The organism is Amycolatopsis sp. NPDC003676 (assembly GCF_053587275.1).
In genome coordinates, this window is the sequence record NZ_JBSFNS010000012.1 from 112125 (window position 1) to 158552 (window position 46428).

The 46428-nt window shown below is 67.9% G+C and carries 49 protein-coding genes and 2 tRNA genes (1 of these 51 cut by a window edge); 25 read left to right on the forward strand and 26 right to left on the reverse strand.

Going from position 1 to position 46428, the window contains the following annotated elements; translation table 11 throughout:
- The 3 genes from ACWDNU_RS10665 to ACWDNU_RS10675 form a co-directional block, all read right to left on the reverse strand.
- Positions 1-2419, reverse strand: partial view of a S8 family peptidase gene (locus tag ACWDNU_RS10665; protein WP_449668607.1) — the 5' portion only. 1295 nt of this gene lie to the left of the window's left edge; 2419 of the gene's 3714 nt are visible here — the first part of the coding sequence; it begins with the start codon at positions 2417-2419; the stop codon falls past the left edge of the window.
- 86 nt (positions 2420-2505) lie between these two features.
- On the reverse strand, positions 2506-3159 hold the full coding sequence (locus tag ACWDNU_RS10670; protein WP_449668608.1) for an alpha/beta fold hydrolase: 654 nt from the start codon (positions 3157-3159) through the stop codon (positions 2506-2508).
- Between the two features lie 13 nt (positions 3160-3172).
- The gene (locus ACWDNU_RS10675) at positions 3173-3832 is read right to left on the reverse strand and encodes an HNH endonuclease family protein (protein WP_370932499.1); all 660 of its coding nucleotides are present in this window, start codon (positions 3830-3832) and stop codon (positions 3173-3175) included.
- Positions 3833-4073: 241 nt separating this feature from the next.
- Here ACWDNU_RS10675 and ACWDNU_RS10680 point away from each other — a divergent pair, with 241 nt between their 5' ends.
- The 5 genes from ACWDNU_RS10680 (at position 4074) to ACWDNU_RS10700 (ending at position 7845) form a co-directional block, all read left to right on the forward strand.
- Entirely contained in the window at positions 4074-5111 is a 1038-nt protein-coding gene (locus ACWDNU_RS10680) for a tetratricopeptide repeat protein (RefSeq protein ID WP_370932500.1), read from the forward strand.
- Positions 5112-5186: 75 nt separating this feature from the next.
- A complete protein-coding gene (locus ACWDNU_RS10685) occupies positions 5187-6077 on the forward strand; it encodes a hypothetical protein (protein ID WP_370932501.1) in 891 nt (296 codons plus the stop codon).
- 9 nt (positions 6078-6086) lie between these two features.
- A complete protein-coding gene (locus ACWDNU_RS10690) occupies positions 6087-6452 on the forward strand; it encodes a VOC family protein (protein WP_370932502.1) in 366 nt (121 codons plus the stop codon).
- 18 nt (positions 6453-6470) lie between these two features.
- A complete protein-coding gene (locus tag ACWDNU_RS10695) occupies positions 6471-7007 on the forward strand; it encodes a helix-turn-helix domain-containing protein (protein WP_449668609.1) in 537 nt (178 codons plus the stop codon).
- 58 nt (positions 7008-7065) lie between these two features.
- Complete coding sequence (locus tag ACWDNU_RS10700) at positions 7066-7845, forward strand: class II aldolase/adducin family protein (RefSeq protein ID WP_449668610.1); 780 nt, start codon at positions 7066-7068, stop codon at positions 7843-7845.
- 7 nt (positions 7846-7852) lie between these two features.
- Here the strand turns inward: ACWDNU_RS10700 and ppk2 are convergent, their stop codons facing one another.
- On the reverse strand, positions 7853-8743 hold the full coding sequence (ppk2, locus tag ACWDNU_RS10705) for a polyphosphate kinase 2 (RefSeq protein WP_449668611.1): 891 nt from the start codon (positions 8741-8743) through the stop codon (positions 7853-7855).
- 266 nt (positions 8744-9009) lie between these two features.
- Here ppk2 and ACWDNU_RS10710 point away from each other — a divergent pair, with 266 nt between their 5' ends.
- From ACWDNU_RS10710 to ACWDNU_RS10720, 3 genes are read left to right on the forward strand one after another with little or no spacing between them, the layout of a single operon-like run.
- A complete protein-coding gene (locus ACWDNU_RS10710; RefSeq protein WP_449668612.1) occupies positions 9010-9249 on the forward strand; it encodes a hypothetical protein in 240 nt (79 codons plus the stop codon).
- Complete coding sequence (locus ACWDNU_RS10715) at positions 9246-9800, forward strand: RNA polymerase sigma factor (RefSeq protein ID WP_370932507.1); 555 nt, start codon at positions 9246-9248, stop codon at positions 9798-9800. The genes ACWDNU_RS10710 and ACWDNU_RS10715 overlap by 4 nt, the downstream gene beginning before the upstream one ends.
- Before the next feature lies 1 nt (position 9801).
- Entirely contained in the window at positions 9802-11220 is a 1419-nt protein-coding gene (locus ACWDNU_RS10720; RefSeq protein WP_449668613.1) for an EAL domain-containing protein, read from the forward strand.
- A gap of 3 nt (positions 11221-11223) precedes the next feature.
- Here ACWDNU_RS10720 and ACWDNU_RS10725 read toward each other — a convergent pair whose 3' ends face one another.
- Complete coding sequence (locus ACWDNU_RS10725; RefSeq protein WP_449668614.1) at positions 11224-11835, reverse strand: hypothetical protein; 612 nt, start codon at positions 11833-11835, stop codon at positions 11224-11226.
- Positions 11836-11915: 80 nt separating this feature from the next.
- Between ACWDNU_RS10725 and ACWDNU_RS10730 the strand changes: the two genes are divergently transcribed.
- Both ACWDNU_RS10730 and ACWDNU_RS10735 read left to right on the forward strand, forming a co-directional pair.
- Positions 11916-12605, forward strand: coding sequence for a hypothetical protein (locus tag ACWDNU_RS10730; protein ID WP_449668615.1), 690 nt, complete (start codon positions 11916-11918; stop codon positions 12603-12605).
- Positions 12606-12613: 8 nt separating this feature from the next.
- Positions 12614-13336 carry a hypothetical protein gene (locus ACWDNU_RS10735; protein WP_449668616.1) on the forward strand — a complete coding sequence of 241 codons (723 nt, stop codon included), beginning with the start codon at positions 12614-12616 and terminating at the stop codon, positions 13334-13336.
- Positions 13337-13397: 61 nt separating this feature from the next.
- Here ACWDNU_RS10735 and ACWDNU_RS10740 read toward each other — a convergent pair.
- The 7 genes from ACWDNU_RS10740 to ACWDNU_RS10770 form a co-directional block, all read right to left on the reverse strand.
- Positions 13398-13471 (reverse strand) — tRNA-Arg (locus ACWDNU_RS10740).
- A 42-nt stretch (positions 13472-13513) separates the two neighbouring features.
- Positions 13514-13603, reverse strand: a tRNA-Ser gene (locus ACWDNU_RS10745).
- A 66-nt stretch (positions 13604-13669) separates the two neighbouring features.
- Positions 13670-15379: a phosphatidylglycerol lysyltransferase domain-containing protein gene (locus tag ACWDNU_RS10750; protein ID WP_449668644.1), complete on the reverse strand. Its 1710-nt coding sequence runs from the start codon at positions 15377-15379 to the stop codon at positions 13670-13672.
- Between the two features lie 46 nt (positions 15380-15425).
- Positions 15426-17405, reverse strand: coding sequence for an acetoacetate--CoA ligase (locus tag ACWDNU_RS10755; RefSeq protein WP_449668617.1), 1980 nt, complete (start codon positions 17403-17405; stop codon positions 15426-15428).
- On the reverse strand, positions 17402-18010 hold the full coding sequence (locus ACWDNU_RS10760) for a TetR/AcrR family transcriptional regulator (protein ID WP_370932517.1): 609 nt from the start codon (positions 18008-18010) through the stop codon (positions 17402-17404). Before ACWDNU_RS10760 ends, ACWDNU_RS10755 begins: the two co-directional genes overlap by 4 nt.
- A gap of 11 nt (positions 18011-18021) precedes the next feature.
- Entirely contained in the window at positions 18022-18912 is an 891-nt protein-coding gene (locus ACWDNU_RS10765) for a quinone oxidoreductase family protein (protein WP_449668618.1), read from the reverse strand.
- 85 nt (positions 18913-18997) lie between these two features.
- Positions 18998-19630, reverse strand: coding sequence for a dienelactone hydrolase family protein (locus ACWDNU_RS10770; protein WP_449668619.1), 633 nt, complete (start codon positions 19628-19630; stop codon positions 18998-19000).
- A 104-nt stretch (positions 19631-19734) separates the two neighbouring features.
- Here ACWDNU_RS10770 and hisC point away from each other — a divergent pair, with 104 nt between their 5' ends.
- Positions 19735-20793 (forward strand): histidinol-phosphate transaminase, encoded by a 1059-nt coding sequence (gene hisC, locus ACWDNU_RS10775; RefSeq protein ID WP_344287699.1) that lies wholly within the window; start codon positions 19735-19737, stop codon positions 20791-20793.
- On the opposite strand, the gene ACWDNU_RS10780 is transcribed toward hisC, so the two are convergent.
- A complete protein-coding gene (locus ACWDNU_RS10780) occupies positions 20786-21547 on the reverse strand; it encodes a sulfite exporter TauE/SafE family protein (protein ID WP_344287697.1) in 762 nt (253 codons plus the stop codon). The genes hisC and ACWDNU_RS10780 overlap by 8 nt on opposite strands.
- Positions 21548-22023: 476 nt before the next feature.
- The gene (locus ACWDNU_RS10785) at positions 22024-22368 is read right to left on the reverse strand and encodes a VOC family protein (protein WP_449668620.1); all 345 of its coding nucleotides are present in this window, start codon (positions 22366-22368) and stop codon (positions 22024-22026) included.
- Between the two features lie 77 nt (positions 22369-22445).
- On the opposite strand from ACWDNU_RS10785, the gene ACWDNU_RS10790 reads away from it, so the two are divergent.
- Positions 22446-23144: a FadR/GntR family transcriptional regulator gene (locus ACWDNU_RS10790; protein ID WP_449668645.1), complete on the forward strand. Its 699-nt coding sequence runs from the start codon at positions 22446-22448 to the stop codon at positions 23142-23144.
- 1 nt (position 23145) lies between these two features.
- Here the strand turns inward: ACWDNU_RS10790 and ACWDNU_RS10795 are convergent, their stop codons facing one another.
- Positions 23146-23550 (reverse strand): VOC family protein, encoded by a 405-nt coding sequence (locus ACWDNU_RS10795; RefSeq protein ID WP_449668621.1) that lies wholly within the window; start codon positions 23548-23550, stop codon positions 23146-23148.
- 82 nt (positions 23551-23632) lie between these two features.
- On the opposite strand from ACWDNU_RS10795, the gene ACWDNU_RS10800 reads away from it, so the two are divergent.
- Positions 23633-24445 (forward strand): class I SAM-dependent methyltransferase, encoded by an 813-nt coding sequence (locus ACWDNU_RS10800; protein WP_449668622.1) that lies wholly within the window; start codon positions 23633-23635, stop codon positions 24443-24445.
- Between the two features lie 4 nt (positions 24446-24449).
- Here the strand turns inward: ACWDNU_RS10800 and ACWDNU_RS10805 are convergent, their stop codons facing one another.
- Both ACWDNU_RS10805 and ACWDNU_RS10810 read right to left on the reverse strand, forming a co-directional pair.
- The gene (locus tag ACWDNU_RS10805) at positions 24450-24887 is read right to left on the reverse strand and encodes an AAA family ATPase (RefSeq protein WP_449668623.1); all 438 of its coding nucleotides are present in this window, start codon (positions 24885-24887) and stop codon (positions 24450-24452) included.
- A 5-nt stretch (positions 24888-24892) separates the two neighbouring features.
- Entirely contained in the window at positions 24893-25381 is a 489-nt protein-coding gene (locus ACWDNU_RS10810; RefSeq protein WP_449668624.1) for an FBP domain-containing protein, read from the reverse strand.
- Positions 25382-25470: 89 nt separating this feature from the next.
- Between ACWDNU_RS10810 and ACWDNU_RS10815 the strand changes: the two genes are divergently transcribed.
- On the forward strand, positions 25471-26943 hold the full coding sequence (locus tag ACWDNU_RS10815; protein ID WP_370940603.1) for an adenylate/guanylate cyclase domain-containing protein: 1473 nt from the start codon (positions 25471-25473) through the stop codon (positions 26941-26943).
- A 6-nt stretch (positions 26944-26949) separates the two neighbouring features.
- On the opposite strand, the gene ACWDNU_RS10820 is transcribed toward ACWDNU_RS10815, so the two are convergent.
- Positions 26950-27408, reverse strand: coding sequence for a MarR family winged helix-turn-helix transcriptional regulator (locus ACWDNU_RS10820; RefSeq protein ID WP_449668625.1), 459 nt, complete (start codon positions 27406-27408; stop codon positions 26950-26952).
- 74 nt (positions 27409-27482) lie between these two features.
- Here ACWDNU_RS10820 and ACWDNU_RS10825 point away from each other — a divergent pair, with 74 nt between their 5' ends.
- On the forward strand, positions 27483-28673 hold the full coding sequence (locus tag ACWDNU_RS10825; protein ID WP_449668626.1) for an FAD-dependent monooxygenase: 1191 nt from the start codon (positions 27483-27485) through the stop codon (positions 28671-28673).
- Between the two features lies 1 nt (position 28674).
- Here the strand turns inward: ACWDNU_RS10825 and ACWDNU_RS10830 are convergent, their stop codons facing one another.
- Positions 28675-29673, reverse strand: a complete 999-nt coding sequence (locus tag ACWDNU_RS10830; protein ID WP_449668627.1) for a beta-ketoacyl-ACP synthase III — start codon at positions 29671-29673, stop codon at positions 28675-28677.
- Positions 29674-29877: 204 nt separating this feature from the next.
- Between ACWDNU_RS10830 and ACWDNU_RS10835 the strand changes: the two genes are divergently transcribed.
- The 3 genes from ACWDNU_RS10835 to ACWDNU_RS10845 all read left to right on the forward strand — a co-directional run bounded on the left by ACWDNU_RS10835 (position 29878) and on the right by ACWDNU_RS10845 (position 31744).
- A complete protein-coding gene (locus ACWDNU_RS10835) occupies positions 29878-30348 on the forward strand; it encodes an Lrp/AsnC family transcriptional regulator (RefSeq protein WP_344287678.1) in 471 nt (156 codons plus the stop codon).
- Positions 30349-30513: 165 nt separating this feature from the next.
- Positions 30514-30921, forward strand: coding sequence for an SsgA family sporulation/cell division regulator (locus ACWDNU_RS10840; RefSeq protein WP_354750869.1), 408 nt, complete (start codon positions 30514-30516; stop codon positions 30919-30921).
- Positions 30922-31129: 208 nt separating this feature from the next.
- On the forward strand, positions 31130-31744 hold the full coding sequence (locus ACWDNU_RS10845; protein ID WP_449668628.1) for a DUF4232 domain-containing protein: 615 nt from the start codon (positions 31130-31132) through the stop codon (positions 31742-31744).
- Between the two features lie 50 nt (positions 31745-31794).
- Here the strand turns inward: ACWDNU_RS10845 and ACWDNU_RS10850 are convergent, their stop codons facing one another.
- Entirely contained in the window at positions 31795-32892 is a 1098-nt protein-coding gene (locus ACWDNU_RS10850) for a S1 family peptidase (protein WP_449668629.1), read from the reverse strand.
- Between the two features lie 358 nt (positions 32893-33250).
- Between ACWDNU_RS10850 and ACWDNU_RS10855 the strand changes: the two genes are divergently transcribed.
- The 3 genes from ACWDNU_RS10855 to ACWDNU_RS10865 all read left to right on the forward strand — a co-directional run bounded on the left by ACWDNU_RS10855 (position 33251) and on the right by ACWDNU_RS10865 (position 37182).
- The gene (locus ACWDNU_RS10855; protein ID WP_449668630.1) at positions 33251-36052 is read left to right on the forward strand and encodes an ATP-binding protein; all 2802 of its coding nucleotides are present in this window, start codon (positions 33251-33253) and stop codon (positions 36050-36052) included.
- Between the two features lie 91 nt (positions 36053-36143).
- Entirely contained in the window at positions 36144-36818 is a 675-nt protein-coding gene (locus ACWDNU_RS10860) for a hypothetical protein (RefSeq protein WP_449668631.1), read from the forward strand.
- 43 nt (positions 36819-36861) lie between these two features.
- On the forward strand, positions 36862-37182 hold the full coding sequence (locus ACWDNU_RS10865) for an antibiotic biosynthesis monooxygenase family protein (RefSeq protein ID WP_370932533.1): 321 nt from the start codon (positions 36862-36864) through the stop codon (positions 37180-37182).
- Between the two features lie 42 nt (positions 37183-37224).
- Here ACWDNU_RS10865 and ACWDNU_RS10870 read toward each other — a convergent pair whose 3' ends face one another.
- From ACWDNU_RS10870 to ACWDNU_RS10885, 4 genes are all read right to left on the reverse strand, one after another.
- Positions 37225-37938, reverse strand: a complete 714-nt coding sequence (locus tag ACWDNU_RS10870) for a G1 family glutamic endopeptidase (protein ID WP_449668632.1) — start codon at positions 37936-37938, stop codon at positions 37225-37227.
- Between the two features lie 199 nt (positions 37939-38137).
- Positions 38138-39193: an ABC transporter substrate-binding protein gene (locus ACWDNU_RS10875; protein WP_449668633.1), complete on the reverse strand. Its 1056-nt coding sequence runs from the start codon at positions 39191-39193 to the stop codon at positions 38138-38140.
- Positions 39193-40071 carry an ABC transporter permease gene (locus tag ACWDNU_RS10880; protein ID WP_449668634.1) on the reverse strand — a complete coding sequence of 293 codons (879 nt, stop codon included), beginning with the start codon at positions 40069-40071 and terminating at the stop codon, positions 39193-39195. Before ACWDNU_RS10880 ends, ACWDNU_RS10875 begins: the two co-directional genes overlap by 1 nt.
- Positions 40061-40864 carry an ABC transporter ATP-binding protein gene (locus ACWDNU_RS10885; RefSeq protein ID WP_449668635.1) on the reverse strand — a complete coding sequence of 268 codons (804 nt, stop codon included), beginning with the start codon at positions 40862-40864 and terminating at the stop codon, positions 40061-40063. The genes ACWDNU_RS10880 and ACWDNU_RS10885 overlap by 11 nt, the downstream gene beginning before the upstream one ends.
- A gap of 184 nt (positions 40865-41048) precedes the next feature.
- Between ACWDNU_RS10885 and ACWDNU_RS10890 the strand changes: the two genes are divergently transcribed.
- Positions 41049-42641, forward strand: coding sequence for a sensor histidine kinase (locus tag ACWDNU_RS10890; RefSeq protein WP_449668646.1), 1593 nt, complete (start codon positions 41049-41051; stop codon positions 42639-42641).
- Positions 42638-43294: a response regulator gene (locus tag ACWDNU_RS10895; RefSeq protein ID WP_344287659.1), complete on the forward strand. Its 657-nt coding sequence runs from the start codon at positions 42638-42640 to the stop codon at positions 43292-43294. The genes ACWDNU_RS10890 and ACWDNU_RS10895 overlap by 4 nt, the downstream gene beginning before the upstream one ends.
- Positions 43295-43349: 55 nt before the next feature.
- On the opposite strand, the gene ACWDNU_RS10900 is transcribed toward ACWDNU_RS10895, so the two are convergent.
- Positions 43350-44006, reverse strand: a complete 657-nt coding sequence (locus tag ACWDNU_RS10900) for a hypothetical protein (protein WP_370932537.1) — start codon at positions 44004-44006, stop codon at positions 43350-43352.
- 121 nt (positions 44007-44127) lie between these two features.
- Positions 44128-44964, reverse strand: coding sequence for an SDR family NAD(P)-dependent oxidoreductase (locus tag ACWDNU_RS10905; RefSeq protein WP_449668636.1), 837 nt, complete (start codon positions 44962-44964; stop codon positions 44128-44130).
- 66 nt (positions 44965-45030) lie between these two features.
- On the opposite strand from ACWDNU_RS10905, the gene ACWDNU_RS10910 reads away from it, so the two are divergent.
- Both ACWDNU_RS10910 and ACWDNU_RS10915 read left to right on the forward strand, forming a co-directional pair.
- Positions 45031-45783 carry a trypsin-like serine peptidase gene (locus tag ACWDNU_RS10910; protein ID WP_370932539.1) on the forward strand — a complete coding sequence of 251 codons (753 nt, stop codon included), beginning with the start codon at positions 45031-45033 and terminating at the stop codon, positions 45781-45783.
- A gap of 13 nt (positions 45784-45796) precedes the next feature.
- Positions 45797-46018 (forward strand): RNA-binding S4 domain-containing protein, encoded by a 222-nt coding sequence (locus ACWDNU_RS10915; protein ID WP_449668637.1) that lies wholly within the window; start codon positions 45797-45799, stop codon positions 46016-46018.
- Positions 46019-46428 lie beyond the last annotated feature (410 nt).

The window sequence follows — 46428 nt, forward strand, 5'->3', positions numbered from 1 at the left end:
ACGCGATTTTCCCGCGCGCCTTGGCGTATTGCTCCGGTTTGTCGGCAGCGACCGGAACGACGTCCAGCCACTTGAACCCGGAAATCGCCGGGGACGACGCGTAGTAGAACAGTTCGGTTTTGACGCCGAGCCACGGCAACGTGGTCGCGGTCAGCATCGGTGCGGTGAGCTGCCACCGGGTGCCGAATTCGAACGTCCCGTTCTTGACCTTCTCCGTCGGCGTCACGTAGATGTGCCGGACGCCGGGGAATTCCATGACATAGTTCGAGATCTTGCGCGAGCCGAATTCGCGGTGCGCGTAGCTGCTGATGATGTTTTCCAGCGTCGACGGCCGCGGCGTCTTGATCTCGACCGGCACCGCGCTCCGTGCGTCCATCACCAGGTTCAGGTCCCCGGTCAGGGAGAACTCGGGCTTGAGCACGATCGCGATTTCCTCGTCCGGAGCCAGTCCGGTGTGGAACATCGCGCGGGCGTAGTAGGTGCCCTCCGGGAGTTCGGTGACGAACGGATGGCCGCTGAAGACGTCGCCGACGATGTCGTAGCGCATGTCGTCGCCGAAGATCTGGATGTCCATCGGATGCGCCTGACCGTCGCGGCCGATGCCGGTGACGGTCACCTTGTGCTTCGGCGGTTCCTTCACCAGACCGACCGTCGTGTGCACCGAACCGACGAGAACGCTGCCGGTGTAGTTGCCCGCCACCAGGGCGGCCGAGTCGACGCTGATCGCGACTGTCGCGGTTCCGTTGGCCGGAACCTCCACAGTGGACTTGTCGAGCTTCACCGCGGCACCCGGCGTGGCACCGTCGCCACGACGCAAGTCGAGCTTCGGGCTGATGGTGACCGGTGCGGAAGTCGTGTTGGTGTAAGTGATTTCCTTGCGCACCGGTCCGCTGTCGTTGGTGACCGGGCCGAGGTTCAGCGTGCCGGTCGCGAAGACTCCGGGATGCACTGCCGCAGCTGCGACGTCTACCCGGCCGCCACCCTGCTGAAAGGCATTAAGCCCCGCAGAAGGTTTCGACGTACTGGCCAAGCCATCCTTGAGCTGCTGCGCGGTCCATTGTGGATACCGCTGCGCCAGGATCGCTGCCGCACCAGCAACATGCGGCGTCGCCATCGACGTGCCAGACGCTGCGGTGTAGTACTGGTCCACCACCTCGCCGAGCGAAGTACCAGCCGCGCGCGCCGCGACGATTCCCACGCCAGGCGCGGTGATGTCCGGCTTCACGGCCTGGTCACCCTGCCGCGGACCCATGCTGGAGAACGGAGCCAGTTCGTCCTTGCGGTCCACCGCACCGACGGTCAGCGCGGCGTCCGCGGTGCCCGGCGTGCCGATGGTCGACGCGCCGTTCTGGCCGTCGTTGCCCGCGGCGACCACGAACAGCGCGCCGGTGCGGGCGGTGAGTTCGTTGAGGCCGACGCTGAGATCGTCCGTGCCGTCGGTCGCGCCGCCGCCGAGGCTCATGTTGATCACCTTGGCGCCGGAGTTCGCGGCCCACTCCATCCCTTGCAGGACTTCGGAAGACGAGGCCGTGCCGTCGTCGCCGAGCACCTTGCCGACGTACAGCTTCGCGCCCGGAGCCGCGCCCTTGCGCGTGCCGCCCGCGGCCGCGCCGCTGCCCGCGATGGTCGCCGCGACGTGCGTGCCGTGGCCGAACCGGTCGACGACGTCCGGGCTGGTCGAGAAGTTCTCCGCCTTCGCGACCTTGCCCGCGAGATCCGGGTGGTTGGGGTCGTAGCCGGTGTCGAGCACGGCCACCGCGACGCCGGAGCCGTCGAACCCGGCCGCCCACGCCTCCGGCGCCCCGATCTGCGGGACACTGCGATCGAGCGACGCGTGCACCTTGCGGTCCAGCGTAATCCGTTCCACCGCACCGGAAGCGGCGCGCGGACCGGTGAAGGACTGCCAAAACTCGCCGGCGCGCTTCTTGTCTTCCCGCAGCGCGCGGCCGTTCACGCTGGGCAGTTCGGCACCCTGCGTGGTGGCGGCGAACGTCGGCGCGGCAGCGATCGAGACGCCCTTGGCGTAGTGCGCGATCATGGGCACCGTCGGGCTCGACTCGTCGGCGTAGCCCTGCGCGATCAGGTCGGTGACGTTGAACAGGGCTTTGTCGAGGCGCTTGGCCGCCACGAGCGACACCGCGTCGGCCGGGATGACCTGCAGCTTTCCGTCCACTTCGGACTGCGTGAAGCGGATGTTCTCCCGCCCCTTGCCCGGCCGGACGGTCGCGATCTGCCGTCCGCCTTGGACGCCTTCGACTTGCACGACGTCACCGGTGAGCAAGGTGACCGTGTGCCGCTCACCGGGACCAGGCGCCGGTGAACCGCTCGCAGGCTCGGCCGCCGCGGGCACCGCCTGGCCGAGTGTCGCGACCAGTGCGCCCGTGCAGCCGAGAGTGATGGCTCGTGATCTCCACGTCATCGCACAAGATTCGGGGCGATCCGGGGTTCACGTCACTACCTCTCGGTGTCGCGGTTGTGACATGTCGCAACTGGGACAACGCCTGGTTAGCCAGCCACTGTCGCGTAATAGGCCATTAGGCGGTCCGCCAGTTCGTCCGGACGGCTCAGCAGCGCGAGATGGGATCCGGCCATCTCGTCCGCTTCGATCCCCAGCCGCTCGCGCGCGACGCGGCGCAGCAGATCGGCGGAGAAGAACCGGTCGTCGCGGAAGAGCAGGACTTTCGTTGGCACGTCCGGCATCCGCTCGCCCGGCCACGCCGCGCTGTACTCGGCGCTGTTCTGATCCCGGCCGCGCCGCTCGTTCTCCGCCGCCAGGTCGGCCGGGAGGTCCGCCATGAACTGCTCGGTGACGCTCAGCCCCTCGGCCGACTCGAAACCGACGTTGCCCCACCACTCCCCGGGAGCCTCGCCCGGCGCGGGCACCATCCCGGCGACGAACACGAGAAGCCGCGCGCCGACCCGTTCCGCCACGAGCGGCGCGGTGAACCCGCCGTAGGAATGACCGACCACGACGACTTCCCGCGCATCGCCGATCGCCGCCACCACGGTGTCGGTGAAGTCAGCGAACGTGGCCTGCGGATTCTCGATCGGCAGGTCCGGGGCCACGACGTCGTGCCCGGACGCCTTGAGCCGCTCGGCGACCAGGTGCCAGTCCCAGCCGCTGCCGCCGCCCCCGTGGATCAGTGCGAAAGTCGCCATGCCGCCCAGCTTGTCACGCAGGGCAGCGCTTGAGCATGTCCTGCAGCGCGTTCTTCTCCATGTCGGTGATCGTCAGCCCGTAGAAGTGCTTCACGGTGACCCAGTCGGTCGCGTAGGTGCACCAGAACGACACCAGCGGCGGCTTCCACTCGTCCGGAGCCTTGTCGCTCTTCTGCCGGTTCACGCTCGCCGTCACCGCGAACAGCTGCGGGCGCGTGAGGTCGTTCGCGAACTGCTCGCGCTTCTCCTGCGTCCAGTCGCGCGCGCCGCTCACCCATGCCTGGCCGAGCGGGACCATGTGGTCGATGTCGAGCTGAGTCGCCTTGGTCCAGGTCTGGCCGTCGTACACGCTGAGCCACGTGCCCGCCGTCGGCTTGCAGTCGCTGCCCGCCTTGACGTCCTTGCCCGCGCGCTTGAGGACGACCTCGCGGGTGTCGCAGCTGTCGCCCTGGCTGTCCCAGTGCTTGAACTTGTCCCGCGAATAGCCGGTCATGTTGCCGCGGGCGCTGATTTTCAGTTCGGACAGCTGCTTCGTCGCGTCCGCCGCCGACGCCGGTGCGGCCTCGGACTTCGTGTCGCCGACTTCGCGCTGGCCGTACCAAAACCCGACGACAGCGATGAGCAGCACGACCGCGAGCAGCACGGTGCGCTTGGTGGGGAAAGGCCGGGCCATGGTGCGCGGGATCCTCTCGGGCGGGGAGTTCGGGGAGCCGGAGTATGCCTGTCGCCGGGCCGGTAATCGCGCAGACACTCTCGGCAGCGCCCGGGGCGTGGCAAGGACCACGTCGGACCAGTTGTTGGCCGCCAACGAAAAAGCCCAGATCAGCGGGGGTGGATAACGCTCCCGAAGGTGTCACGTCCGCGACGGGCGAAACGACTGTAGTGACAGGGGGCCGGAAGGGAGCGGGTCCGAGATGCCCGGGCGGCTGCGGAAGTGGAACACACGCGTCGACGACTACCTGCGCCGGAAGGCAGCGGAGGGCGGCAACGTCGTCGCGATGACGCGCGTCGCCGCTGACCTGCGCGAACGTGGCGATTCAGCGGAGGCCGAGGAGTGGTACCGCCGGGCCGCCTCCGGCGGTGACCGGATCGCCATGACCGCGCTGGCGCACCTGCTGGCCGAACGCGGCGCTGAGGACGAAGCCGCCCGCTGGTACCACGAAGCCGCGCAAGCCGGTGAGCCGCACGGAATGCTCGGATACGCACGGACCTGCGAAAACCAGGGTCACCTCAACGACGCCGAGCGCTGGTACGCCGCCGCGTTCCAAGCCGGTGCGACGGAAGCGGCCGGGCTGCTCGGCCACCTGCTTGTCGAAGACGGCCGGTACTCCGACGCCGAAGGCTGGTGCCGCAGCGCCGCGGAAGACGGCGACTCGACGGCGATGCTCGACCTCGGCCTGGTCCTGCGAGAACTCGGCGCGCCCGACGAGATGGCGCACTGGTGGCGGGCCGCGGCGGACGCGGGCGAACTCTCCGCGACCTGCCTGCTGGGCCGGGAAGCCGAACGGGCCAACCGGGAAGGCGACGCCGAGCGGTGGTTCCGTCGCGGCGCGAAGGGCGGCCACGTCGAGGCGAAGGTGCGGCTGGGGTTGCTGCTGCATCGCCGGGGCGACCTCGAAGAGGCGGAGAACTGGTACCTCGAAGCCGCCGAGGCGGGCGACGCGGCGGCGATGACCAACCTCGGCGTCCTCGCCCGCAACCGCCGCGACGACGGCGAGGCCGCGGCCTGGTACCGCAAGGCCGCCGAGCACGGCAGCATCCCCGCGCTCACCAACCTGGGACATCTCGCCGAATCCCGCAGCGACCTGGCACAGGCCGAACGCTGCTTCCGGGTCGCCGCGGAGACCGGCGACGTGCAGGGAATGCTGAGCCTGACCCGGATGCTGCGCGCCCGCGGCGCGACCGCCGAAGCCGACCACTGGCAGGCCCTCGCCGCTGACCGTCCACAGTAGACACAAGTTTCTCGGGGTCGATCTCCGGGATCTTCCCGGATGTTCCCCGGCACCGGCGCGGCTAGCGTCGATCGAGTGTTCAGACGCGTGCTTCTCGCCATCCTCGCCGGTATCGCGGTGTTCCTGGTGCCGTGGACCGTCTACCTCGGACTGACCCTGCCCGAGCACTTCGACACGAGCCAGTGGCGAGTCGCCTGGGTCGGCTTCGACATCGTGCTGCTGCTGTGTTTCGCCGCGTCCGTACTGCTCGGGATGCGCCGCAGCCGCGCCGCGGTGCCGATGCTGGCCGCGACCGCCGCGCTGCTGTGCTGCGACGCCTGGTTCGACGTCGTCCTCGACTGGGGCGGCTCCGACCAATGGGCCAGCCTCGGCACCGCGCTGCTCGCGGAACTGCCGATCGCGGTGTTCCTGATGCTGCGGGCACGCGCTCTGCTCGCCGGCAACGCACGACCGCGGCCGCTGACCATGAACGACATCACGGTGCGCACGAACCCGAACTACCAGCGGTTGCTTCGCCTGATGCCCGCCACTTCGGCCGAACTGCGCGCGGAGCTCCCCTCGATCGACGTCCCGGCCGCGCTGCTCACCCTGACCCACGCCGGGTACACGCGACGTGCCCGCGACGGTCGCTGGCAGTCCGTCCCGCAGAGCACGAACGAGGCGAAGCTGGAGGACTATCCCGAGGAGGACCGGCCGAAGCTGGCCGCCTACCTGGACGCGAAGTACGACCACGAAGTGCGCTTGATGGCCTGGGCCGTCGAACACCGCGACACCTTCGACGACTGGACCGCCGGGAGCCGCGCCGGGATGCGGATGAGCTACAAGGACTTGAAGGACTTCGAGGCGGAGTACCTGGAACTGGTGCACCGCTACGCCGCCCGCAAGCCCGGGCCGTCCGACGAAGCGCGTGATCTGGCCGTGCGGTTCTACGCTTTCCCGGAACCGAAACCCGCTGAGCTGGCGTAGTTTCGAGGCATGATCCATCACGTGCAGGTCGCCTGCCCAGCGGGCGCGGAGGACGACGAACGCGCGTTCTATACCGGCGTACTCGGCTGGCCGGAGCTGCCGAAGCCGCCACTACTGGCCGCACGCGGCGGTTGCTGGTTCCAGGTTCCGGGCGTCGGCGGCCCGGACGGCGAACTGCACGTGGGCGTCGAGGCGGATTTCCGTCCGGCGCTCAAGGCGCACCCGGCTTTCGTGGTCGACGTGGACGCCACAGCTGCCGCGATCGAAGCCTCCGGACGGCCTGTGACCTGGGCCGATCCGGCGGAAATCCCCGGCAGGCGGCGGTTCCACACCTTCGACCCGGTCGGCAACCGGCTGGAGTTCCTCGCCGGCTGAGCCGCTTACAGTGTGGGGATGAGCCAGGAGGCGGAAGAAGCCGAACAGCGGATCACGCGACGCCTTCGTGAGCTTCGCCTGGAGCGCGGGCTCACGCTGGAGAAGGTCGCCGCCGCCGCGGACATCACCCCTGGCTACCTGTCTCGCGTCGAGAGCGGACAGCGTGTGCCCAGCCTCGGCACGCTCGTGGTGCTCGCGCGGGTGCTGGACGTCAGCGTCGCCGATCTGGCCGCTTCCGAGGAGCGCCGGTCGCCGATCGTCCGACGCGCGGACGCCGTCACGTACGGCACCAGCGGCGCGTCCTTGACCCACCTGTCCCCGCCGTCGTCCGGCGTTGAGGCAACCCTGGTGACCCTGCGCGGCAAATCCGTCCCTCCGCGCCCGACCCAGCACCGCGGCGAGGAGTGGCTGCACGTGGTCAGCGGCCAGCTCGAACTGACCCTGTCCGGCGAAACCCACCTGCTCGCGGCCGGTGATTCGGCCCAGTTCCCCGGCACCACTGAGCACACCCTGCGGGGCGCACCCGACGCGGAAGTGCTCGTCGTCATCGCTTGACACTCATTGTGTCTCAGGGGCACTCTGATTGCCAGACAGGCAACAGTGGGAGATGCTGATGACCGACGCCCCGGTAGCCGAACTCGACCTCGACACCCTGCCCGAACAGCTGGATTCCGTCGCCGCCGAACGAGCGCAGCGCAAACGCCAGCTCGCCGTCGCCTTCCGCCTGTTCGCCCGGTACGGGTTCGACGAGGGCATCGCCGGGCACCTCACCGCGCGCGATCCCGAGTTCCCGAACCGGTTCTGGGTCAACCCGTACGCGGTGCACTTCTCCCGGATCAAGGTCAGCGACCTGCTTCTCCTTGACGAGAAGGGAAAAGTGGTCGAAGGAACGCGGCGCACGAACAAGGCCGCGTTCGCGATCCACTCGACCATCCACGAAGCCCGCGAGGACGTCGTCGCCGTCGCGCATGCCCACACGATCCACGGCCGCGCCTGGTCGGCGTTGAATCGTTTGCTGGACCCGATTGTCCAGGAATCCTGCGCCTTCTACGAAAATCACGTGCTTTTCGACGAGTACAAAGGCCTGGTCCTGGAGCGCGACGAAGGCGTCCGCATCGCCGCGCGGCTCGGGTCGAAACGCGCCGCGATCCTTCGCCACCACGGATTGCTGACCGTCGGACGCAGCGTCGGCGAGGCGGCGTGGTGGTTCATCACGATGGAACGCGCCTGCCAGATGCAACTCCTCGCCGAAGCCGCGGGCACGCCGCGCGTCATGACCGCCGAGGAAGCCACGCTCGCCGCCCGCCAGTTCGGCAGCGCGAACATGGCGCGCAACAACTTCCGCTTGCTGGAGGACCTGATCGTCGAACAGGAACCGGACGTGCTGGACTGATCCGGGTTCAGTCGCCGACCGCGTCCCGCCCGCGCTTCACAATCAGCGGATCCGGCGCCCCGACCACGTTCGCGTCCTTGCCCTCATACTCGAACCGCGACAGGAAATAGCGCATCGCGTTGATCCGCGCGCGTTTCTTGTCGTTGCTCTTGATCGTGATCCACGGCGCGAGATCGTTGTCCGTGCGGAGGAACATCGCTTCCTTGGCCGCGGTGTAGTCGTCCCACTTGTCGAGCGACTGCAGGTCCATCGGAGACAGTTTCCACTGCCGCACCGGATCGACCTGGCGGATGATGAACCGCGTGCGCTGTTCGGCCTGGGTCACGGAAAACCAGAACTTCGTGACCGTGATCCCGCTCTCCACCAGCATTTCCTCGAACAGCGGCACCTGGTGCATGAACTGCTCGTACTGCTCCGGCGAGCAAAACCCCATCACCTGCTCGACCCCGGCCCGGTTGTACCAGGAGCGGTCGAACAACACCATCTCCCCCGCGGTCGGCAAATGCTGGACGTAGCGCTGGAAATACCACTGATGCGCTTCCCGGTCACTGGGTTTGGCGAGTGCGACCGTCCGAGCGTGGCGCGGGTTGAGGTGCTCCATGAACCGCTTGATGGTGCCGCCCTTGCCCGCCGCGTCGCGCCCCTCGAAGAGAATGACGTGCTTGCTGCCGGTCTCGCTGATCGAGTTCTGCAGCTTGAGCAGTTCGACCTGCAGCAGATATTTCGTCTCGTCGTACTCCTCGCGCGGCATGCGCTCGGCGTACGGATAGTTCTCCCGCCAGGTGTCGACCGCCTTGCCGAACGCGTCGATCAACACGGGATCGTCATCGTGATCCTCGCCGACCGAATGCCCGTCGATCTCGAGCCGATCGATGTACTCCCGCACGTCCCGCAACATGCGGCCGACCTTAAGCAGGACAGGTGAACGGGAGGTGTCCCGGCTCCGGCCGGACCCGGTGACGACCAGTGGGAGGAAGGGAAATCTTGGCGGAATGCCAAGAGTGTGACCGTTAACTGTCAGCATGCCCGTCCGCAACTGGCAACGGAAGACACACCACACATCCGAGTGATGTTTCCCTTCGCTTAAGCAAGTTCCGGCGTCTACCCAGCGATGGGTTTGGCCACCGGGCCTGACCCCGGTTCCCCGTGGAAGGAGCCCACCCGGTGTTCTACCTGGTGGTCGCAGCCGCTGCCTCGGCAGCGACGGCTGCCGCACGCCCGATGTGGTGCCTGTTCCGGTTGTCGGCTTGCGTGCTGGTCCGCCTGGTCGAACAGAAACGGGCGGTGCGCCTCGCCGAAGCCGTGCTGGAAAGCGGTCGCGACGACGGCGACTGGCAGGTGCGCGCGGGCGGGCTGGACGTCTCGATCCGCCGCCGCGACCGGGGCGAGGTCGGCGGAGAGTGACCGAGCACGCTCCGCCGGGCGCGATTCAAGATCCTCGCGACGTCGCGGCGTTCACGGAGCTCGTGCGCGAACACCACTCGTCCCTGCTGGGGCTGGCGCGCACGATCTATCCCACCGGCGACTACGAACTCGCGGTCAGCGACGGACTTCTGCGCCTGTGCCGGCACTGGAACTCCATTACCGGTGATCGGGTCGCGTGGACGAAGACCGTCGTCCGGAGGCTGGCCATCGACCTGCGCCGGCGCAGCCGCGAGGAAGCCGCGGAACTTCACGAGCACGATCCGCCGATGTGGGCGGCCGAGACGCCGATCGACGGGCGGCTCGAACTGAACGCAGTACTGGAACTGCTGCCGACCCTGCCCCCGCGAGAACAGGCCGCGCTGCTGTGGAGCGCGTTCGGCTACCAGAACTCGGAAATCGCTGATCGGATGACCATCTCCGAAGCTTCCGTCCGGTCTTATCTCGCTCATGCCCGCAAGCGCATCCGCGAAGGGTGCCGCCGCCCTCCGCGAGCACGCTCGAGCCGCGTCGCCACCGAGAAGGAGGTCTAAAGTGGACAGTCGATCTTCTTCCGGTCCGCTCAGCGAAATCAAGCCCGGGGACCTTGGGCTTGCCGCGCTCGCCAGCGCGCTCTCCGCTCCGGTCAGCGAAGCCGAGCTTGCTTTTGTCCAGGCGGTAAACGACGAACTCGCCGCGGAGGCGCACTGGGGCCTGATGCTAGTGGTTCGCCTGCCACACCACAGCGAACCGGAGAACGGACTTACCCCGGAGATGACAGTCGAGTTGCATGAAGCCTTCTCCCGGCGAATAACGGGCGTGCTCTACGAATACCCGGAGACAAGCGTGCGCTCAGATGGCGCTGATCTGCTCGTGTATGTTCCCGACGCCGGCGCGGAACTGGACCTGACCAACGCCGCGGAGCAACTTTCCCCTGCCTTGAACGCACCCATGTCGCTCGACGACCGGACTGCCATTTTCAAGCCACCGCTCGGGATTGCCGTCGCACGTCCTGGATCAGACCTCGACGAACGGGCCGCCACAGCCAGAACGGGTCTCCCGGACAAGGTGAAGATCCATTGGTCGAACGCTCGCGGCACAAAGAATGTGATCCGGCCAGCAACACTTCTCGGCCAGGCCAGGGAAGCCATCGCATCCGGCCGGCACACAGTCCGCTACCAATTCATCGAGGACATCGATTTCTCCGGTGCCATCGGTGTACGCGCGGTCGCGTGCTGGCTCGGCACTGCCGATACCCCGCATCCCCTGAGCGAACTGAGTTCGCTCAGCGACTCGACCCAGCTGGCACCGGCCTTGTTCGGGCTCGTCCTTTCCGAGATCTGCGAGACTCTCCGGACCTGGCGCGCCCAGCGGCGTGCCGCGGACCCGCTCATGTTGCTCGAACTGCCGGTCAGCGTCGTGGCCGACCAGACCTTCGCCGACTCGCTGGCCGAGCATCTGCACCAGGTGCGGGTGCCCGCGCGAATGCTGCACCTCGGCATCCCATGTGACGTGCTCGCTTCTCCGCAGATCGACGAACAGCTGTTCCGACTGGCGGACACCGGGGTCAACCTGGCCTTGACCAACTACGGCACTCCCTCCACACCGCTCTGTCCTCCCGACCGCCACCCGTGGTCGCTCGCGGTCATCCCGCGCTCGGCCGTCCCGACCTCAGTGTTCGGACGGACCTTGGACGAAGCGGATCGCCGTACCTTCAGCTGGCTGGAAAAAGCGGCGGAACACCTCGACACCCGGCTTCTCGTGGAGGGCGTCGAGCTTGCCCACGCACGGAGATTGCTGCCCCGCGGTTGTTTGTACATGCCCTCCCGCGATCTGAAAGTCGCCCAGGAGCAACTCGCGGGCACCGCGTGGAAAGGGCCGGGGCACGCTGAACTGGTCCGGAAGCAGGCGTTGGCGGACCAGCGCGCCGCATCGGATTCGGACCCCACTACGGTGCCCCGCCCTCGCGGCTGAGCCTTAGCCCAGAAACTTCAGCAAGTCCTGGTGCGCTGTCTCGGGCTGTGGCAATTGCCAGACCCGCAGGCGGTGCAACTGCAGGACCGTGAGCGGCTTGGTGACGTCCACTCCGTACTCTTCGCCGCTGATTCTGTTGAACCGCAGTCCTTCTGGAGAAAACCCGGTCCCGAGCACGACGATCTGCGTATCAGCCACCCGATCGCTCGCCGCAAGCCACGCCCCGGCGAAGTGCAGAACAGCCGCCTCGACCGCAGTGCCCCGCACCGTCCAGCGCACTCGCGGCCAATCCGCTCTGCGCTCGGCCTCTTCGGTGAGGTGCCGCCACACCGCCGCACCGACGCGACTGCGGTCCGGCATCGTGCCTACCGGCTCGACGATGTTCATCAACTGCCCGAGCGGACCGTCGAGAGCGTCCAGGTGCGGCGTCGTTCCGACGAGCGCCGCCCGGTCGCCCTCGTCCGTCCGGTGCCCCAGCCAGTAGACCCCGCCGGCCGGGGTGTCGTCGACCGTCGCGATCCATCGGCGGTGCTGCTGCGGCCACTCGATATCGAAGACCTCGCCGCTCGCCGGGCCTGCTGCTTGTGCGGATCCGTCGAGCCGTTCTGCTTGCATAGCTGAAGTTTATTCGCCTCGGCGATATAGTCGCGCGGAGTCAGGTCACGGGTGCCTGGTTCGCCGTGCGGAGGGCTGGGATGACCGACAACGAACCGCCGACGAATCCCTTCCCCACAATCCCGCCTGCGAAGCCTCGGCGAACCGGCTGGATCATCGGCGGGGTCGCCGCGCTGGTGGTAGTGCTGGGAATCGGGATCGCCGTCGGCGTCGTGGCCGGACAGCCCTCGGAGCGCCCGCCGGAACCGGCCGCCGCGCCCGGCTATTCGATGGACCGCGTCGGCAATGCCTGCGATCTCGTCGATCCCGCTCCGCTGCAAAAGTGGTCGCCCACTCTCACCGGCCCACCCAAGCACGAAGAAGCCCGGCCCAGCAGGACCAGCGCCGGAAGCCTGAGCTGCCAGATGCGGTACTCCAGCGACAACGTCCTGGACACCGCCGAGGTCATCCTCGACGTCAACTTCACCAACGGAACCGCGCCGTCCTTCTACGACAACTGGAAACGCGGCAACGCCGGCAAGACCGGCGAAGGCAAGGCGTCCGGCCCGATCACCGGAATCGGGAGCGAAGGCTTCTGGCACTCCGAGGTCTACGGCGAGCTGGTCGCGAACACGCGCTACGTCCTTTGTGTACTGGACGGCAACGTCTCGGTCCGGGTCCGGCTCAACTTCAGCCGCAGCCGCGACGTCGCCCAGGTGCACCGCACCGAGGTCCAGCCGATCGCCGAAGCACAGGCCCGCAAGGCGTTGAGCGGACTGAAAGGGAACTAGGGTTTTCCATGCAGCAACCCGGATACGGCTACCCGCAGCCGCCGAAACCCGGCCCCAAAACGGGATTGATCGTCGCCAGCGCGATCGGGCTGGTCGTGGTACTCGGCGCCGGAATCGCGATCGGCCTCTCCCTCAGCAGCGGCTCCTCCCCCTCCAAAGCCGAACCGGCCCCGGCGACCCCGACCCCGTCCGCCACGCCGTCGCCCACCGCGCCGCCGGGCAAGTACTCGATGAGCGCGATCTCCAATGCCTGCGACCTGCTGGACCCGAAACCGCTGGCGAAATGGTCCTCCACCCCGATCCCGCCGACCCACCGGGAAAACCAGCCAAGCAGCGGCTACGGCGGCGCCCTGACGTGCACTCTCCGCTACACCAGCACCTCCGCGACCGACGGCGTCGCCACCAACGAGGCCGGAATCGGCGTCCAAGTGGAGTTCACGTCCGCGGGCGAGCCCCCGGCCTACGACAAGTGGAACACCGGCCCGTCGAAGGGCTGGACCGCCGGGACGACTCCCGGACTCGGCACGCGCAACTACTGGCGCGCGGGCGCTGTCACGGAGCCAGGTCCGGGCGCGAGTTACATCGTCGGGGTGCAGGACAGCAATGTCTCGGTGGAGGTTCAGGTCGCCGTCCACCGCGCCCCGGGCGAGGCCCCGCTGAAGATGGACGATCTGTCGGCGATCGCGCAATCCCAGACTCGCGCGGTGCTGGATCGGCTGAAGAAGGCGTAAATGCACAACGGTCCGGGAGCTAAAAGCTCCCGGACCGTTGTTTACTGTCTCGACCAGACAGTGCGCCCGAAGGGATTCGAACCCCTGACCTTCTGATCCGTAGTCAGATGCTCTATCCAGCTGAGCTACGGGCGCGTGTTCAGTTGTTAATCTAGCACCTGCCGAAACAGGCACCAGCGGAGGCTCCGGGATTTGAACCCGGGAGGGGGGGTTACCCCCAACCGCATTAGCAGTGCGGCGCCATAGACCAGACTAGGCGAAGCCTCCTGGGTCCCAACGACCACTGCTCAGATAGGTTACACACCCCTCCACCACCCCCGGAAGGCACCCCCCTCAACGGTGCAGCACCCTCCGTAACCAGGGCGAACGGCCGCCAAGCCCCTCGGCCTCGAAGGTCGCGATGCCGACGCGCGGCAGGGATCCGACGCCCGGGTACACGAGGTAGCGCGGGACCCACCGGGGCTGGAACTTGGCGTTGAACCGGTAGAGGCTCTCGATCTGGATCCAGCGCGAGAAGAAGTGCAGGACCTTCGCCGAGAGCCGCGCGACCGGGCCCGCGCCGATGCGCTGGCCCTGTTCCATCAGGGCGCGGAAGGCGGCGAAGTTCAGCGACACCTGGTCGATGCCGTGCTCGCGGGAGTGCAGCAGCAGCTCCGAGATCATCAGCTCGTTCACGCCGTTGTCGACGGTGCGGTCCCGGCGCATCACGTCCAGCGACAAGCCCCGCTCGCCCCACGGCACGAACTGCAGCACGCCTCGCACACGCCCGCCCTGTTCCGCGGTGACGATCACTGAACCCGGGTCGCCCATGCGGCCCAGCGCCATCGAGAATCCGCGTTCGGTCTCGGTGCCGCGCCAGGTGGCGGCCAGGTGCACCAGCTCGGACAGTTCGCCGGGGCGCAAGTCCTCCGCCCGGCGCACCAAGACCTTGTAACCGGCCCGCTTCGTCCGCGACGCCGCCTGCCGCACGCCGCGCATCACGCGACCTTCCAGCGTGAACGTCTTCGTGTCGACGACGGCCTCGTCGCCGATTTCCAGTACCTCCAGGCCAAACCGGGCCCACACCGTCGCGCCCAGCTCGGACGCGCCCATCGCGGCGGGCACCCAGGCGTTGCGCTGGCAGATGTCCAGGTACTCCTCGATCGCGCCGGGCCAGGCCTCGTGGTCGCCGAGCGGGTCGGCCGACGTCAGCGCGACCCCGGCGATCACGCGGAACGTGACGGCCGCCTTGCCGGTCTTGGAGAAGACCGCGAACTTGTCGCGGCGCAGCGCGAAGTAGCCCAGCGAGTCCCGTTCCCCGTGCTGCTTCAGCAACTCGTGCAGCCGCGCCAGTTCGTCGTCGGACAGTTCCGGCGCGGGTTCGGCCGAGCGCAGCAGGAAGTACGCCGACACCAGCACGCCGGTGATGCTGAAGATCAGCCCGATCGACGCGGACAGGTCCTCGAACCACATCTCGTGGAACACCGCGGGCCCGCTGACGCCGGTGAGCGCGAGCGCGGACTGGGAAAGCCGGTCGGCGAAGCTCAGCGGATCGAGCATCCGGGCCGGAGCGACCGACAGCAGCGCGAAGTTGAGCACGAACCCGGCCAGGACCAGTTGCAGCAGCACCCGCAAAGCGCGCCACCGGCCGACGGTCGGGTCTGGCCGGGCGATGAAGTACCGCCGCGTGCTGAGAAGTCCGGCGAGCAGCACCATGGACACCACGCCGGCGCCGAACACATGCCGAAGCCCGAGGTGTGACAACGCCAACAGCGCCGCGAAACCGACCGCCAGTTGCCAGGCGCGGCGTTTGCGGCGGCGGAGCCCGGCGGCGAGCATGATCAGCAGCACACCGGTGACCAGCGCCACAGCAGCCGCGGCAGTGGTCGCTTCGCTCGGCAGCTCCAGCCATTTGGCCACGTGGCCGCGCACGTCGCGGCCCACCGGAACGACCGTGGACACGATCGCCAGCAGGCCGGCGAGCCTGGTTATCCATGTGATCGCGACGACCGACGTGACGCCGGCCGCCTGCCAAGTGTGCTGCGCGCGTGTCCCCGTCACCACGCGTGCAACACGCACGGCCCTGCCATGCTTCCCCCCGTTGGCGCGTTCAGTGCGCGGCGAGCTCCACGAAGGGGGCCAGCGCGGCCGGGTTGGCCAGCGCGTCCCTGCTCACCGCCCTCTCCGGCGCGACTCCGGAGAGGATCCGCTTCACTGGTACTTCGCACTTCTTACCGTTCAACGTACGGGGAATCTCGGAAACGACCATGAACCGATCGGGTACGTGTCGGGGCGACAGTGCGTTGCGAAGCTCTTTCCGCAGGTCAGGCTCCACTTCTTCGAGTGTGGCACCGGCGGTGAGTACTAAGAAACACAGCAGTTGCCCGTCGTCGTTGCCCGCCGCCGACGTGTCGATGACCAGCGAGTCGGCGACCTTGGCGAACCCTTCCGCGACCCGGTAGAACTCGGCGGTGCCCATCCGGACGCCGCCGCGGTTGAGCGTCGAATCGCTGCGGCCGTAGACCACCGCCGAACCGCGGCGGGTGATCCTGACCCAGTCGCCATGCCTCCAGATACCCGGATAAGTCTCGAAGTACGCCTCGCGCAGCCGGGAACCGTCCGGGTCGTTCCAGAAGGAGACCGGCATCGAGGGCATCGGCTCGGTGATCACCAGCTCGCCGACCTCCTCGACCACCGGCTCGCCGTCGTCGTCGAACGCCGCCGCGGCCACGCCCAGCGCGCGACAGGACAGTTCGCCGAGCCACACCGGCATGTCCGGCGCGGCCGCCACGATCGCCGCGCATAGGTCGGTGCCGCCGGAGACCGAGCAGATCTGCACGTCCCGGCCGATCGCGTCGGCGATCCAGCGGAAACCCTCGGAGGACAAGGGCGAACCGGTCGAGCCGACTACGCGCAGCGCGCTGAGGTCGTAGCGCTCGGACGGGGCGAGGCCCGCTTTGAGACAGCTCTGGATGAACGGCGCGGACGTGCCGAAGTAGGTGACGCGGTGCTGTTCGGCCAGATGCCACAACGCGTTCAGGTCCGGATGGCCGGGACTGCCGTCGTACAGCACGATCGTGGCTCCGACGAGAAGCGCGGAGGCGACGAAGTTCCACATCATCCAGCCGGTGGTGGTGAACCAGAAGAACCGGTCGCCCGGTCCGAGCCCGCTTTGCAGGCCGAGCGCTTTGAGGTGCTCGACGACGATGCCGCCGTGGCCCTGCACGATGCCCTTCGGCAGCCCGGTCGTGCCCGAGGAATACAGGATCCACAACGGATGCGCGAACTCCACCGGCTCGTACGCCAGCTCGCCGCCAGCGTGTTCAGCGAGCATCGCGTTCCAGTCGATGACGCCGTCGAGTGTCCCGTCTCCCAGGTATTTCACCAAAACGGTGGCTTCCAGCGACGGAATCTGTTCGCGCAGCTGCTGAACGGTGTCGCGGATATCGAATTTCCGGCCGTTGTAAGCGTATCCGTTCACCGCGATGAGCACCTTCGGCTCGATCTGGGTGAACCGGTCGGCGATCGCGCGGATCCCGAAGTCCGGGGAACACGACGACCAGATCGCGCCGAGGCTGGCGGTAGCGAGGAAAGCGATGAGCGTCTGCGGGCAGTTCGGCGCGAGCGCGACGACGCGATCTCCTTTGCCGACACCGAAAGCACGCAATGCGGCCCGTGCGGCAGCGACGTGCGCACGGAGGTCGCCGTAGGTGAATTGCTCAGCGAGGCCGTCCTCTCGGTGGAAGATCACCGCTAGTTCGTCGTCGGCCTTCGTCGCGCCACCGATGCCGGGGCTGAGCGAGTGTTCGGCGTAGTTGAGCGTGCCGCCGTCGAACCATTTCGCGTCCGGCATCGCGCCGGACAGGATTTCCCGCGGCTGCTCGTGCCAGCGCACGCCGAAGAACTCCGCGACCGCGGTCCAGAACTCCGGAACGTGCTCGACCGAGTAGTGCCACAGGTCGTCGTAATCGGCCAGGTCGACGCCGCGCTGCTCGCGCAGCCATCGGCGGAAGGCCTCGATCTTCGTGTCAGCGACCCGGTTGGGGTCGGGTCGCCAAAGCACCTCGGGAACAGCGGCGTTCTCGGTCACCCGCCGATGCTAACCCCGGGATGCTCGCAAAGTCCTTTTTCGACCGCGCCCACCCCGGCCAGCAGCGCGCGGACGACGTCGAGGACGAACTCGCGCGTCAATGCCCGGTGCCCGAACAGCGCGCGGAACACGACGGGGGCGGCGAACAGGTCCAGCAGCAGGTCGACGTCCTGGCCAGGGCGGAGGTCCCCGCGCTCCTCGGCCTTGCGCAGGGACACGACGCAAGCCTCCCGGCGCGGGGCCCAGAACGTGGTCAGGAAGTCTTCGCGCAGTTCCGGGTCGTCCGCCAGATCGACGGCCAGCGCCGGGAGCACGCGGCCGAAAACCGGGTCCGCCAGGCCGATCCGGAGGGCGTCGAGGTGGCCGACGAGATCGCAGCAGGTGCAGCCGGTGTCGATCTCCGCGACGCCGGTGCGCGCCTCCGCCAGCGCCGCGACCACCACGTGCTTCTGGCTTTTCCACCGGCGCCGGATGGCGGGTTTGGTGGTGCCCGCGCGCTGGGCGATGGCCTCCATGGTCAGCGCCGAATAACCGGATTCGCGGACCAGCTCGCACACCGCGACCAGCACGGCGTGGTCGATCCGCTCGTCCCGTTGGCGCGCCATGGATTCTCCCGCTATTCGTTGAGCAGCACGACCTTACCGAACGATTTCCCGTGCTCCACGTACTGGAGGGCGGCCGCGGCCTCGCCGAGCGGGAACGTCCGGTCGCGCACCGCGGAAAGCTGACCGTCGGCGACGAGGGCGAGGACGCGGTCCCACGACTTCCGGCGTTCTTCCGGCGACACCGAGGTGAGACTGAACGCGAACAGCGTCGGCGACGTCTGGAAGTTGCTCATCAACGGCCCGAAGGATTCCGGCTCCGGAATACCCGCGGTCCCTCCACAAAGGACATAGCGACCGTTGGGGCGCAACAGCTCCAGGTGCTCGCGGACCTGCGGACCGGCCACGGTGTCGATGACGACGTCGTAGGTCTCCTCGGGACGCTCGCGGGTCCGGTCGACGATTTTCGCGGCGCCGAGGGTCCGCAACCGTTCGCCGTACTCCGCCGAGGAAGTCACCGCAGTGACCTCGGCGCCGCGGGCGTGGGCGATCTGGGTCGCGAGCACGCCGATCCCGCCGCTCGCGCCCCGGACGAGCACTCGTTCCCCTGGGGCCACCGCGGTCCGATGCACTGCTCCTTCCGCGACCATTGCGTTCACGCCCAAGGCGACCGCGTCGAATGGGTCGAGGTCCTCCGGTACGGGGTAAAGCTGATCGGTGTCGGCCACGGCCTGCTCGGCGTAGCCGCCGGAAAGGATCAGGGCCAGCACCCGCTGGCCCTGTTTGGTCCGGCCGACGACCTCGACGCCAGGCACCGTTGTGGCGCCGTTCCGCAGGTACATGAGGTCGACGTAGCCCACGCCGATCGCCTCGACCTCGACCACGGCTTGCCCTGGACCAGCGGCCGGGTCGGGCGTTTCGCCCAGCACGAGTCGCTGCTGGGATTCGACGAGCACCGCTTTCACGGATGGTTCCTCTCGCTATAACGTTCCGTTCCGGATCGGAACGTTATTCGAGCACGCAGCGACCCGTCAAGGGCACTGCCGGAGATCAGCGGAGGTGTGCGTCGAACCAGTCGAGGGTGCGCTGCCAGGCCTCTTCCGCCGCACTGGGATCGGCGTCGAAGCGGTGGTTCGCGCCCGGATAGCGCACGACGTTCGTCGCGACTTTCGCCGACGCCGCGGCCTCGCGCAGCTGCTCCACCTGAGCCTCGCCCGCCTCGTCGCCGGCGTCGCCGTACATGCCGAGCCACGGGCTGGTCACGCGGCCGGCGATTTCCAGCAGCTTCGGCAGCTCCGCCACCGCCTGTCCGCCGACGCTCACCGCCGCGCCGAACTTGCGGTGCGAGGCGACTACCAGCGCCGCCGTGCCGCCGAGGTCGAAGCCGACGACGCCGCGCAGGTCGGCTTCGACGCCGCGGTCGGTGAGCCATTCGAGCGTGCGGTCGGTGGCGTCGAGGAGATCGCGCTGAGTGAGCTGTTCGCCGGACTCGATGTGCGGCGTGACGGTGAGCCAGCCTTCGCCGGCAAGGCTTTTGACCAGCAACAGGACGCCGTCGGTGACCCCGTCGCCCTCGTGCAGGACCACCAGGCCGCCGCGAAGCGCGCCGTCGGGTTCGGCGAAGGTGAGGCGAAGGGTGCTGCCGTCGGTACGCTGGTGATCCACGGTGGTCGTCGACGTCATCGCCTCATGCAATCACCTCTGGGTGAACATTGGGAACCTTCCCGGATCGGCCGGGGCGAGATACGGTGACCCCGTCGTCCCGTGAAAACCGAGGAGTTCCGACGATGCCGTCCCTCGCCCCCCGCCCTGACCTCGATTCGTTGCCGAAGTACGTCCCTGGCCGGACGATCGAAGGGGCCGTCAAGCTCGCGAGCAATGAGGTGCCCGGCGGTCCGCTGCCGAGCGTCCAGGCGGCGATCACGGCTGCGGTAACCGGCGTGAACCGGTACCCGGACAACGGATCCCAGGCTTTGCGCGAGCGGCTTTCGCGGCGGCTGGACGTTCCGGCCGAACGGCTCGCGATCGGTTGCGGTTCGGTTTCGCTGTGCCAGCAGATGATCCAGGCGCTGTGCGGTCCCGGCGACGAGGTGCTGTTCGGCTGGCGGTCGTTCGAGGCCTACCCGATCGTGGTCCAGGTGGCGCTCGCGACGGGCGTGAAGGTTCCGCTGACGCCGGAGCACGGGCTGGACCTGGACGCGATGCTGGCGCGGATCACCGACCGCACCAAGCTGGTGTTCGTCTGCAACCCCAACAACCCGACCGGCACCGTGCTGCACCGGGACGAGATCGAGCGGTTCCTCGAAGCGGTGCCGCCGCACGTGCTCGTGGTGCTGGACGAGGCGTACAAGGAATTCGTCACCGACCCCGAGGTGCCGGACGGCGTCGAATTCACGCGGACGCACAGCAATGTGGCGGTGCTGCGCACGTTCTCGAAGGCGTACGGGCTCGCCGGGCTGCGCGTCGGGTACGCGGTGGCTCCGGAACCGATCGCGCAGGCGCTGCAGCAGGTGTACGTGGCGTTCTCGGTGAACAGCATCGCGCAGGTGGCCGCGATCGCGTCGCTCGACGCGGAGGACGAACTGCTCGCCCGGTGCCGGGAAATCATCTCCGAGCGCACCCGCGTGCGGGACGCGTTGCTGGAGATGGGTTACGAGATCCCGCCGACCCAGGCGAACTTCGTGTGGTTCCCGCTCGGGGATGCCACCGCGGCTTTCGCCGAGCACATGCTGGACCGGAAGCTGATCGTGCGCCCGTTCCCCGGCGAGGGCGCGCGGGTGACGATCGGGACGCCGGAGGAGAACGACCTGTTCCTGGCCGCGGCCAAGGAATTCCAGGCTATTTGAGGATCAGCTGCACGACCGCGGCGAGCCCGATCACGACGATCACGCCGCGCAACACGGTGGGCGGCAGCTTGCGGCCGATCTTGGCCCCGAGCTGTCCGCCGATCGTGGACCCGAGCGCGAGCAGCCCGATCACCGGCCAGCTCACCGGCGCGACGAACGCGTAAATCGTGCCCGCGACGATGTTCACGACGGCGGACAGCACGTTCTTGACGCCATTGAGCCGCTGCAACGGTTCGGACAGCAGCATGCCCATGACGGCCATCATCATCACGCCCTGCGCGGCGGTGAAGTAGCCGCCGTAGATGCCGATGACGAAGAGCAGCCCGAACAGCAACGGCCCAGCGTGATGCTCGCGCCCGTTGGCCTCGCGGCGCTTCTGCACCCACTTCGAGACCTTCGGCTGAACGATCACGAGCACGACGGCCAGCCCGACGAGCACCGGCACGATCTTCTCGAAGGCGTCCTTGGGCAGCGTCAGGAGCAGGATGGTGCCGCCGATAGCCCCGAAAAACGAGGCGACCGCGAACCGCACCACCTGCGGCCAGTACCCGACGAGCTCGTGCCGATAGCCGTACGCGCCACTAATCGTGCCCGGCGCGAGCCCGACCGCGTTGGACGTCGTAGCGGTCACCGGCGGATACCCGAGCGCGACAAGCACCGGGAACGTCACGAGCGTCCCGGAACCGACCACGGTGTTGATGGTCCCGGCCCACATCCCGGCAATGAAGATGACGACGGCATGCCACCAGGTCATAAAGCGATCACCCGCTGACCCTAAGCAGCAGCCTCGGTGGTCTGCGACGCGATGTGTCCGGTCAGACACTCGAAGGAACCGCCGGAGACTGCGCTCGGGAGTGGATGACGGGCGCGATTCGGCTCAGCGGCTACGCCCTCGCGCACGCGGCGGGCCACGGACTCAGCGGGATCGCGCATGAGCCGACCCGGCTGCTAGTGCGCAGTCCGGGTGGCCGCCAGCTCGGTGCTTGCTTGGCCACCAGCCATGCGGAACCCGGCCACTAACCCGCGCCGCCGCCGCTTGCCCACACCTCGCCGAGCCAACGCACCTCGCCACCGGCCCGCTCCCAACCTGGCCGCCAGCCCACATCGCCACCAGCCGGGGACGAACCCGGGAAGCAACCCGCTTCAGCTGCCAGCCCTCACCTGCCTCCTAGCTCCGCGCCTGCCGCACTCACCTCTACTCCCCCTCGCTCATCCCCACCGAACCCCGCCTCACCGCTCAAAAACGCAAAACTCATTCCCTTCCGGATCCGCCATCACATGCCACTCCCGGCCCCCTCCCCGCTCCGCCACCATCCGTGCCCCGGCCGCCGCCAGCTCGTCCGGATCTCCCCACACGTCCAGGTGCATCCGGTTCTTCACCGTCTTGCGTTCCGGCACCGGGTTCAGCCAGATCAGCGGCCCCTCGCCACCCGGGTCGACGATCGCGACCGGCCACTCCGGCGAGCGCTCGCCGGGCGGGCTCCGGCGGACGTACCCCATCGCCGAGCACCACCAGTCCGCCAATGCCTGATGATCAAGAGCGTCCAGCGCCAGGTCTTTGAACTTCGCGGCCATGATCCCTCCCCAACCTGTCAACGATGGTGACACCCGCCACCGACAATTTCGCGCGTCCCGAGTCGTCACCTGCCAGGATGGGCGGCGTGGCACACGAAACCGACCAGGTCTGGAGCGCCACGGTCGACCATCTGCGCGCGATGATCGACTCGGGCGAGCTTCCGCCGGGCTCGCGCCTGCCCGCGGAGCGCGCGCTGTGCGAGCAGCTCGGCATCAGCCGCGGGTCGTTGCGGCAGGCGTTGCGCGTCCTGGATTCGATCGGTTACGTCCAGATCCGCGCGGGGTCCGGTACCTACGTCCGCGAGCACGGCACCGAGGAAAGCCCGCTGAGCAGCTGGTTTTCCGAGCACGAACAGCTGGTGGAGAAGCTGTTCGACCTGCGCGCGACCGTCGAGCCGACGCTGGCCGAGCGGCTCGCGCGGCAGCACACGCCGCGCGTCGTGCAGCGGCTCGCGGACAACGTCGCGGAGATGGAGGAGGCCGCGGCGAACGGCGACATGTTGCGCGTCATCGCGACCGACGCCGAATTCCACCGGGTGATCGCCGGCAACGCGGGCAGTGACGACGTCGCTGACTTGCTCCGTTCAGTGCTCGCCCTGGTCGGCGAGGAACGCCGGGCCGCGCTTCGGCTGCCTGGGCAGATCCGCAAGGCGGTGGCCGAGCATCGCGCGATCCTCGACGCCATCAGCCGTTCGGACGCCGCGGCGGCCCGCGAGATCACGCTGAAGCACTTGCTGGACGCGAAAACCTACGCCCACGACTACGCGTCTTCCTGAGTCAGCACACGCAGAACTCGTTGCCTTCCGGATCTTGAAGCACGGCGAAGCAGCCGCTCTCGTCTTCGATCGTGCGCAAGTGCACGGCACCGTGCTCGACCAATCTGGCTGCTTCGGCCTCGACCACAGCGCGCTCCGCCGAGGTTCCACGCACGTCCAGGTGCAGCCGGTTCTTGCCCCGTTTCGGCTCCGGCACCCGGTGAAACAGCAATCGCGGGCCGAGCCCAGCTGGGTCGGCGATCGCACACCAGGCCTCCGCGCCGCCCCCGACCGAGCGCGAGAACTCGGCCCAGGTCGACGCCCCGGCGGGCGGCTCCTCGACCGCATACTCCAGCGCATCGGCCCAGAAGTCCGCCAGCCGCTCCGGTTCCGCACAGTCGATCGCGATCTGCAAGCGCTTCGCCATGCGTAAGGATGATGCCGCACTCGCCAATCAGCGCTACAGTCTTCACAAGTTTATGAAGACTGTGACACCAAGGGGGCTGACCGTGGAGAAAGTGCACTTCACCGAGGAAAAGGCGACCAACCTCGGCACGCTGTACGCCCGTGCGCTCGACGCTCGCCGAAAAGACCCGATCCTCGGCGACACCGCGGCCGACGAAGCGGTCAAAAAGATCGACTACGACTTCCGCAAGCTCGGCGTCAACGAGAACGCCGCCGTCTCCGTCGCGATCCGGGCGCGCGCGATCGACGAGATGGCGGGCAAATGGCTGGCCGAACACCCCGACGCGGTCGTCGTGCACCTCGGCTGCGGGATGGACACCCGCGTGTACCGGCTCGATCCGCCGCCATCGGTCGAGTGGTTCGATGTGGACTATCCCGAGGTCGTCGACGTCCGCAGCCGGATTTACCCGGAACGGCCGGGGTACACGATGATCGGCTCGTCGGTTACCGATTTCGGCTGGCTCGACCAGGTTCCCGGCGACCGCGAGGCGCTGATCGTGGCCGAGGGGCTCACCATGTACCTCACCGCGGAGTCCGGCACCGAACTGGTCCGCAGGCTCGTCGGCAAATTCCGCTCCGGCCGGATCGTGGCCGATTTCTTCAGTTCGCTCGGCATCAAGGCGCAGACGATCAACCCAGTGGTCCGCCGCGCGGGCGCGACTTTGCATTGGGGCATCGACGATCCGCACGAACTGGAGCGCTACGGCCTCCGCCTGGTGTCCTGTTTGGACGCGACAGACTGGGCGACCGACGACGCGCTGGCGAAAATCCCGGCGGCGTCCCGGCTGGCGCTGCGCGCGTCGGCGCTGTTCCCGATGATCCGCAAGATGGGGCGGATCGCGGAGTGGGATTTCTGAACCGCTAGGAAACCCGGCGCAACACCGCATCGGCGACCTCGGCCACCGGCACAGTGGTCACCACCTCGAACGTCGCCGACGAACGCAGCAACGGCTCTACTTCGTCCAGATACCCCAACGTCTCGGCCAGCTCGGCCGGATTTTTCCCGTACGGATTGCCGGTTCGCGTCGTCAGCCGCTCGATCAGCACCTCGCGCGGCGCGCTGAGCAACACGACGTCCGTGAATCGCGGATAGAACCGCACTTGGTTCGAGACCGTGCCGGACACGAACAGCGGCCCCGGCGTCGACAACAACGCGGCGATCCGCTCTTCGCGCCAGAGCCCGTCTTCGCCGGTGTAGCCGCCGTAATCGGTGTCGACCGTGCGATAGCCGCGCCGGGAAAGTTCGGCGAGCAGGCTGCTTTTGCCCACTCCGGACATCCCGGTCACCAGCACCCGCACGGCGGCTACCGGGTTTCCAGCACCCGCGCCACGAACCGCCCGATCTTTTCGCTCATCCGCTCCACGCGTTCCTCCTCCGAGAGCGACTCCTTCGGCTGCGGAACCGCAGGCCGGAGTTCGCCGCGGAGATACGCGCTGCACGCCAGGTCAGAGCACAAATACGTGCCCACCGTATTGCCGTCGCGGCCAGGTTTTCCGGCCAGCCGGGCGGTGAACAGCGTGATGTCCGCGACCGGATGCGTCGTGGAGCAGAACGCGCACATGTTGCTGCGCACCCGCGATTTCGGCGGCGGCGCGGCGCGCAGCGACAGGCCGATCACCTCGTCGCCGTGCGGCACGACAAGGTACGCCCGGCCGGGCGCCTTCACGTCGCGCCAGCCAAGGAAGTCGCGCTTCTCCCACGGAATGTCCGCCGGGAGCGTGACGGACTTGGCTTCCCCGCGGGAACAGTTGACGAACGAGGCGCGGATCTCGGCGGGGTCGAGCGGTTGCATGCGACCACGCTAACCATCGCCGCACCGGGAGAGCGACGGCTTTTTTCGCTCCCGGACCCGCCACCCCATACGATCTGCTGGTGCGCACGATGATCGCGGGGAGGTTCCGGCTCGTTCTGCGCACCAGTCTGGGCTTCGCCGCGCTCGGCGTCGGATCGAGTGTCGCCGGTGCCGGAGTCGTCGCGTTGCTGCTGCTCCTGCAGGGGTTGCCGGAGGACGTCGACGACCGCGGCTGGGTGCTCGGCGTCACCGCGGCGGGAGTGGTCGCGCTGGCTCTCGTCGTCGGCACCCTCTGGACCGCTTACCTGCAACGCCGCACCGTGGTGTGGTTCACGATCGGCCGCCCGCCGACCGCGGACGAGGCCAAACGGGCACTGCGGCTGCCCTTCGACATGGCCGTGGTGAGCGGCACGCTCTGGCTGATCGGCGCGCTCGCGCTCGGCATCCTGGCCGGTGTCCTCGGCTCGATCGGCGACGCGGCGGGCATCGCGCTCACCATCGGGCTCGGCGGGCTGACCACGGTCGGCCTCACCTACCTGGCCGCGGAATGGGTCGCGCGGCCGGTGATGACCATGGCGCTCGACGTCCTGCCGCCGCGCGGTTCGCTGCCGGTCACGGTGCTGACGCGGCTGGTCGTCACGTGGGTGCTGGCCAGCGGCGTCCCGCTGATCGGCGTGCTGCTGGTGACCACGCCACCCGATCTCGGCCGCCACGGCAATCCGACGGCGAGCCTGATCGTGCTGTCCGTGACCGGCCTGACGACCGGAGCGATCGGCACCGCGCTCCTCTCCCGCGCGGTCGCCGCGCCACTGCACCGGCTGCGGATCGCGCTGGACGGAATCGCGCGCGGACGCAAGGACGTGCACGTCGACGTGGACGATTCCAGCGAGATCGGGATGCTGCAGACGTCGGTCAACGACCTCGCCGCCGGTCTGCGCGAACAGGACCGGATGCGCGACCTCTTCGGCCGCCACGTCGGTACCGACGTCGCCCGGCACGCGCTCGAATACGGCGCTTCGCTCTCCGGTGACGTCCGCGAGGTCACCGCGCTGTTCGTGGACGTCGTGGACTCGACAGCACTCGCGTCGCGCACTCCGCCGCAGGAATTGGTCGAGAAGCTGAACCGGTTTTTCGCGAGCGTGGTGTCCGCAGTGGACGCTCGCGGCGGACTGGTCAACAAGTTCCAGGGCGACGCCGCGCTGTGCGTTTTCGGCGCGCCGACCCGGCTGTCCGACGGCCCGACGATGGCGCTCGCCGCGGCCCGCGCGATCCGCGACGCGGTGCTGTCGGAAGGCGAGCTTGACCTGGGCATCGGCGTCGCGACCGGGCAGGTGTTCGCCGGGCAGCTCGGCGCGTCGAGCCGCCTGGAGTACACCGTGATCGGCGACGCGGTGAACGAAGCCGCGCGGCTCACCGAACACGCGAAAGCCGTGCCGTCGCGGGTGCTCGCCAGCGAAACGACGGTGAAGTCCGCGCTCGGCGGCGAACGGGAACACTGGCGGTTGCACGGCGAACTCCACCTGCGCGGCCGCCACCGCGAGACCCGGACTTGGACGACCTAGCGCCACTCACGAGTACTCGCGCCCCTCGTTCATCGCCTCGGTAATCCGGGCCAGAAAGTCCCGCACCACAGCGTTTTCTGACTCGCTGAGCGTGCGCGACACCGCGTCCAGCTTCTCGATCGCCGGCCACCACACCGCCGCCGCGACCGTGCGGGCCTGCTCGGTGACCGTGACCGCCACTCGGCGCCGGTCGGTGTCGCTGCGGACGCGCGCGAGGTAACCGGCCGCTTCCATCCGGTCAACCAGAGTCGTCGCCGACGGGCCGCTGATCCCGAGGCGGCGGCCCAATTCCACCGGACCCAGCGGTCCGTAGTGGTTGAGGAGCGCGATCGCGGTGAGGTCGTTCGCGTTCATCCCGACGCTCTTCGCCATCCGCGCCATCAGGTCGCGGCTGGCTTCGATGACGTCCCGCACCGCGAAGGTCGTCGGGTTCACCTTCTCGAGCGCTGCCTGGTTCTCGTCCACGCGACCCTCCTTGTCAGTAGATAAACTAATAGATAGATTAACTATGTACTTGAACAACAGCAAGGAGGGACATCATGACCCGGCGCAGTCTTCTCATCTCCGGAGCCAGCATCGCCGGCCCCGCGCTCGCTTCCCGGCTCGCCCAGTCCGGCTGGGACGTCACCGTCGTCGAACGGTTCGACCAGCTGCGCGAGGAGGGCCAGAACGTCGACATCCGGGGCGTCGGCCGCCAGGTGCTGCGCAAGATGAGACTCGAAGAAGCGGTCCGCGCCGCGCACACCGGCGAGGTCGGCACGCAGTTCGTGGACGAAAACGGACGCATCGTCGCCGAGTTCCGCGCCGGTGAAGGCGATTCCGGAGGCGGGACCGCGGAGATCGAAATCCTGCGTGGCCAGCTGTCGAGGCTGCTGTATGAGCAGTCAGCCGGAGAGACGACGTATCGATTCGGCGACCAGATTCAGGCATTGCACGACGACGGCACCGGTGTGGACGTCGACTTCCAGAGCGGCCAAACCCAGCGTTTCGACGCCGTGGTGATCGCCGAGGGCCTGCGTTCCCGCACTCGCGCGATGCTGATGCCGGACGTGCGTCCGCACGAACTCGGGCTCTACACCGCACACCTCGCGCTGCCGCGCATCGCCACCGATAACGCTTGGTGGCGCACGATGTTCTGCGGCCGCGGCCGGATGTTGTTCCTGCGCCCGGACAACGTCGGCACGATGCGCGCGGGCCTGTTCTTCCTGTCCGACGTACGCGGCCTGGACCGGCTCACCCCCGACGACACGGTGTCCGTGCTGCGCAAGACGTACGCCGACGTCGGCTGGGAAGGACCGCGCGTTCTGGCCGAAATGGACAACGGTTCGCTGTACCTGGAGGACGTCGGCCAGGCGAAACTGCCGACGTGGCATCAAGGCCGGGTTGTCCTGCTCGGCGACGCGGCTTACTGCGCTTCGCCGGTCAGCGGCATGGGCACGACACTCGCCCTCACCGGCGCGTACATCCTGGCCGGAGAACTCACGACGAACGAAGACCCCCGTACCGCGTTCGGCGAGTACGAACGCCGGATGCGACCGTTGGTCACCGAGGCGCAGCGGCTTTTCCCCGGCGCGCCGCAGGTGACGATGCCGCGGGCGCAGGCGCATCGGACCGCTATCCACGCCGCGCTGCGGATGGCGAGCTCACCGTTGGCTCGACGCCTGGGCAAGGCCGCGGGACGGTTCGGGAAGCCGCGTTCGGAAGCGATCGCGCTGCCCGAGTACGCGTAGCTCAGGACAGCTCGGGCCAGGTCAGCACCGTCGAACCCCAGGTCAGCCCGGCCCCGAACGCCGTCAGCAGCACCTTGTGGCCCGGCGTCAGCGTCCCGTCGGCGACCGCGTCCGCGAGCGCCAGCGGGATCGACGCCGCACTGGTGTTGCCGACGCGGTCGATGTTCGACACCACCGCGTCCGCGGGCATGCCGAGCTGTTTCGCGGTCGCCTGCAGGATGCGGATGTTCGCCTGGTGCCCGACGAACCGGTCGACGTCGCCGACCATCCAGCCCGCCTGGTCCAGCACCGCGCGCGAGGATTCCGCCATCCGCGCGCACGCCTGCCGGAACACGGCCGTGCCCTGCATGACCAGGTATCGGTCCTTCGGATCCTCCGGCACGCGCTGCGCCGCTCCGCCCGCTTCGACCCACAGCAGCTTGGCCAGTTCGCCCTCGCTGTGCAGGTCGAACGGGCCCAGCGCGCCGCGTTCGCCGGGGTCGCCCGCGCGCAGCAGGACCGCGCCGCCGCCATCGCCGAAGATCGGCACCGTGGTGCGGTCGTCCGGGTCGACCAGCGAGGTGAAGACGTCCGCGCCGATCACGAGCACCCGCTCGGCGATCCCGCCGGCGATGAACCCTGCGGCCGTCGCGAGCGCGTAGATGAAGCCGCTGCACACCGCGTTGACGTCGAGCGCCAGCACCGTGCCCAGGCCGAGCCGGGCCGCCACCTGCGGCGCGGTGGCCGGGCACAGCTGGTCGGCCGTCGAGGTGGCGAGCACGACGGCGTCCGCGTGCCCGTCCGGACCGAGCGCCGCCCGTCCCGCCTCCTCGGCGAGGTCCACTGTGGACTGGCCGGGGGCGACCCGGCGACGCTCGCTGATCCCGGTGCGGGTGCGGATCCACTCGTCGGTGGTGTCCAGGCGGGCCGCGATCTCGTGGTTCGTCACCACGTGCTCGGGCAGCGCGCCGCCGATTCCGGCGACGACGGCGGCACGGTGGCGCGACCGGACAGCGCTCATGGCGGAACCTCCCAGACCGGCTTGTTGGCGGACGTCGCCGGTTGCCTCCCCTTGTATGGCCTACCCCTGGGTAGACCGGTCAGTTGTGTTCCACGTCACTAAGAGACCTCTTCCACATTCGCTCGATAGGAGGTATTGCGACCGCCGGTTCATCGGCGTGGTAAATGCGAGGCTTTTTGTCGGTGCGCCCGGTTAGCCTGAAGTGTGCGCACTCCCGACCTGGACCAGCTAGACCTCGCCATCCTCTCCTGCCTGCAGAACGACGCCCGCACGATCGCCGAGGTCATCGGGTCCAAAGTCGGCCTGTCCGCCGCGGCCGTGCAGCGGCGGATCAAACGGCTGCGCGAAGCCGGAGTGATCGAGAAGGAGATCGCGGTGCTGTCTCCGGCCGCGCTCGGGCTGGACATGACGTTCGTCGTCATGGTCGAGATGGAGCGCGAGAGCATGGCGGTGCTCGACGGCTTCCGCGCCCAGGTCCTCGCCGACGACTGCGTGCAGCAGTGCTACTACGTCACCGGCACCGCGGACTTCGTCCTCGTGGTCACCTGCCCGGACATGGCGGCGTTCGAGACCTTCGCGCGGCGCACGTTCTTCGACAACCCCAACGTCCGGCACTTCACCACGAGCGTGGCGATGGACCGGGTCAAAGTGGGCCTCACGCTGCCGCTCTCCTGACCTGCGCGGAAACGCAAGGGTTCTGTGTCCGGCGTTACGTGTTCGCGGCCTGATGCAACCGATCGCGTGAACGTCGGCGGAACGCCGTCATGTGCCCCCGAGTCGATCATCTCCCTGCCGACCAGTTCGCGAGGCGCGAACGACCGGAGGACTCCAGGAGCAGCCGTGCACACCACCGACGCCGTACACCAGACCCAGTTCGTACTGCTGAACGAGAGCACTACGCCGGTGCTGTCCCGCCTCTCCTTCCACGTGTCGGAGCCTTACGCGGTCACCGTGGCGTTCCGGACCGAACGCGGCCGGTGGATCGAGTGGACGTTCGCCCGCGAGCTGCTCGTGACCGGGCTGGACGAGCCGACCGGGATCGGCGACGTGCGGATCCGGCCGGACCTGTCCGAGGACGAAGCCTTGCTGACGCTGGAAATCGAGTCGCCGGACGGCTACGCGTCGTTCGAGCTGGAGCGCGCTGACCTCGAGGCGTTCCTGGAATCTTCCTACGAGCTGGTGCCGCTCGGAGCCGAGAGCGAGCACTTCGACATCGACGGGCTGATCGAAGAGATCAGCAACGTGTGACGAAAGACCTGCCGATCCCGCGGCAATGAGGACAAGGGCGGTTCGAGTGCGCTGGAGGCACTCGAGCCGCCTTTGTCGCATTTGGACCGAAGGTAAGCCAGAACACAGCGGCGTCCGGAAAAACGGGCGCATAGTCCTGGTGATCTTGGGCATCAACCGGATGCCCGCGAAGCACGCGGGCGCGCGGTCACCCTAGGAGAAACCCCGGATGTCCCTCACCAAGCTCACCCGAGCTGCCGTCGGCTCGGCAGTGCTCGCGAGCGCCTTCGCCCTCGCGGCCTGCGGTTCCCCGGCGAATTCCGCCGCGCCGGCGGCTTCCTCGCCCGCCGCTCTCCCCGCGGAGTCCAGCGCTCCGGCGAGCACCGCCAAGGAGAAGAAGCCGACGCCGCGGTGCACCAGCGACGACCTGTCCGTGTCGCTGGGCGCGGCGAAACCGGCAGGCAGCCAGCTCGAGCTGCCGCTGACGTTCAAGAACACTTCGTCCCACGCCTGTGACCTGCACGGGACTCCCGGGGTCGACCTGCACGGACCGGAGCACCCCGTCTACGGACCGGTGGACTCGTTGCTGCGGCGGGAAAACGGCCCGGCGCACAACGTACTGGCCCCGGGACGCACGGCGACCGCGAAGATCACCGTGCTCCCGTCCGACCCGAACCCGCCTGCCGAATCTCCGGCCTGGACCGCGCAAAGCCTCACCACGATCCCGCCGGGCCAGACCAAGGCGCTGAAGGCCGCGTGGCCGTCGGACGTCGCGATCACCCGCCAGGACGGCGCGACCCATCCGGGCACCTGGGTCGACGGGATCACCGCCGACGCGTCCTGACGCCAGAGAGTGCCTGCGCCGGGACTGGCGCAGGCACTCTTTCTCGGACGTCAGCCGCGGACGAGCGTCGTGCCGGTCGCGGACAGCGCGACGTTCACCGGGTAGTAGTAGCTGTTGACGGTGTCGCCGCCGGAAACCATGCCCTGCGCCTGGTTTCCGCTGATGAACGAACCGCCGGAGTCGCCGTGGTCGGACCGGGCGTTGGTGAGCACCATGCCGGTCACGGTGCCCTCCTGGTAGCGCACGGTCTGGTTCTTGGCGCGGATCGTTCCGCAGGTCCAGCCGGTGGTGGAACCGGACTTGCAGACCGAAGCGCCGACCGCTGCCTCAGTCGAACCGGCGACGCGGGTGCCGTTGTTGATCTGGCCGACCGGCGTCCAGTTGCTGTTGACCCGCGCGGCCGCGTAGTCCGCGCCGGGGAAGCGGTAGGTGGAGAACTGGCCCATCGCGACCCGGTTGTAGCCGGACAGCGCGCCGCCGCCGGTGAGCGCCGCGCAGTGGCCCGCGGTGAGGAAGCCGCCGTTCACCGAGAATCCGACGGAGCAGCGGGACGAACTGCCGATGTAATACGCGTCCCCGCCGAGCACGTTGTAGTGCGCCTTGGGCACCGCCGAGGTTTCCGTCACGCTCACCGCTGCGGTGTCCACACCGGACTGGCGGACGAACTGCTCCGCCGCGCCGCGCTGTCCCTTGAGGACAGTCAGGCTGATCCGGTTGCTCGCGGTGTCGATGCCCCAGCCGGTGACCGACTTCGGCGCGGCCTGCTCGTGAGCGTTGAGCTTCTGCACGGTCGAGTCGAGCTGCCGGGCGCTGAACCGGACGACTTGTGCCTCGGCTCCGGCCGCGCGCACCTGGCCGACCAGCGCCGCGTCGGTCACCGCGACCACGGCCTTGCCGGTCGCCGCGTTGAAGCTCGTGCCGCTGAAGCGTTCGCCGAGGGCCTTCTCCAGTGCCGCGCCGACCTTGTTCGCGGCCTCCTCGTTCGCGAGCCGGGCCAGTGCCTGGCCGTGGGTGAGGCCGAGGTCGCGCTGCATCGCCGGGACCATGTCGGGGTTGAGCGGGGCGGCGCTCGCGGCGGGGACACCGGCGAAGATCGCCGTGACCGCCGCGGCAGCGGTTGCGGCACCGAGGAATCTGATGGCTTTCATGCTTCTCCCTCGCGTTCGGTTCCCCCCGGCCTCGAAGCGTGCGGCGGTGGTCCAATCCACTGCAATAAGTGGCCGCGAGAATAGGTAGCGGAGCAATCCTTAAGTAGGGACTTGCGCGACTACCGAGCGTTCGCCGCCGGAGCGGGCGTCCGTGGGTTGTTCCGCTGAACCGGGCAACTCCGCGCGGTTTCGCACTCTTTGTGACCGCACGCCGGGATTTCTTCTGCCATTTGGTGACCGTACGAAGGCAGACGTGTGAGTAGCGTGCCCGCGAACCCGTCGAGAGTCGGTTTACCGCGCCCCGTGCACTGCTTAAGCTCCGGGCGAAACGGACAAGACGCGCACTGGGGAGGTCGTGATGTGGCCGGCCGTTCCGACGTTGGTTTCCGTGCGTCCGCGTCCGGCGGCATTCGCCGGACGCGACCGCGAACTCGCCGCCGTCGCTGAAGTTCTCCGCCATCGGCCCGCCGCGGTACTGGTCGAGGGCGCGCCGGGAATGGGCAAAACCCGGCTGCTCGCCGAACTCGCCGCGCGGCCGGAATTTTCCCGGATCCGCGTGCTGCGCGGCGCGTGCCCGCAGCTGGCCGAGCCTTTTCCGTACGGTCCGGTGCTGGAAGCATTGCGCTCCGCTGGTGATCGACTCGGGCCATTGAGCCCGGTGGCCGGTGCGCTGCAACCGCTTCTGCCGGAGCTGGCCGACGTTCTCCCGCCCGCGCCGGAGCCGTTACCGGACGCTGGCGCGCAACGGCATCGCGTGTTCCGGGCATTCCGGGAATTGTTGATTGCCTGCGGCCCCACCGTTTTGCTCATCGACGACTTGCATCGCGCCGACCCCGGAACCGGCGATCTGCTGCGGTTTCTCGCTGTCGACTGGCCGCCGGATCTGGGGGTGGTCGCGACTTGTGGCACCGGGAAGTCCAGCGTTCGCAGCGTTCCTGGGGTGCACAGCGCGCAGGTCACGCTCGGGCCGTTGGACTCCGCGGCGGTCTCCGCGATGGCTTGCGACCTTCTGGATTTGCCTCGGATCAACGCTGACTTCGCGGTGAAACTGCACGAGTACACCGCCGGGATTCCTTTTGTGGCAGAGGAAACTCTCCGTGCGCTGCGTGGTGTTGAGCTTACCGAGTCGGTGTTGGACCGGCTGGAAGTTCCTGTCGCGCTGCAGGAATCGGTGTCCAGACAGCTATCCGCGCTTCCGGAAGCCTCGGTGGAGCTTGCCAAAGCCGCTGCTGTGCTCAATGTTCCCGTAGAGCTGTCGGTGCTGAATGAGCTGGCGGGGTTGCCCGAGGGCGAGATTGCGCCTGGCGGCTTGCTGGACGAGGTCGACGACAATCGCTACGGATTCCGGCATCCGTTCGCGCGCAAAGCAGTGTACGATGGTCTTAGCGCGCTTGAACGAAAACTCTTGCACACCAAGGCAATGCACCTGCCCGGTCAACCCCTGTCACTGCTCGCCGCGCACGCCCACGCCGCCGGACGCGTCGACGAATGGCTGCAGTACGCGGAAGAAGCTGCCGACGAAGCGGTCGCGCACGGCGATACCGCACGCGCCATCGACTTGCTGCAGGCGATCGTCGCGAAGGCGGATGAGGACGCGGTCGGCCGGTTGGCGAAGAAGCTCAGCGACGTCGCGCTGCGCGTCTTCCGCCCGGATGTGCATCTGACGCTGGAGAAAGTGCTCGAAGACCGGCCGCTGCCGCCGGCCGTGCACGGGACGATCCGGCTCGCGCTGGGCATGCTGCTGGTCCGCGTAGCCGGTCGGCTGGAGCAGGGTCGCGCGGCGGTCGAACGCGCCGTCGCCGAGCTGGCGGACCGGCCGGAACTGGCCGCGCGCGGGATCAACCTGCTCGCGCTGCCGTTCGACGGGCTCACTCCGCTGTCGTGGCACGAGCAGTGGATGCGCCGCGCCCGGGAAGTCCACTCCGGACTGACCGATCCCGAGCTGCGGCTCACGCTCACCGGAGACCGGATCGCGACTGCCTCGCACATCGGCGACGGCTCGGCGTGGGCGGAGTTCGAGGCGATGCCGGACACCGCGCCGAGCGTTGCCGAACGTGTGCAACTGGCCCGGCTGTGGTGCAACCTCGCCGACGCGCAGTCATGGTCCGGCCACCTCGACCGGACCGAACGCCTGGTCGCCGAGGGGCTGCGCAGGGCTTCCGAAGCCGGCGCGCTGTACCCGAAAGGCCTGATCGAGGGCACCGAGGTGCGGCTCGCCTGGTTCCGCGGCAAATGGGACGGCCTGGCCGAAGCGACCGAAGACGTCCGTACGCGACACCCGGCGCTGGGCGCGATCGTCATGGAGACGTCGCTGGTGCTGGGCGGCTTGGCCGCGGTGCGCGGCGAGTTCGCGGCGGCGCGAAGACACTTGGCCGACGCCTCGACGCACCGTCCGGGCGAAGGCCCAATCCCCGTTGTCTTATGCGCGGCTTCGGTGTTGATCGGCGTGTACCTGTCGACCGACGACGTCGCCGCAGCCTGCGAAGCCGCCGATGTCGCTGTCGACGCCGCGCGCCGCAAAGGCGTGTGGGTCTGGGCAGCGTCGCTCGTCCCAGCCGCTGCGGAGGCGTACACGCGCGCAGACCGTTGGCACGACGCTGACGCGTTCGTCGAAGAGTTCGCGCGCGGCATCGAAGACCGCGACGCGCCTCTCGCCGTCGCAGCCCTGCACGCTGGCCGAGCCGTCCTGACCAACGCCCGCGCGAAGCACCTAGCCGCCGCGACGCTCTTCGACACCGCTACCGACGCGTACGCAGAACTGCCAATGCCGTACCTCGCCGCAGGCATGCGTGAACGCGCGGCGCGCTGTCGCCTCGAAGCGGGCCAAGCCGGTGCGACAGCTGCCCTCAGCGAGGCCGCAGCTGCGTACGTACAGCTAGGTGCCACGCGCGACGCTGGCCGCTGCCATCACGTGCTTCGCGAACACGGCGCTTGGGCACCGTCACAACGCGGCCGTCGCGGCTACGGTCGCGAACTGTCCCCGCGAGAGCGCGAAGTCGCCGAGATGCTCGCGGAAGGCCGGACGAACCGGCAGATCGCCGACGGTCTGTTCCTGTCACCGCGCACGGTCGAGCAACACGTCGCGAAGGTGCTTCGCAAGCTGGGCGCGCGAAGCCGCACTGACGTCGCGAGGAAGCTGCCAAGCGTTCCGTCACCCTGACAACCGCTTCGTCCTTTTCGACCGCACTGCCCCGCGACACGTCTATCGCTGCGACGCGCCAACCCGTTGCCCGCGCCCTACCGTTGGTCAGGTGGCTGACGAATCAGTGCCTGCCTGGCGGCGGGCAACCAAAGGCGAGACCCGGTGGCCCGCGGCGGCCGTCGTCGTCGGGACCCTGGCCCTGCAGCTCGCCCTGCCCGACGAGATGGTGCTGCACCCGTGGTGGCTGCTGCCCGCGCTGACCGCCGTGCTGATCGTCGCGCTGTTGTTGCTCAATCCCGGCCGGCTGACCGAGTTCAACATCGTCGAACGGATGGTGGCGCTGACCGCGCTCGCCGTCGTCAGTGTGCTCAACGGCGCGTCCGCGGTGCAGTTGGTGATCGGAATCGCACAGGGTGCGCAGCGCGGGCACGCGGTGCAGGTGCTGATCAGCGGCGTGGTCATCTACTGGACCAACATCGTCGTCTTCTCGCTCTGGTACTGGGAGTTCGACCGCGGCGGCCCAGCCCGGCGCGCGGCGGGCCGGGCGGACTTCCCGGATCTGCAGTTTCCGCAGATGAGCGACCCGTCGATGGCCAAGGCCGAATGGGAACCGCGGTACCTGGACTACCTCTACACCTCGTTCACCAACGCCACCGCCTTCAGCCCGACCGACGTCATGCCGCTGCGGATCTGGGCGAAAATGACCATGATGGTCCAGGCCGGGATCTCGCTGCTGCTCGCGCTGATGGTGTTCGCCTGGGCAGTCAACGGCCTCCAGGGCTGAAACCCGCTGGATTCGCCCGCGTCCGCCAGGTATATCTCCGGCCATGGAGCTTCCCGAACCGCCGTACTACGCGGTGATCTTCACGTCCCGGCGCACCGACGGCGACCGCGGCTACGCCGAGCGCGCCGCCTACATGTCCGAACTCGCCGCCAAGCAGCCCGGGTACCTCGGCCAGAACTCCGTCCGCGACGAATCCGGGCTCGGCATCACCGTGTCGTACTGGCGGGACGAGGAATCCATCACCGGATGGCGGACCAACCTGGAGCACACCGAAACCCGCGCCCAGGGCCGCGCGGAGTGGTACACGGAATTCGACGTCCAAGTCTCGCGCGTCGAGCGCGCTTACCGGTTCGAACGTCCGTGAAGGGAACCCTGGAATTCCCAGGGTTCCCTTCACGGCCAAGCCTTACTGCCGGTTCATCGAGAAACTCTGCCCGTCCGAGCCGATCGCGCCGGGAACCCACGTGGCGCTGCCGCCGTCGTCCGCGTTAAGACCTTGCGGGCTCGTGTCCGCGAGGTTCTTGCCGTCGAACTTCACCCCGTCGAACTTCACGCCGCCGCTGATCGAAGGGTACGAATCGGTCGGCGATTCGATGATCGCCTCCGCCGACGAGTGCTTCGCGGCCAGCGACTGCGTGGTCGTCTTCGTCCAGCCCTGCGTGTCGTTCTTCAGGTCGAGTTTGTAGCTGTTGTTGCTGCGCGTGACAGTCGCGGTGATGTGGTCGCCCGCCTTCACCGGCGCCTCGCTCGCCGAGTAATACACCGGCGCGGCCGGGTACATTTCGTACCACGCCTGGTATTGCGGGCTGCCGCTGGAGCAATCGGTCGCGACGCCGGTTTGCTCCACAGAGGACGATCCGTCGCCGTCGATGCCCACCCACGGCGCGAAGAGGTCATTGCTGGATTTGCAGGTCGCCGCCGGTTCGGTCCAGCCCGCGGTCGCGGTGGTGAAACTGCCGAAACTGACGTAGCCGCCCCAGTTTCCGCCGGAGTAGTGGTTCCCGTGGAAGTGCTTGCCGAAGGTGACGGGCCCGGCTCCCGCGCCGGCGACGAGGGTCGCGGCCGCGAACGCGCCGACCGCCAGCACACCGAGGGGACGACGGAAAGATCGAGAACTCATGGGCATCCAATCTGGTCACGGGAGTGCCTGCGCGTACCAGTGTTGAATTTCGCTCGCCCGAGTTGGTAGCTACTTTCGAAGGGTATTCACATCTCGGGAAAACTTCACCAAATGTCCCGATTCTCCTTTGTGTACACGGAAGTCCGTGCCCGCCCGCCAGGGGAGGCGGCGGGCCGGCACGGACTCCTTCCGAAGTGGACTACCGCGCCGTACGGGCGTGCGCGGCGTCCACGAACTGGGTGGTGTACGTCTTGGACAAATCGATCTTGTCCTTTTTGGGCTTGACGTTGCTGGACGAAGCGCCGAGCACCTTCAGCACATTCTGCGCGCCGGACGGGTCCATCCGGCCGTCCTTGGTGAACATCGGCAGACTGTCCTTGAGCGACTTGACGTACAACGCCTTGTCCCCGCCCGAGAACGACGGCGGCATCAGATCGGCCACCTGTTCCGCGGTGTGCGTGGAAAGCCACTTCAGCGAATTCACATACGCGTTGGCGAGTTTCTGCACGACATCCGGATAGCGCTTCACGATTTCGCAGCTCATGTACAGCGAACTCGCCGGATACAGTCCGCCGAGCGCCGCACGCGTGCCTTCCGGCGTGCGCATGTCGTAGAGCACCTTGGCCTGTCCGGTGTTGGTCAGCTGCGCGATCGTCGGGTCGGTCGTCATGCCCGCGTCGATCGAACCTTGTTGCATGGCAGAGATAAACGTCTGCCCGGCCCCGACCTTCACTGGCGTGTAATCCTTGCTGCCGACCCCGCCGCGGCTGGCGAGCGCCTTGGTGAGGAAATCCGTCGACGACCCCAGCGACGTGACGCCGAGGTTCTTGCCGCGGAAATCCGCGCCGGATTTGATGTGCCCGGCCTTCGGCGTGGCGACCATTTCCGCTTCGCCAGGCACATTCGCGAACTGCACCACGCTGGTAATGCATTGGTCCTTGGCCTGCAGGTCGATCGTGTGGTCGTAGAACCCGACCACGCCCTGCACCTCACCGGCCAGCAGCGAGGTTTCCGCGTTGGCCCCGGACGGCTGGTCGAACAGTTCGACGTCCAGCCCCTGCTTCTCGTACTCGCCCAACTGCTTCGCGAGCTGACCCGGCAGATAGATCACTTTGGACAGTCCGCCGACCATGATCTTGATGTGCGGCCGCCCGCCGTTGCCGAGGTCGATCTCCCGCGAATCCCGGCAGGCGCTCACCCCGGCCACGGTCACCAGCGCGGCCGCAGCGACCGCGAGTGTCCTTTTTAGCCGCATTAGATGTCCCGCCGTCCGTCGTCGGCCGACATCTGCGGACGCCAGCGCAGCAGCTTGCGCTCCGCCGAACCGATCAGCCATTCCGCGAACAACGCGACGACCATGATCACGAGCATCCCAGCGTAAACCCCGGCGGTGTCGAACGTGCCCTGCGCGTTGGCGATCAGGAAGCCCATGCCTGCCTTGGCACCGGTGTACTCACCGACAACCGCACCGATCAGCGCGAAACCGAACGCGACGTGCAACGACGAAAGAATCCACGACGTCGCGCTGGGAAGCACGATCGACTGCAGCACCTGCCACCGCGTCGCGCCGAGAATGCGAGCGTTGTCGATCAGATTGCGATCCACTTCCCGGGCACCAGTGAACGCGTTGAAGAACACCGCGAAGAACACGAGCACGAACACCGTCGCGACCTTCGAGGACAGCCCGAGGCCGAACCAGATCACGAACAGCGCGGCGAGCACGATACGCGGCATCGCGTTGGCAGCCTTGATAAACGGTGCCAGCACCTCAGCGAGATACGCACTGCGACCAAGAATGACACCGCAGATCACGCCAGCGACCGCACCGAGCACGAAACCGATCACGGCTTCTTCGACGGTCACCAGGATCTGGTACCAAATGGTCCCGAAGTCAGTCCCGGTCGTGAACCATTCGGTGAGCCGTTCCCAGATCTTCGAGGGCATCGAGTAGAAGAACGGGTCGATCCAGAACCGGCCCGCCACCTCCCACAACCCAAGCCAGGCAACGAGAATCGCCATCCGCAGCAGCCAGACGTTGCGCTTGTGCCGTCCGGCGGAGCGCTTCGCGCGGGAGAGAATGTCTTGTTCGGTTTCGAAGACCGGCGTCGGCGCGGTCTGAGTCTCAAGCGACACCGGTCGCTCCCTTCTGGCGAGCCTTGTCGACCTCACCGCGCAGCGATTCCCAGATGTCGGAGTAGATCTTGCGGAATTCCTCGGTCAGCCGGAGTTCCTCCACCTTGCGCGGACGCTCCAGCGGGATCTCGAAGACGTCCTTGACCGTCGCCGGGCTCGTGGTCAGCACGACCACCTTGTCCGCCAACGCGATCGCCTCGTCGAGGTCGTGCGTCACGAAAATCACCGCGGCACCAGTGCCAGACCACAGCCGCAGCAGTTCGTCCTGCATCAGCGCGCGCGTCTGGACGTCGAGCGCGGAGAACGGCTCGTCCATCAGCAGGATTTTGGGCTCGGTGACCAGCGTCTGCGCCAATGCGACGCGCTTGCGCATACCGCCGGAAAGCTGGTGTGGGTAGTACTTCTCGAACCCGGCCAGTCCGACGCGGGCGATCCAGTCGGCGGCCTTCTTCCGTGCGTCCTCTTTGGGCACGCCGCGAAAGCGCGGTCCGGAAGCGACGTTGTCCAGCACCGAACGCCACGGCATCACCGCGTCGGTCTGGAACATGTAGCCGACGCCGTCCGGAATGGACTTCACGTCGGAGCCGTGCACGACGACCCGGCCCGCCGACGGCGGCTGCAGCCCGGAGACCAGGGACAACGTGGTGGATTTACCGCATCCGGTCGGCCCGACCACGGCGACGAACTCCCCCGGTTCGACGGTCATGGTCAGCTCGCGGACAGCGGTGTGGACAGAACCTGATCCGCTCGGGAACCTTTTGGTGGCACCGATCAGTTCGATGAGTGGGGCCATCGAGGTGACTCCTTCGTCACGGTGGGGACTCGCTCGAGGCAGGTTAAGAGCACGTTTCACGACGGAGAAGCTTGTCGACGTTCTGCGTGCGCTCTGCGCGTTCTCCACGTTTTGCTCGTTTAGCGCACAGCGCTGAGCTGGGGGTATGTTGCCTGGCATGCCGAAGTGGGCGCTCTTTCCGCGGATGCGGTTCACCCGTCAGGTGCTGCTGTTGCAGATCGGCGTGGTGGTCCTCGTCGTGGGCCTCGGCGTCGCGCTGATCAGCTGGCTCCTGCGCACGACGCTGACCGAACAGTACGGCGAGCGAGCACTCGCGATCGCGAAATCGGTCGCCACCGAGCCCGTGGTGATCGCCGGTGCGGCTTCCCGAAAGCCCAACTCAGACCTCCAGCAGCGCGTCGAAGCCGAGACGCAGACGGACGACGCGCTGTTGTTCGTGGTCATCACGGACGATCACGGCATCCGGCTGGCCCACCCGACACTGTCGGCGGTCGGCAAGAGGGTGAGTTCGCCGTGGGAGGAGGTGATCGCGGGCAATGACGTGGTGAGCGAGTTCAACGCGGGCACCTTGGGGCCGTCCGTCCGCAGCAAGACCCCGATCAAGCAGGGCTCACGGGTCGTCGGCGAGGTGAGCGTTGGCTACCGCATCGGCGAGCTGACCGGCGACTTCAACCGCCTGTTCATCCTGACCATGGTCTTCAGCGGCGGTGCGCTCCTGATCGGCGCGGGTGCGTCCGCCCTGCTCAACCGCCGCTTGCGCCGCGTAACCCACGGCCTCGAACCCCACGAACTGACCGAACTGCTCTACGAACACGAAGCCGTCCTGCACGGCATCGGCGAAGGCGTCCTGGCCGTCGATGCGGAACACCGGGTGACCGTCCGCAACGACGAAGCCGAACGCCTCCTCGACACCCCGCTCCCGGTCGGCACCCCGCTCGAAGACCTGGACCTGTCCCCGCGAGTCCACAAAGCCGTCGCGGAAGGACGCCCGGTGGACAACCTCCTGGCCGTAGCCGGAAACCGAGTCCTGGTGATCAATTCCCGTGCCGTACAACGAGACGAACGTTCGCTCGGCACCGTCCTGACTTTCCGCGACCGCACCGACCTCGACACTCTCACCCGCGAACTCGACGGCATCCGCTCGCTGTCCGACGGCCTGCGCGCGCAACGGCACGAGTTCGCGAACCGTCTGCACACGCTGTCCGGCCTGCTGCAATTGGGCCACCACACCGAAGCCGAGGAATACCTGCAAACCCTCACCGAATCCACCGCCTCGCGCGCGGAACCGCTCGACGACCGGGTCGCCGATCCGTACCTGCAGGCCTTGCTGGTCGCGAAAACCGAGCAGGCGCAAGAAAAAGGCATGGAGCTGCGGCTGGCCGACGATGCCTGGGTCCCCGCCTCGGTGACCGACCCGATCGCCGCGGGCACCGTCATCGGCAACCTCGTCGACAACGCCCTGCACGCCGCACGGATGGGCCCGCGTCGTCCAGCGTGGGTCGAAGTCGGCCTGCTGGCCGATGGTGCCACTCTGCACGTGTCCGTTGTAGACAGCGGACCAGGAATTGACGAAACCTTGAGGGACAAGCTTTTCGACGAAGGAGTGTCCACAAAGCTCAGTCCGGGTCACGGCCTCGGACTGGCCTTGGCCCGCCAAGCCGCGCGGGCCCGCGACGGTGACGTGTGGCTCGCCGACCCCGGCGGCGCGACGACCGGCGCGTTGTTCGTCGCCAAACTTCCCGGCCTGCTGGACCGACCTGAGGAGACCGACCGATGATCCGCACCCTGATCGTGGACGACGATTTCCGCGTCGCCGGCGTGCACGCGGGATTCGTGTCGGAGGTCCCGGGATTCACCGTCGCCGGGGTCGCGCACACCGCCGCCGAGGCCCGCGCCCGCGTCCGGGAACTGGCCCCGGACCTGGTGCTGCTGGACGTTTATCTGCCGGACGAGCCCGGCCTTTCCGTCCTGCCCGACCTGAAAACGGACACCATCGTGCTGTCCGCCGCCACCGACGCCGCGTCCATCGCCGCCGCGATCCGCGCGGGCGCGCTGAACTACCTGATCAAGCCGTTCACGACGCGGCAATTGTCGGAACGGCTCACCTCGTACGCCCGGTATCGCAGCCTGGTCGCGACCGAACGCCCGCTGTCCCAAGACGACGTAGACCGGGCATTCCGCGCTCTGCACGACCAGGACCGCGCGGCGACGCCGAAGGGTCAGTCAAGCGCGACGGCACGCCTGGTGTCGGAGCGGCTGCGCGGTTCGCCGACGCCACTGTCGGCTGCCGAAGTGGCCCGCGAACTGGGCATGGCCCGCGCCACCGCGCAGCGCTACCTCACCGCGCTGGCGGAGTCCGGAGCAGTGGAAATGCGGCTTCGCTACGGCGCGACCGGGCGGCCGGAACACGAATACGGCTGGATCGGCTGACCCGTCGTGAGTGTTTATCCCGGTTAGAACCGGGATAAACACTCACGAGGCCCGCTCAGTGCCCGCCGGACATCCGCTGAGCTGCGTCGAACCACGGCTTCCAGTCGAGGAACTGGTCGATCCCCAGCCGCGGCGGGGTCTTGCTCGGAGTGGAGGTCTCGAGGTCCGAGCGCGGATCGGCCTGCTCCGGAGCCGCCGGAGCCGCCGTCTCGCGCGGCGTCGTCGGGCGGATCGGGTTGTGCCGCCGCACCGGGGCTTGGCGCGAGGGCACCGGGACGTACACCGTGACCGGCGGCGCGGTTTGCGTCACCGGCGGCGTGATCGTCTGCGGGACCGGGATCTGCTGCTCCGCGATCGGCACCCGCTGCTCTGCCTGCACGACGGCGTCGTCCGAGGACTGCCCGGGAAGCGCGCCGGTGAAGAACCCGCCCGCGAGCCAGCCGAGTCCGACCAGGACCACCGCCAGCCCGGTGCCGACCCACACCCGGGCCCGCCGCCGCGACGCCACCGCGCGCGGACGTTCCTCGGCGGGCGCGCATCCGGCGATCACCGGGATCTGCTGGGTCGATTCGCAGCTGGTCTCCGGTGCCGCTTCTTCCGGCATTCGCGGCCCGCGCGGCGTGCTCGCGGCGATGATTCCGGTGCGATCGACCAGTTCCCCGGAGGCGCGGTCAGCGGGCGCGGCCAACCGGCGCTCGGCAAGGCGCAGCATCGAGGGCTACCTCCGGGGTGCGGACACACGAGTGGACTGGCAGCATTCTGCGGCATTTTCGTCAGGTTCGGCGAAAATGCAACTCCATCGAGTGATCAAGAATGCGGACAGTCGCGGCGCGTTATCCGTTCCGGTCGACGCGTTTGAGCCCTTGGCGTGCCAAAACCGCGAGCGGACGCTGGTATGCCGAACCGAGCACGCGCGGGATGGCGTCGATCACGTACGCGTCCGGTCCAATGAGGATCCGCGCGGACCGCCTGCGCACGCCGCGCAGGATCGTCTCGGCCGCTTTCTTCGGTGTGGTGAGGGCGATTTTGTCGAATCCGGCCGCGGCCTTGGCTTGGTCGCCGCCGGTTCCGCCGCGGGCGTTGCGGGCGATGTTGGTCTTGATCCCGCCCGGGTGCACGCAGCTGACGCCGACCGGATGCCGCGCCGCGAGCATTTCTTCGCGCAGCGACTCGGTGAATCCACGAACGGCGAACTTCGCCGCGTTGTATGCACTCTGCGTAGGCACTCCGACGAATCCGAACACGCTGGAGATATTGACGACGTAGCCGTCGCCGGAGTCGATGAGGTGCGGCAGGAATGCCTTCGTCCCGTTCACGACGCCCCCCAGGTTGACGCCGAGCAGCCAGTCGAAATCCTCGAACGTCATGTCCTCGACGGTCGCCCCTAGCGCCACTCCCGCGTTGTTGACGACGAGGTTGACCCGCCTGTGCTCCCGCTTTACGTCCTCGGCGTGCGCGAGCACCGCCGCCCGGTCGGCGACGTCAAGCGAATGGCCCCGCACCTCGGCCCCGCGTTCGCGGACTTCGCGCACAGTGCCGTCGAGCCCCTCGGCGTCAACATCGGACAGTTCGAGGAGCGCGCCGTGCAACGCGAGTTCAAGCGCGAGCGCCCGGCCGATGCCCGAGCCCGCCCCGGTGATCACTGCGACTTTGTTCGAGAAGTCCTTCATAGTCTCCCCACCCTGGTCTCACCGCTTTCTCTGATACTAGTGACGAGGACCAGTACAGGAGGTGGCATGCGGCGCACGGTGATCGGGCTGTTCGCACTATTGAGTGCGAGCGGGACCATCGTGGCATGCGCTGAGCGCGCGGCAGACGAACCGACGGTCGCCTCGCCGACCCCGGCGAAGCCGATCCACGCGTCAATCGGCGCGTTGTTCGTCGACGGCTCGCATTACTGCACCGCGAGCGTCGTGCACAGCCCGCGCGGAGACGAACTGCTCACCGCCGCACACTGCATCCACGACGGCGAAGGCGGCGGCTACCTGGCCAACGTCACCTTCGCCCCCGGCTTCCACGACGGCGTCGCGCCCTATGGATACTGGCAAGTCGGCGGCGAACTCGTCGCTCAGGGATGGATCGATTCGTCTGATCCGAACCTAGATGTCGGCTTCGCGACCGCCCGCCAAGAAGGCTCCCCCGAACCCCTCGAAGCGGTAACCGGAGCCAACCAACTAGGCACGAACGGCCCCTTCGCCCGCCCAGTGACCGTGGCCGGCTACCCCGACGGCGTCGACGAGGTCGCGACCTGCGAAACCCACACGCAGCAGCAAGACGAACACCAGATCCGCGTCGACTGCCCCGGCTTCGCAACCGGCACCAGCGGCAGCCCACTGGTAGCGGACCCGTCCCCCGAGACGAAAACGGGCACCGTAGTAGGCGTGATCGGCGGCTACGAAGCAGGCGGGTACACGGACGACGTGTCGTACTCGAGCTATTTCGACGACCAGATCACCGATCTCTACAACCGGGCGACCACCATGCCGTGACATGATTGCGCCCATGAGCACGCGCGACGTCCCGATCACCGGGGAACCGATCCGGCTGGGCCAATTCCTGAAACTGGCCGACCTCGCGGACAACGGCTCGCACGCGAAAGACCTGATCGACGCAGAAGAAGTCACGGTGAACGGCGAGGTAGAAACCCGCCGAGGCCGCCAACTGGCGGACGGCGATGTAGTCAGCGTCGGCGACGAGAACGCCCGCGTCTCCCTGGAGCACTGACTCCGGTCCCGAGGTACGTGAGGGGAACCCTCACGTACCCAGATTCCCTCAGGGTTCCCCTCACGTACCTCCGCACGCCGTGAGGGGCTCCTTCACGGAATCAGATTCCCTCAATGAGCCCTTCACAGCCCACCCGCTCGCTCGCCCACTCGCCGCGATGCGCCCCCATGCGGCATTGGGCGCGTCACATGCACCCAATGCGGCGTTCGGTGCATCCCACGCACCCAATGCGGCGTTCGGTGCGTCAGATGCACCCAATGTGGCATTGAGGCGCTAGCCCCAGCCACCGCGAAACCGCACCGGTGCACCCAACGATCGAGGCACCCAGCCCCTCCCCCGCACCCCGATATGAAGCGTCCCTGCGGTCTGGGGGTGCTTGTCAAGGCATCTTTCCCGCCTTGACAAGCACC

Excerpts from the sequence above, each read along its gene's own strand:
- ACWDNU_RS10770 (WP_449668619.1), bottom strand. The coding sequence starts at position 19,630 with ATGACGTCGACGACCACCGTGGATCACCAGCGTACCGACGGCAGCACC.
- ACWDNU_RS10690 (WP_370932502.1), top strand. The coding sequence starts at position 6,087 with ATGATCCATCACGTGCAGGTCGCCTGCCCAGCGGGCGCGGAGGACGAC.
- ACWDNU_RS10730 (WP_449668615.1), top strand. The coding sequence starts at position 11,916 with ATGACCGACAACGAACCGCCGACGAATCCCTTCCCCACAATCCCGCCT.
- ACWDNU_RS10875 (WP_449668633.1), bottom strand. The coding sequence starts at position 39,193 with ATGCGGCTAAAAAGGACACTCGCGGTCGCTGCGGCCGCGCTGGTGACC.
- ACWDNU_RS10855 (WP_449668630.1), top strand. The coding sequence starts at position 33,251 with ATGTGGCCGGCCGTTCCGACGTTGGTTTCCGTGCGTCCGCGTCCGGCG.
- ACWDNU_RS10900 (WP_370932537.1), bottom strand. The coding sequence starts at position 44,006 with ATGCTGCGCCTTGCCGAGCGCCGGTTGGCCGCGCCCGCTGACCGCGCC.
- ACWDNU_RS10850 (WP_449668629.1), bottom strand. The coding sequence starts at position 32,892 with ATGAAAGCCATCAGATTCCTCGGTGCCGCAACCGCTGCCGCGGCGGTC.
- ACWDNU_RS10895 (WP_344287659.1), top strand. The coding sequence starts at position 42,638 with ATGATCCGCACCCTGATCGTGGACGACGATTTCCGCGTCGCCGGCGTG.
- ACWDNU_RS10865 (WP_370932533.1), top strand. The coding sequence starts at position 36,862 with ATGGAGCTTCCCGAACCGCCGTACTACGCGGTGATCTTCACGTCCCGG.
- ACWDNU_RS10700 (WP_449668610.1), top strand. The coding sequence starts at position 7,066 with ATGACCGACGCCCCGGTAGCCGAACTCGACCTCGACACCCTGCCCGAA.
- ACWDNU_RS10735 (WP_449668616.1), top strand. The coding sequence starts at position 12,614 with ATGCAGCAACCCGGATACGGCTACCCGCAGCCGCCGAAACCCGGCCCC.
- ACWDNU_RS10845 (WP_449668628.1), top strand. The coding sequence starts at position 31,130 with ATGTCCCTCACCAAGCTCACCCGAGCTGCCGTCGGCTCGGCAGTGCTC.
- ACWDNU_RS10680 (WP_370932500.1), top strand. The coding sequence starts at position 4,074 with ATGCCCGGGCGGCTGCGGAAGTGGAACACACGCGTCGACGACTACCTG.
- ACWDNU_RS10910 (WP_370932539.1), top strand. The coding sequence starts at position 45,031 with ATGCGGCGCACGGTGATCGGGCTGTTCGCACTATTGAGTGCGAGCGGG.
- ACWDNU_RS10780 (WP_344287697.1), bottom strand. The coding sequence starts at position 21,547 with ATGACCTGGTGGCATGCCGTCGTCATCTTCATTGCCGGGATGTGGGCC.
- ACWDNU_RS10905 (WP_449668636.1), bottom strand. The coding sequence starts at position 44,964 with ATGAAGGACTTCTCGAACAAAGTCGCAGTGATCACCGGGGCGGGCTCG.
- ppk2 (WP_449668611.1), bottom strand. The coding sequence starts at position 8,743 with ATGTTGCGGGACGTGCGGGAGTACATCGATCGGCTCGAGATCGACGGG.
- ACWDNU_RS10795 (WP_449668621.1), bottom strand. The coding sequence starts at position 23,550 with ATGGCGAAGCGCTTGCAGATCGCGATCGACTGTGCGGAACCGGAGCGG.
- ACWDNU_RS10870 (WP_449668632.1), bottom strand. The coding sequence starts at position 37,938 with ATGAGTTCTCGATCTTTCCGTCGTCCCCTCGGTGTGCTGGCGGTCGGC.
- ACWDNU_RS10810 (WP_449668624.1), bottom strand. The coding sequence starts at position 25,381 with ATGCAACCGCTCGACCCCGCCGAGATCCGCGCCTCGTTCGTCAACTGT.
- hisC (WP_344287699.1), top strand. The coding sequence starts at position 19,735 with ATGCCGTCCCTCGCCCCCCGCCCTGACCTCGATTCGTTGCCGAAGTAC.
- ACWDNU_RS10825 (WP_449668626.1), top strand. The coding sequence starts at position 27,483 with ATGACCCGGCGCAGTCTTCTCATCTCCGGAGCCAGCATCGCCGGCCCC.
- ACWDNU_RS10785 (WP_449668620.1), bottom strand. The coding sequence starts at position 22,368 with ATGGCCGCGAAGTTCAAAGACCTGGCGCTGGACGCTCTTGATCATCAG.
- ACWDNU_RS10695 (WP_449668609.1), top strand. The coding sequence starts at position 6,471 with ATGAGCCAGGAGGCGGAAGAAGCCGAACAGCGGATCACGCGACGCCTT.
- ACWDNU_RS10815 (WP_370940603.1), top strand. The coding sequence starts at position 25,471 with ATGATCGCGGGGAGGTTCCGGCTCGTTCTGCGCACCAGTCTGGGCTTC.
- ACWDNU_RS10725 (WP_449668614.1), bottom strand. The coding sequence starts at position 11,835 with ATGCAAGCAGAACGGCTCGACGGATCCGCACAAGCAGCAGGCCCGGCG.
- ACWDNU_RS10830 (WP_449668627.1), bottom strand. The coding sequence starts at position 29,673 with ATGAGCGCTGTCCGGTCGCGCCACCGTGCCGCCGTCGTCGCCGGAATC.
- ACWDNU_RS10790 (WP_449668645.1), top strand. The coding sequence starts at position 22,446 with ATGGGCGGCGTGGCACACGAAACCGACCAGGTCTGGAGCGCCACGGTC.
- ACWDNU_RS10760 (WP_370932517.1), bottom strand. The coding sequence starts at position 18,010 with ATGGCGCGCCAACGGGACGAGCGGATCGACCACGCCGTGCTGGTCGCG.
- ACWDNU_RS10675 (WP_370932499.1), bottom strand. The coding sequence starts at position 3,832 with ATGGCCCGGCCTTTCCCCACCAAGCGCACCGTGCTGCTCGCGGTCGTG.
- ACWDNU_RS10670 (WP_449668608.1), bottom strand. The coding sequence starts at position 3,159 with ATGGCGACTTTCGCACTGATCCACGGGGGCGGCGGCAGCGGCTGGGAC.
- ACWDNU_RS10915 (WP_449668637.1), top strand. The coding sequence starts at position 45,797 with ATGAGCACGCGCGACGTCCCGATCACCGGGGAACCGATCCGGCTGGGC.
- ACWDNU_RS10890 (WP_449668646.1), top strand. The coding sequence starts at position 41,049 with ATGCGGTTCACCCGTCAGGTGCTGCTGTTGCAGATCGGCGTGGTGGTC.
- ACWDNU_RS10885 (WP_449668635.1), bottom strand. The coding sequence starts at position 40,864 with ATGGCCCCACTCATCGAACTGATCGGTGCCACCAAAAGGTTCCCGAGC.